The organism is Metapseudomonas otitidis (genome assembly GCF_900111835.1).
Classification (GTDB): Bacteria; Pseudomonadota; Gammaproteobacteria; order Pseudomonadales; family Pseudomonadaceae; genus Metapseudomonas; species Metapseudomonas otitidis.
On sequence record NZ_FOJP01000001.1, the window covers coordinates 330,302 to 387,972 of the forward strand.

45 protein-coding genes (1 of these 45 cut by a window edge) are annotated in these 57,671 nt (G+C 67.1%); 19 read left to right on the top strand and 26 right to left on the bottom strand.

Translation table 11 applies throughout. The annotated features are described in order from the left end of the window. Positions 1–896, bottom strand: partial view of a YccS family putative transporter gene (gene yccS, locus BM198_RS01600; protein ID WP_074967273.1) — the start only. The gene continues 1,279 nt to the left of window position 1, outside the view; 896 of the gene's 2,175 nt are visible here — the first part of the coding sequence; its start codon is at positions 894–896; the stop codon falls past the left edge of the window. A 227-nt stretch (positions 897–1,123) separates the two neighbouring features. Here yccS and BM198_RS01605 point away from each other — a divergent pair, with 227 nt between their 5' ends. After that, complete coding sequence (locus BM198_RS01605) at positions 1,124–1,858, top strand: substrate-binding periplasmic protein (protein ID WP_074967275.1); 735 nt, start codon at positions 1,124–1,126, stop codon at positions 1,856–1,858. Positions 1,859–1,888: 30 nt separating this feature from the next. On the opposite strand, the gene BM198_RS01610 is transcribed toward BM198_RS01605, so the two are convergent. The 5 genes from BM198_RS01610 to betB form a co-directional block, all read right to left on the bottom strand. After that, positions 1,889–3,121 (bottom strand): GGDEF domain-containing response regulator, encoded by a 1,233-nt coding sequence (locus BM198_RS01610; protein WP_074967277.1) that lies wholly within the window; start codon positions 3,119–3,121, stop codon positions 1,889–1,891. A 75-nt stretch (positions 3,122–3,196) separates the two neighbouring features. After that, positions 3,197–4,597: an ATP-dependent RNA helicase DbpA gene (gene dbpA, locus BM198_RS01615; protein WP_394328315.1), complete on the bottom strand. Its 1,401-nt coding sequence runs from the start codon at positions 4,595–4,597 to the stop codon at positions 3,197–3,199. Positions 4,598–4,663: 66 nt separating this feature from the next. Further along, positions 4,664–6,076, bottom strand: coding sequence for a multidrug transporter subunit MdtD (gene mdtD / locus BM198_RS01620; RefSeq protein WP_074967279.1), 1,413 nt, complete (start codon positions 6,074–6,076; stop codon positions 4,664–4,666). Between the two features lie 95 nt (positions 6,077–6,171). Next, positions 6,172–7,857 carry a choline dehydrogenase gene (gene betA / locus BM198_RS01625; RefSeq protein ID WP_044409248.1) on the bottom strand — a complete coding sequence of 562 codons (1,686 nt, stop codon included), beginning with the start codon at positions 7,855–7,857 and terminating at the stop codon, positions 6,172–6,174. A gap of 101 nt (positions 7,858–7,958) precedes the next feature. Then, positions 7,959–9,431 (bottom strand): betaine-aldehyde dehydrogenase, encoded by a 1,473-nt coding sequence (betB, locus tag BM198_RS01630; protein WP_074967281.1) that lies wholly within the window; start codon positions 9,429–9,431, stop codon positions 7,959–7,961. Positions 9,432–9,794: 363 nt separating this feature from the next. Between betB and BM198_RS01635 the strand changes: the two genes are divergently transcribed. Further along, complete coding sequence (locus BM198_RS01635) at positions 9,795–11,330, top strand: BCCT family transporter (RefSeq protein ID WP_044409272.1); 1,536 nt, start codon at positions 9,795–9,797, stop codon at positions 11,328–11,330. 91 nt (positions 11,331–11,421) lie between these two features. Here BM198_RS01635 and betI read toward each other — a convergent pair whose 3' ends face one another. The 6 genes from betI to BM198_RS01665 form a co-directional block, all read right to left on the bottom strand. Then, a complete protein-coding gene (betI, locus tag BM198_RS01640) occupies positions 11,422–12,012 on the bottom strand; it encodes a transcriptional regulator BetI (protein ID WP_044409242.1) in 591 nt (196 codons plus the stop codon). Between the two features lie 217 nt (positions 12,013–12,229). After that, positions 12,230–13,087, bottom strand: a complete 858-nt coding sequence (locus BM198_RS01645; protein WP_044409239.1) for a glycine betaine ABC transporter substrate-binding protein — start codon at positions 13,085–13,087, stop codon at positions 12,230–12,232. A gap of 121 nt (positions 13,088–13,208) precedes the next feature. Further along, positions 13,209–14,153 carry a choline ABC transporter substrate-binding protein gene (locus tag BM198_RS01650; protein WP_074967283.1) on the bottom strand — a complete coding sequence of 315 codons (945 nt, stop codon included), beginning with the start codon at positions 14,151–14,153 and terminating at the stop codon, positions 13,209–13,211. A 35-nt stretch (positions 14,154–14,188) separates the two neighbouring features. After that, entirely contained in the window at positions 14,189–15,085 is an 897-nt protein-coding gene (locus tag BM198_RS01655) for an ABC transporter permease (RefSeq protein ID WP_074967285.1), read from the bottom strand. Between the two features lies 1 nt (position 15,086). After that, a complete protein-coding gene (locus tag BM198_RS01660) occupies positions 15,087–16,283 on the bottom strand; it encodes a quaternary amine ABC transporter ATP-binding protein (RefSeq protein ID WP_044409231.1) in 1,197 nt (398 codons plus the stop codon). Between the two features lie 669 nt (positions 16,284–16,952). Further along, positions 16,953–17,891, bottom strand: coding sequence for a choline ABC transporter substrate-binding protein (locus BM198_RS01665; RefSeq protein WP_044409228.1), 939 nt, complete (start codon positions 17,889–17,891; stop codon positions 16,953–16,955). A 267-nt stretch (positions 17,892–18,158) separates the two neighbouring features. On the opposite strand from BM198_RS01665, the gene BM198_RS01670 reads away from it, so the two are divergent. Then, on the top strand, positions 18,159–19,535 hold the full coding sequence (locus tag BM198_RS01670; RefSeq protein WP_074967287.1) for an L-serine ammonia-lyase: 1,377 nt from the start codon (positions 18,159–18,161) through the stop codon (positions 19,533–19,535). A gap of 418 nt (positions 19,536–19,953) precedes the next feature. Continuing rightward, positions 19,954–21,048 carry a choline metabolism transcriptional regulator GbdR gene (gene gbdR / locus BM198_RS01675; protein ID WP_074967289.1) on the top strand — a complete coding sequence of 365 codons (1,095 nt, stop codon included), beginning with the start codon at positions 19,954–19,956 and terminating at the stop codon, positions 21,046–21,048. A 389-nt stretch (positions 21,049–21,437) separates the two neighbouring features. Here gbdR and BM198_RS01680 read toward each other — a convergent pair whose 3' ends face one another. The 7 genes from BM198_RS01680 to BM198_RS01710 all read right to left on the bottom strand — a co-directional run bounded on the left by BM198_RS01680 (position 21,438) and on the right by BM198_RS01710 (position 29,523). Beyond that, a complete protein-coding gene (locus BM198_RS01680; protein WP_044409219.1) occupies positions 21,438–21,683 on the bottom strand; it encodes a hypothetical protein in 246 nt (81 codons plus the stop codon). 25 nt (positions 21,684–21,708) lie between these two features. Beyond that, positions 21,709–22,488 (bottom strand): electron transfer flavoprotein subunit beta, encoded by a 780-nt coding sequence (etfB, locus tag BM198_RS01685; RefSeq protein ID WP_044409216.1) that lies wholly within the window; start codon positions 22,486–22,488, stop codon positions 21,709–21,711. Then, positions 22,478–23,710 carry an electron transfer flavoprotein subunit alpha gene (gene etfA, locus BM198_RS01690; protein ID WP_074967291.1) on the bottom strand — a complete coding sequence of 411 codons (1,233 nt, stop codon included), beginning with the start codon at positions 23,708–23,710 and terminating at the stop codon, positions 22,478–22,480. Before etfA ends, etfB begins: the two co-directional genes overlap by 11 nt. 37 nt (positions 23,711–23,747) lie before the next feature. After that, the gene (gene dgcB, locus BM198_RS01695; RefSeq protein ID WP_074967294.1) at positions 23,748–25,706 is read right to left on the bottom strand and encodes a dimethylglycine demethylation protein DgcB; all 1,959 of its coding nucleotides are present in this window, start codon (positions 25,704–25,706) and stop codon (positions 23,748–23,750) included. 92 nt (positions 25,707–25,798) lie between these two features. Continuing rightward, positions 25,799–27,859, bottom strand: a complete 2,061-nt coding sequence (gene dgcA / locus BM198_RS01700) for a dimethylglycine demethylation protein DgcA (RefSeq protein WP_044409207.1) — start codon at positions 27,857–27,859, stop codon at positions 25,799–25,801. A gap of 15 nt (positions 27,860–27,874) precedes the next feature. Beyond that, positions 27,875–28,405 carry a DUF5943 domain-containing protein gene (locus BM198_RS01705; protein ID WP_074967296.1) on the bottom strand — a complete coding sequence of 177 codons (531 nt, stop codon included), beginning with the start codon at positions 28,403–28,405 and terminating at the stop codon, positions 27,875–27,877. Positions 28,406–28,545: 140 nt separating this feature from the next. After that, positions 28,546–29,523 (bottom strand): dipeptidase, encoded by a 978-nt coding sequence (locus BM198_RS01710; protein ID WP_044409203.1) that lies wholly within the window; start codon positions 29,521–29,523, stop codon positions 28,546–28,548. A 454-nt stretch (positions 29,524–29,977) separates the two neighbouring features. Here BM198_RS01710 and BM198_RS01715 point away from each other — a divergent pair, with 454 nt between their 5' ends. From BM198_RS01715 to BM198_RS01730, 4 genes are read left to right on the top strand one after another with little or no spacing between them, the layout of a single operon-like run. Next, entirely contained in the window at positions 29,978–30,460 is a 483-nt protein-coding gene (locus tag BM198_RS01715; protein ID WP_044409202.1) for a formate dehydrogenase subunit gamma, read from the top strand. After that, positions 30,454–32,010, top strand: a complete 1,557-nt coding sequence (locus tag BM198_RS01720) for a formate dehydrogenase beta subunit (protein ID WP_074967299.1) — start codon at positions 30,454–30,456, stop codon at positions 32,008–32,010. Before BM198_RS01715 ends, BM198_RS01720 begins: the two co-directional genes overlap by 7 nt. Continuing rightward, a complete protein-coding gene (gene fdhF, locus BM198_RS01725) occupies positions 32,007–34,883 on the top strand; it encodes a formate dehydrogenase subunit alpha (RefSeq protein WP_074967301.1) in 2,877 nt (958 codons plus the stop codon). The genes BM198_RS01720 and fdhF overlap by 4 nt, the downstream gene beginning before the upstream one ends. Beyond that, positions 34,880–35,101: a formate dehydrogenase subunit delta gene (locus BM198_RS01730; RefSeq protein WP_044409197.1), complete on the top strand. Its 222-nt coding sequence runs from the start codon at positions 34,880–34,882 to the stop codon at positions 35,099–35,101. The genes fdhF and BM198_RS01730 overlap by 4 nt, the downstream gene beginning before the upstream one ends. 194 nt (positions 35,102–35,295) lie before the next feature. Here BM198_RS01730 and BM198_RS01735 read toward each other — a convergent pair whose 3' ends face one another. Then, positions 35,296–36,252 (bottom strand): GlxA family transcriptional regulator, encoded by a 957-nt coding sequence (locus BM198_RS01735; protein ID WP_074967303.1) that lies wholly within the window; start codon positions 36,250–36,252, stop codon positions 35,296–35,298. Positions 36,253–36,507: 255 nt separating this feature from the next. On the opposite strand from BM198_RS01735, the gene choX reads away from it, so the two are divergent. The 4 genes from choX to BM198_RS01755 all read left to right on the top strand — a co-directional run bounded on the left by choX (position 36,508) and on the right by BM198_RS01755 (position 39,962). Then, positions 36,508–37,443 carry a choline ABC transporter substrate-binding protein gene (gene choX / locus BM198_RS01740; protein ID WP_044409191.1) on the top strand — a complete coding sequence of 312 codons (936 nt, stop codon included), beginning with the start codon at positions 36,508–36,510 and terminating at the stop codon, positions 37,441–37,443. A gap of 72 nt (positions 37,444–37,515) precedes the next feature. After that, complete coding sequence (locus BM198_RS01745; RefSeq protein ID WP_074967305.1) at positions 37,516–38,403, top strand: 3-dehydrocarnitine:acetyl-CoA trimethylamine transferase CdhC; 888 nt, start codon at positions 37,516–37,518, stop codon at positions 38,401–38,403. Between the two features lie 79 nt (positions 38,404–38,482). Next, entirely contained in the window at positions 38,483–39,448 is a 966-nt protein-coding gene (locus BM198_RS01750; RefSeq protein WP_074967307.1) for an L-carnitine dehydrogenase, read from the top strand. 34 nt (positions 39,449–39,482) lie between these two features. Next, positions 39,483–39,962 (top strand): thioesterase family protein, encoded by a 480-nt coding sequence (locus tag BM198_RS01755; RefSeq protein ID WP_074967309.1) that lies wholly within the window; start codon positions 39,483–39,485, stop codon positions 39,960–39,962. 40 nt (positions 39,963–40,002) lie between these two features. Here the strand turns inward: BM198_RS01755 and BM198_RS01760 are convergent, their stop codons facing one another. Next, positions 40,003–40,635: a response regulator transcription factor gene (locus BM198_RS01760; RefSeq protein WP_044409178.1), complete on the bottom strand. Its 633-nt coding sequence runs from the start codon at positions 40,633–40,635 to the stop codon at positions 40,003–40,005. Between the two features lie 450 nt (positions 40,636–41,085). On the opposite strand from BM198_RS01760, the gene BM198_RS01765 reads away from it, so the two are divergent. Then, complete coding sequence (locus BM198_RS01765) at positions 41,086–44,718, top strand: transporter substrate-binding domain-containing protein (RefSeq protein ID WP_083422291.1); 3,633 nt, start codon at positions 41,086–41,088, stop codon at positions 44,716–44,718. On the opposite strand, the gene BM198_RS01770 is transcribed toward BM198_RS01765, so the two are convergent. Beyond that, positions 44,712–45,902, bottom strand: coding sequence for an EAL domain-containing response regulator (locus tag BM198_RS01770; protein ID WP_074967311.1), 1,191 nt, complete (start codon positions 45,900–45,902; stop codon positions 44,712–44,714). The genes BM198_RS01765 and BM198_RS01770 overlap by 7 nt on opposite strands. 164 nt (positions 45,903–46,066) lie before the next feature. Here BM198_RS01770 and BM198_RS01775 point away from each other — a divergent pair, with 164 nt between their 5' ends. The 4 genes from BM198_RS01775 (at position 46,067) to BM198_RS01790 (ending at position 51,028) form a co-directional block, all read left to right on the top strand. After that, positions 46,067–46,699 (top strand): response regulator transcription factor, encoded by a 633-nt coding sequence (locus BM198_RS01775; protein ID WP_074967313.1) that lies wholly within the window; start codon positions 46,067–46,069, stop codon positions 46,697–46,699. Positions 46,700–46,986: 287 nt separating this feature from the next. Next, complete coding sequence (locus BM198_RS01780; protein WP_074967315.1) at positions 46,987–47,514, top strand: fimbrial protein; 528 nt, start codon at positions 46,987–46,989, stop codon at positions 47,512–47,514. 102 nt (positions 47,515–47,616) lie between these two features. Then, positions 47,617–48,300, top strand: coding sequence for a fimbria/pilus periplasmic chaperone (locus tag BM198_RS01785; RefSeq protein WP_244165657.1), 684 nt, complete (start codon positions 47,617–47,619; stop codon positions 48,298–48,300). A gap of 205 nt (positions 48,301–48,505) precedes the next feature. After that, entirely contained in the window at positions 48,506–51,028 is a 2,523-nt protein-coding gene (locus BM198_RS01790; RefSeq protein WP_244165658.1) for a fimbria/pilus outer membrane usher protein, read from the top strand. 79 nt (positions 51,029–51,107) lie between these two features. Here BM198_RS01790 and BM198_RS01795 read toward each other — a convergent pair whose 3' ends face one another. Together BM198_RS01795 and gbcA are read right to left on the bottom strand one after the other, a co-directional pair. Continuing rightward, positions 51,108–51,419 carry a hypothetical protein gene (locus tag BM198_RS01795; protein WP_074967319.1) on the bottom strand — a complete coding sequence of 104 codons (312 nt, stop codon included), beginning with the start codon at positions 51,417–51,419 and terminating at the stop codon, positions 51,108–51,110. A gap of 552 nt (positions 51,420–51,971) precedes the next feature. Continuing rightward, entirely contained in the window at positions 51,972–53,264 is a 1,293-nt protein-coding gene (gbcA, locus tag BM198_RS01800) for a glycine-betaine demethylase subunit GbcA (RefSeq protein WP_044409161.1), read from the bottom strand. Between the two features lie 360 nt (positions 53,265–53,624). Here gbcA and gbcB point away from each other — a divergent pair, with 360 nt between their 5' ends. Beyond that, complete coding sequence (gene gbcB, locus BM198_RS01805) at positions 53,625–54,725, top strand: glycine-betaine demethylase subunit GbcB (RefSeq protein ID WP_044409158.1); 1,101 nt, start codon at positions 53,625–53,627, stop codon at positions 54,723–54,725. Positions 54,726–55,443: 718 nt separating this feature from the next. On the opposite strand, the gene BM198_RS01810 is transcribed toward gbcB, so the two are convergent. Beyond that, complete coding sequence (locus BM198_RS01810; protein WP_044409155.1) at positions 55,444–56,487, bottom strand: threonine aldolase family protein; 1,044 nt, start codon at positions 56,485–56,487, stop codon at positions 55,444–55,446. A 215-nt stretch (positions 56,488–56,702) separates the two neighbouring features. On the opposite strand from BM198_RS01810, the gene BM198_RS01815 reads away from it, so the two are divergent. After that, positions 56,703–57,002: a hypothetical protein gene (locus tag BM198_RS01815; RefSeq protein WP_044409151.1), complete on the top strand. Its 300-nt coding sequence runs from the start codon at positions 56,703–56,705 to the stop codon at positions 57,000–57,002. Between the two features lie 184 nt (positions 57,003–57,186). Here the strand turns inward: BM198_RS01815 and BM198_RS01820 are convergent, their stop codons facing one another. After that, complete coding sequence (locus BM198_RS01820) at positions 57,187–57,492, bottom strand: NIPSNAP family protein (protein WP_074967321.1); 306 nt, start codon at positions 57,490–57,492, stop codon at positions 57,187–57,189. Positions 57,493–57,671 lie beyond the last annotated feature (179 nt).

The following is a 57,671-nucleotide window of genomic DNA, read 5'->3' on the forward strand; positions in this document are numbered from 1 at the left end:
GCCTGGCCCAGGGCCTGGCAGGCGCCGCCCTGCTGGCGCAGCAGGCGCTGGCAGCGGAACAGCACGTCGCTGTGGAAGAAGGCCTCGGCCAGCTGGTTGTAGGGGTAGTGGGAGGAACTGGCGCGCTCGTGGATGTCCTGGGCCAGGAAGTACAGCTTCAGGTAGCGGCTGACCTTGGGCCGCGGCCGGGCGTTGCCGACCCGGTGCAGGATGATTTCCTTGGCGGCGTTGAGCGCGCTCACCACCTTGCCGTTCTGCTGGGCCAGCTCCAGGCGCTTGGCCTCCACGTCCAGCTCGCGCAGGGGCTCGAACAGGCTGGACTTGAGCTTGAGGTACTGCCCCAGCTCGCGGTACAGCCGCGCCAGGCTCTGCTGCACCGGCTGGTGGGTGAACAGCGCTTGCCAGAGCACCGAGAGCAGGCCGTACCAGGCGGCGCCGCTCACCAGCAGTGCCGGCTCGCGCCAGAGGTCGTCGGCCACGCCGTTGCGCTGGTCGACGCCGATCATGCTGTAGATCGACAGGATCAGCGTCGCCGAGGCGATGGTGGCGTAGCGCTCGCCGAGGGCGCCGAGCATGGTCAGGCCGAAGCTGGCCAGGGCCAGGGCAGCGACGAACAGCCAGGGGTAGGGGAACAGCAGCTCCACCGACAGGGAGGCGATGCTGAAGCAGCCCAGGGTCACCAGCAGCGCCTGGATACGTCCTTGCCAGCTGTCGTCAGTTTCCGCCAGGGCGCTGGCGATGATGCCGAGGAACAGCGGGATGAGGGCGTCCATCCGGTCCAGGGACCAGCACAGCGCCATGCTGCCGGTCAGTGCGATGGACACGCGCAGGCTGTAGCTGAACTTGTCCTGGGCCCAGAGGCGGCGCAGGGAGTGGCTGAACGAGGTAGCGGGCATGGCGGCCTTGTGAGCTGGCGATTCGGGACGGCTGCCGTACGGAGCGGCACGCCTGAGGTTACCGCTTGGATGTTTCCCGGGCGAGGCGGGTTACAGCGACATGCCGCGTTTGTGCAGCGGCTGGCGCCGGTGGGCATGCCGGGGGCGGCGCACCTGCCCGCGTCGGTCTACCCTGAGAGGGCGGCTCAATGGCGTGCTGCCGTCCCTGCCAGGAAGTGGGACTTTCGATGACCAAGACCCTTCGCTTGCTGTTCCTGCTCTCGTTGCTGGGTGCGGCCGGCCTGCGCGCGGACCCGCTGCGGCTGGTCGGCGACGTCTGGCCGCCCTTCACCGATGCGCGCATGCCGGGTAATGGCGTGGCCGTGCAACTGGTGGAGACCGCGCTGCAACGTGCCGGCTACGCCACTAAGTATGTGGAGGTGCCCTGGGCCCGGGTGCTGCGGGGCTTGCAGACCGGTGACTACGACGTGGTGGTGAGCGCCTGGTACGAGGATGCCCGGGCCGTCTACGGCCTCTATTCCGAGCCCTACCTGGTCAACCGCATCCGCTTCGTGCAGCGACGCGGCAGCGGCCTTCGCTACACGAACCTGGACGACCTGCTGCCCTACAGCCTGGCGGTGGTGCGCGGCTACGCCTATTCGCCGGCCTTCGACCAGGACACCCGCCTGAAACGGGTGCCGGTGGTGGGCTTCGAGATGGGCGCGCGGATGGTGGCGGCGGGGCGGGTGAACCTGACCCTGGAGGACGAGCTGGTAGCCCGCTATCACTTCGGCCGCGAGCTCAAGGGCATCCGCGATGAGCTGGAGTTCCTGCCGCAGCCGCTGTCGGAGAACAATCTGGCGATCCTCGTGCGGCGCAGCCTGCCCCAGCACCGCGAGGTGGTGGAGCGCTTCAACCGGGCCCTGCAAGGGATGCGCGAGGACGGCACCTACCAGCGCATTCTTGAAGGGCAGGGGCTCTGAGCGCCTGGTGCAGCAAGGACGTGAAGAGGGTCAGAGCAGGGTGCGCCCGCGCCCCTGGCTCTTGGCTTCGTAGAGGCGCTGGTCGGCCTTTTGCAGCAGCGCTTCCAGCTCCTCCGGCTCGCCGTGGTAGACCCCGGCGCTGAACGACAGCGGCGGTGCCTCGTTGGCATAGCGCAGCCGTGCGCAGTTGCGTCGCAGCTGGTCCAGCGTGGCCTGCACGGTGGCCCCGTCGGCGTCGCTGAGCAGGGCGAACTCCTCGCCACCCAGGCGGCCCAGCACGGCATCGGGGAAGCTGTGGCGGAACACCTTGGCGAACATCACCAGGGCGGTGTCGCCGCTGGCGTGGCCGTAGTCGTCGTTGATGCGCTTGAAGAAGTCCAGGTCGATCATCGCCACGCTGATGGGCTGGCTGTTGCGCCGGGCCTGCTGCAGGCGCTCGGCGCACTGTTCGTAGAACGCGCGGCGGTTGAACAGCTCGGTGAGCGAGTCGTACAGCGCGGCCTGGCGCAGGGCCTTGAGCATGTCCCGGCGCTCCAGGCTGAACATCACCCGGCAGTTCAGCTCCTCGGTGCAGAAGGGCTTGCGCAGGAAGTCGTCGGCGCCGTGCTTGATGAACATGGCGCTGAGCGAGCCCTTGGTGTCGGCTGACAGGCCGAGGATGATCAGCTCGTTGCGGCGCATCTTCTGGCGCAGGGTCTTCACCAGTTCGAAGCCGCTGATGCCGGGCATGCCGTGGTCCACCAGCAGCAGGTCGATGTCGGTCTGCTCCTGGAGGATGCGCAGGGCTTCGTCGCCGTCGCAGGCCTCGATCACCTGGTACTGGTGCGGTGTCAGCACCCGGCGGACGAACTTGCGGGTGGCGTCGGAATCCTCGGCCACGAGGATCTTCACGCCACGGTTGCGCTCCAGGCGGTGCAGCAGGCGGAAGGCGTACTCGTAGGAGTGCTGGCTCTCCTTGAGCACGTAGTCCACCACGCCCTTGAGCAGCAGGCTGTCGCGGCGCTGCTCATCGTAGGAGCCGGTGAGGACGATGCAGGGCACGGCGTGGCGCAGCACCAGGTCGACCACTTCGCCGTCCGGCGCGTCGGGCAGGTTGAGGTCGACGATGGCGCCGAAGAACAGCGCGGCCGAGGTTTCCAGCAGCACCTCGGCCTCGGCCATGCTGGCGCAGAACAGCGGCTGCAGGTCCGGCTCCTGGCGGAACAGGTGCTCCAGGATCTTCAGGACCAGCGGACTGTCTTCGATGACCAGAATGTTGCGCACTACTTGCTCCATTGCCTCGACGACGGGCACGTTGTCGCCAGCGCTGTGTTTCGATCGATCCGTTCCGGGGTGTCGCTAGAGGAGGCGCACCTTGAAGGCACGCCCCTTGATACGGCCTTCCGCAAGACGCTGAAGCGCCTGGCGGGCGATGCTCCTGTCCACGGCCACGAAGGCCTGGAAGTCGAAGATGGCTATCTTGCCCACCTGCGTACCGGGAATTCCAGCCTCGCCGGTGAGTGCCCCGAGGATGTCCCCGGGGCGAACCTTGTCCTTGCGCCCTCCACTGATACACAGCGTAGCCATAGGCGGCAGAAGCGGCTCGCGATTCTTCACCACCCGTTCATCCAGGCGCTGCCAGTTCAGCGGCGCCTGTTGCAGGGCCTCGATGGCCGAGGCGCGGCTGGCCTCGGCCGGGGCCACCAGGCTCAGGGCCAGGCCCTTTTCCCCGGCCCGGCCGCTGCGGCCGACGCGGTGGATGTGCACCTCGGCATCGCGGGACAGCTCGACGTTGATCACCGCTTCCAGCCCGGCGATGTCCAGGCCACGGGCGGCGACGTCGGTGGCCACCAGCACGCAGAGGCTGCGGTTGGCGAACAGGGTGAGCACCTGGTCGCGGTCGCGCTGCTCCATTTCGCCGTGCAGGCTCTGTGCCGAAATGCGCAGGGACTGCAGGTGTTCCACCAGCTCCTGGCACTGCTGGCGGGTCTGGCAGAAGGCGATGCAGGACTGCGGGCGCACGTGCATGAGCAGGTGGGCCACGGCCTCGAAGCGCTGGCGCGGGTCGATCTCGAAGAAGCGTTGCTCGATCTGCTGGTCGTCGTGCCGCGACTCCACCTCGACCCGCTGCGGATCACGCAGGAAGCGCGAGGCCAGGCGGCCGATGCCGTCGGGGTAGGTGGCGGAGAACAGCAGGGTCTGGCGCTTGGCCGGGGCCATGCTGACGACTTCCTCGATGGCCTCGATGAAGCCCATGTCGAGCATGCGGTCGGCCTCGTCCAGCACCAGGGTGCGCAGGCCGTCGAGCACCAGGCTGCCCCGGCGCAGGTGCTCCAGCACACGGCCCGGGGTGCCGACGACGATGTGCGCGCCGTGCTCCAGGGAGCCGATCTGCGGGCCCAGCGGCATGCCGCCGCACAGGGTGAGGATCTTGATGTTGTCGGCCGCGCGGGCCAGCCGGCGCAGTTCCTTGGCCACCTGGTCGGCCAGCTCGCGGGTGGGGCACAGCACCAGGGCCTGGCAGCCGAAGAAGCGCGGGTTGAGCCCTTCCAGCAGGCCGATGCCGAAGGCGGCGGTCTTGCCGCTGCCGGTCTTGGCCTGGGCGATGAGGTCGCGGCCCTGGAGGATCACGGGCAGGCCGAGGGCCTGGATGGGCGTGGTCTCCCGGTAGCCGAGGGCCTCGAGGTTGGCCTGCATGGCGGCGGACAGGGGAAGGCTGCTGAAGGGTAGGGTGCTCACGGAGGGGGCCTGGTGGGTCATCTGGGCGCGCAGTTTAGCAGGATGAAGAGTCATCACCGCCGGCCGTTGGCGACCGGCGGCGGGGTTTCAGTGGCCGCCGTCGTCCACCGGGCGGACTGCGCGGCCACTGTCGGCGGGCAACTGCAGGAAGATCGCCGCCGCCATCAGGGTCAGCACGCCGACGCACAGGTAGGTGGCCTGGAAGGCCTCCAGCACGCTCTGGGCGTCGGGCTTGCCGAAGCCGCCGAGCAACGCGGCGGCCACGGCGACGCCGAGGCTCATGGACAGCTGCATCACCACCGAGAGCAGGCTGTTGCCGCTGCTGGCCTGCTGGTCGTCGAGGTCCAGCAGGGTCACGGTGTTCATGGCGGTGAACTGCATCGAGTTGACCGCGCCGAGGGCGGCGAGCTGGGCCAGCAGCACCGGGTAGGGCGTGCTGGCGTCCACCAGGGCCAGGCTGGCGATCAGGCCACCGAGCAGGGCGGTGTTGCCCAGCAGCAGGCGGCGGTAGCCGAGGCGGTCCAGCAGTGGCTTGGCCAGGGGTTTGGCGAGCATGGCCGAGAGCGCCAGGGGGATCAGCGTCATGCCCGCCTGGGCCGGGCTGAAGCCCAGCGCCACCTGCAGCAGCAACGGGGTGAGGAAGGGCAGGGCGCCGCTGCCCAGGCGCGAGAACAGGTTGCCGAGGATGCCGGCAGCGAAGGTGCGGGTGCGGAACAGCGAGGGCGGGAACAGCGGCCGCTCGATCTGCATGGCGTGCAGCCAGTAGGCCGCCAGGCAGGCGATGCCGGCGAACAGCAGGAGCATCACCCGTACGTGGGGCAGGTGCAGTTCGCCCAGGCCTTCCAGGGCGATGGTGATCAGCACCATCGCCGTGCCGAACAGCAGGAAGCCGCGCAGGTCCAGGCGCACCGGGCCGCTGCTGCGCAGGTCCGGCAGGAAGCGCCCGGCGGCGTAGGCGCCGAGCAGGCCCACCGGCAGGTTGATGAGGAAGATCCAGTGCCAGGTGGCGTATTCCACCAGCCAGCCGCCAAGGGTCGGGCCGATCAGCGGGCCGAGCAGGCCGGGCAGGGTGACGAAGCTCATGATCCGCACCAGCTCGGTGCGCGGGTAGCTGCGCAGCACCATCAGCCGGCCCACGGGCATCATCAATGCGCCGCCCAGGCCTTGCACCACCCGCGCCACCACCAGTTGGCCGAGGGTGGTGGAGAGGGAGCAGAACAGCGAGCCGAGTGTGAACAGCAGCACCGCCCCGAGGAACACCCGGCGGGTGCCGAAGCGGTCTGCCAGCCAGCCGGAGGCGGGGATCAGCAGGGCCACGGTGAGCATGTAGGCGATCACCACCGACTGCATGCGCAGCGGGTCCTCGGCGAGGTCGCGGGCCATGGTGGGCAGGGCGGTGTTGAGGATGGTGCCGTCCAGGGCCTGCATGAAGAAGGCGATGGCCACGAGCCAGGGCAGCAGGCGGGCGGTGCGGGGATCGAGGGGGTGGGAGCCGGGCATGGGAATCCTCAAGAGGATGACCCGGGGACTTTAGGCCTGTAGGAGAAGACTGTCATCCGTTGCCCGCCACGGCCGTGCCGTGGCGGGCGTCGGGGTCAGCTGGCCTTGCGCTGCGGCTCGGTGCGCACGGGGGCGTCGCCGGCCACGTAGTACGCGGCGGTGCTGCGTGGCAGCGGTTGGCGACCGCGGATTTTGTCGGCGATCTTCTCGGCCATCATGATGGTGGTGGCGTTGAGGTTGCCGGTGATGATCTCCGGCATGATCGACGCGTCCACCACCCGCAGGCCTTCCATGCCGTGCACGCGGCCCTGGCCATCCACCACCGCCATGTCGTCGGTGCCCATCTTGCAGGAGCAGGAGGGGTGGAACGCGGTTTCGGCGTGGTTGCGGATGAATTCGTCCAGCTCGGCATCGGTCTGCTTGTCCGCGCCCGGGCTCAGCTCGCGCCCGCGATAGGGGTCGAGGGCCGGCTGGGCCATGATCTCGCGGGTGATGCGGATGCCGTCGCGGAACTCCTGCCAGTCCTGCTCGTGGGACATGTAGTTGAACAGGATGCTCGGGTGCTGGCGCGGGTCGCGGGACTTCACGTGGATGCGGCCGCGGCTCGGCGAGCGCATGGAGCCCATGTGCGCCTGGAAGCCGTGCTCCTGCACGCCCTTGCTGCCGTTGTAGTTAATCGCCACCGGCAGGAAGTGGTACTGGATGTTGGGCCAGGCGAACTCGGGGCGGGTGCGGATGAAGCCACCGGCCTCGAACTGGTTGCTGGCGCCCAGGCCCTTGCCGAGGAACAGCCATTGGGCACCGATGGCCGGCTGGTTCCACCACTTGGTGGCCGGGTAGATGGAGACCGGCTCCTTGCAGGCGTACTGCAGGTACAGCTCGAGGTGGTCCTGCAGGTTGGCACCGACGCCGGGCAGGTCATGCACCACCGGGATGTCGAGGCCGCGCAGCAGGTCGCTGGGACCGACGCCGGAGCGTTGCAGCAGTTGCGGCGAGGCGATGGCGCCGCTGCAGACGATCACTTCACGGCGGGCGTGGGCGGTGATGCGCTGGTCGCTGTCGCCCTTGAGGTAGTCGACGCCGATGGCGCGCTTGCCGCTGAACAGCACGCGGTCGGTCAGGGCGTGGGTGACGATGGTCAGGTTCGGGCGGTTGCGCGCCTGGTCCAGGTAGCCACGGCCGGTGGCGGCACGGCGGCCTTCCGGGGTGACGGTGCGGTCCATGGGGCCGAAGCCTTCCTGCTGGTAGCCGTTGAGGTCATCGGTACGCGGGTAGCCGGCCTGCACGCCGGCCTCGACCATGGCGTGGAACAGCGGGTTGTTGCCGTTCTTCGGCGTGGTGACGCTCACCGGGCCGTCGCCGCCGTGGTAGTCGTTGGGGCCGATGTCGCGGGTCTCGGCCTTGCGGAAGTAGGGCAGGCAGTCGAGGTAGGTCCAGTCTTCCAGGCCCGGGGCCTTGGCCCAGCTGTCGAAGTCCAGGGCGTTGCCGCGGATGTAGCACATGCCGTTGATCAGCGAGGAACCGCCCAGGCCCTTGCCGCGCCCGCATTCCATACGGCGGTTGTTCATGTAGGGCTCGGGGTCGGTCTCGTAGGCCCAGTTGTAGCGGCGGCCCTGCAGCGGGTAGGCGAGGGCGGCGGGCATCTGGGTGCGGAAGTCGAAGCGGTAATCGGGGCCGCCGGCTTCCAGCAGCAGGACGCTGACGTCGGCGTCTTCGGTCAGGCGGGTGGCCAGTACGTTACCGGCCGAGCCGGCACCGACGATGATGTAGTCGAATTCCATGGGTCATCCTCCGGATGGGCTGCGGGCTACAAGCGCCGGGCCGCACCGTGTGCGGCGCGCGGGCTTGCAGCCGAGTCGCTTGAGGCTTGCGGGGGCTGGGCTCAGAACACCGAGGCGTAGTCGCCGAGCTCCACCTGCACGGACTTGATGCGGGTGTAGTGGGCCAGGGTGGTGATGCCGTTCTCGCGGCCGACGCCGGATTGCTTGTAGCCACCCACCGGCATTTCGGCGGGGGACTCGCCCCAGGTGTTGATCCAGCAGATGCCGGCTTCCAGCTTGTGGATCACGCGGTGGGCGCGGGCCAGGTCGCGGGTGACGACGCCGGCGGCCAGGCCGTAGTCGGTGTCGTTGGCGCGGCGGATCACTTCGTCTTCGGTCTCGTAGGTGAGGATGCTCATCACCGGGCCGAAGATTTCCTCGCGGACGATGGTCATGTCGTCGGTGCAGTCGGCGAACACGGTGGCGGCCACATAGGCGCCCTTGGCGAACTCGCCTTCGGTCACGCGCTCACCGCCGATCACCAGGCGCGCGCCTTCCTTGCGGCCGGCCTCGATGTAGCCGAGCACGCTTTCCATGTGGGCGAAGCTGGTCAGCGGGCCGAAGTTGGTGCTGGCCTGCTCCGGGTTGCCCAGGCGGATGCGCTTGACGCGCTCGACCACCTTGGCTTCGAAGGCTGCAGCCAGGGACTTGGGCACGAACACGCGGGTGCCGTTGGTGCAGACCTGGCCGGAGCTGAAGAAGTTGGCCATGACGGCGATGTCGGCGGCGCGGTCGAGGTCAGCGTCGTCGAAGATGATCAGCGGCGACTTGCCGCCCAGTTCCATGGTCACTTCCTTCAGCGAGGAGCTGGAGGCGCTGGCCATGACCTTCTTGCCGGTGGCGGTGCCGCCGGTGAAGGAGATCTTCTCGATCAGCGGGTGCTCGGTCAGCCACTGGCCGACTTCACGGCCACTGCCGGTGAGCACGTTGAACACGCCGTCCGGCACGCCGGCTTCGGTGTAGATCTCGGCCAGCTTGAGGGCGGTCAGCGGGGTGACTTCGCTGGGCTTGAAGATCATGGCGTTGCCGGCGGCCAGGGCCGGGGCGGATTTCCACATGGCGATCTGGATCGGGTAGTTCCAGGCACCGATGCCGGCGACCACGCCGAGCGGCTCGCGGCGGGTATATACGAAGCTGGTCTCGCGCAGGGGGATCTGCTCGCCCTCCAGGGCGGGGATCAGGCCGGCGTAGTACTCGATCACGTCGGCGCCGGTGACGATGTCCACCGCCTGGGTCTCGGCCAGGGGCTTGCCGGTGTCGAGGGTTTCCAGCGCGGCCAGCTCATCGTTGCGCTCGCGGAGGATGTCCACGGCACGGCGCAGGATGCGCGAGCGCTGCATGGCGGTCATGGCGGCCCAGACCTTCTGGCCCTCGACGGCGCTGGCGACGGCGCGCTCGACGTCGTCCTTGCTGGCGCGCTGGACGTTGGCCAGGACTTCGCCATTGGCGGGGTTGATGGTCTCGAAGGTGGCGCCGCTGGTGGCTTCGACGTAGCGACCGCCGATGTAGAGCTTCTGTTCTTCGAATCGGGCCATGGGGATCGTCCTCTCAGGTCTCGTTACGCAAGGCGGGGTGCCTTTGTGCACCCCTTTCTCGTGATTCCAGGACGGCAAAGGGCCGCCCGATCAGGGTGAAAACGAGCCTACTTTATTTTTATTGAACGTTCAAACAACAAAGAATAAGCTGCGCGTCATGGACCGATGTGCGGCAGTTCGCCGCACCCTGTCCAGGCCGCAATGCAGAGGCTTCGCCGGGGTTCATGAGCGGGTCGGGCAGGGCGGCGCGGGTCTGTGGTTGCGCCGACAGGCGCGTGCCTTAACTGCCTTGGAGCTCTGCTGTCCATGAGTACCGCCTCTTCCCACCACGGCCACGGCGTGCAGCCGCGGCTGAATCCCGTGGTGTTCTTCGGATCGACGGCGTCGATCCTGCTGCTCACCCTCGTGCTGATCCTCTTCCCCGAACAGGCCGGCCTCTGGCTCGGCAAGGCCCAGGCCTGGCTGTCCCGCAGCTTCGGCTGGTACTACATGCTGGCGATCGGTGCCTACCTGTTTTTCGTCCTCTACGTGGCCTTCTCCCGCTACGGCAACCTGCGCCTGGGGGCGGACGGCGAGCGTCCGGACTTCAGCTACGGCGCCTGGGCGGGGATGCTGTTCTCCTCGGGCATCGGTATCTCGCTGCTGTACTTCGCGGCGTCCGAGCCGCTGGATCACCTCTACAACCCGCCGGAAGGCGAGCCCGGTACCCAGCACGCCGCACGCCAGGCGCTGCAGCTGACCTTCCTCCACTGGGGTGTGCACGGCTGGGCGATCTATGCGCTGGTGGGCCTGGCCGTCGGCTACTTCGCCTACCGCCACAACCAGCCGCTGGCATTGCGCTCGGCGCTCTACCCGCTGTTCGGCGAACGCCTGATGAAGGGGTCGGTGGGCAATGCGGTGGACTGCTTCGGCATCTTCGTCACCCTGCTGGGCCTGGTGACCAACCTGGGCATCGGCTCGCTGCAGGTCTCCTCCGGCCTGGAGTACCTGTTCGGCTACCCCCACAGCCAGACCGCGCTGCTGGCGGTGATCCTGGTGATGAGCCTGGTGGCGACCCTGGCTGCCGTGTCGGGCATCGAGAAGGGCATTCGCCGGCTGTCCAACCTGAACATCATCCTGTTCAGCGGCTTGCTGCTGTTCGTGCTGCTGGCGGGCAATACCCTGCACCTGCTCAACAGCCTGGTGCAGAACCTGGGCGACTACCTCAACGGCCTGGTGCTGAAGACCTTCGACCTCTACGTCTACACCGGCCAGAGCGGCAAGAGCGAAGCCTGGATGGGCCTGTGGACCCTGTTCTACTGGGCCTGGTGGATCTCCTGGGCGCCCTTCGTCGGCATGTTCATCGCCCGTATCTCCCGTGGCCGTACCGCCCGTGAGCTGGTGTGCGGGGTGATGCTGATCCCGCTGGGCTTCACCCTGGCCTGGCTGTCGGTGTTCGGCAACAGCGCCCTGGACCTGGTGATGCAGCAGAACGCCGTGGAGCTGGGCAAGGCCGCGCTGGAGCAGCCGTCCATGTCCATCTACCTGCTGCTGGAGCACTACCCGATGGCCAAGGTGGTGATCGGCCTGTCCATCTGCGTGGGCTTCGTGCTGTTCCTCACCCCGGCCGACTCCGGCTCGGTGATGCTGGCCAACCTGTCCCGCAAGGGCGGCGAGCTGGACGAGGACGCGCCGAACTGGCTGCGCATCTTCTGGTCCGTGGTGATCACCCTGGTGACCATCGGCCTGCTGTTCGCCGGCAACTTCACCGCCATGCAGACGGTGGTGGTGCTGGCGGGGCTGCCGTTCTCGGTGGTGCTGCTGCTGTACATGTTCGCCCTGCTCAAGGCGATGCGCGCCGACCTCGACGGCGAAGCCCTGGAACGACGCTCACCGGTGTCGGTGCCCGGCCCGGTCTGATCGGCCCGCAATACGAAACGCCCTGGGGGAAGCCCCGGGGCGTTTTTGTTTCAGGCGGGTAGCGCGTCGTTGGGTAGCGCGGGAAACGGGGTCAGCGGGCGGCCTTGGCCAGTTGCTGGTCCAGGTAGTCGTAGGCGATGTGCAGGGACTGCCGCGTGTCGACGTCGCCGGAGAGGGCGCTGCGCAGCCACAACCCGTCGATCAGCGCGGCCAGGCCACGGGCGGCCGCACGCGCGGTCTGGACGTCCAGCACCCTGCGCAGCTCGCAGCACAGGTTGGAATAGAGGCGGTGGTCGTTGACCCGCTGCAGGCGACGCAGGGAGGGGTGGTGCATGCTGGCGGCCCAGAAGGCCAGCCAGGTCTTCATGGCCGGGCCGTTGACCTGGCTGTCGTCGAAGTTGCCCTCGATGATCGCCCGCAGGTGGGCGCGCGGGCTGCCGTCCACCAGGGCGGCACGGCGCTCGCGCACGGCGGTGCTGAGGGCCTGCATCAGGTGGCGCATGGTGGCCTCGAGCAGGCCGTTCTTGTCCTTGAAGTAGTGGCTGATGATGCCGTTGGAAACACCGGCGAGGCGCGCGATGTAGGCGATGCTGGCGTCGGCCATGCCGACCTTGTCGACGGCCTCGAGGGTGGCATGGATCAGTTGCGAGCGGCGGATCGGCTGCATTCCGACCTTGGGCATCGGGGATTTCCACCATTTTGTGTGGGTATCGGGAAGGCGGAGTCTAGGGCGTAATTAATTGATTGATCAATCAGCGTCGTCGTCGCAGGCGGGAAGGGGCCGAGGTGCCCGGTGATGGGGCGGTTTTGCCCTGCAGGGCATCCAGGCGCTGGGGCACGGCCCATGAAAAAGCCCCCGACGGCAGGGCCGGCGGGGGCTTGGGCGAGCGTGGCGCGGCTTACTTCAGCCACTCCTCCACGCGCTGCGGGTTCTTGGCGATCCAGGCCTTGGCGGCCTCTTCCGGCTTGGCGCCTTCGCGGATGGCCAGCATCACGGCACCGACTTCCTCGCCGCTCCAGGAGAACTTCTTCAGGAAGGCGGTGGCATCGGCGGCCTTGGCTTCCAGGCCCGGGTTGACCACGGTGTCGACGTGTTCGTCATCGCCGAAGACCTTCTTCGGGTCTTCCAGGAAGCGCAGCTTCCACTTGGCGAACATCCAGTGGGGGATCCAGCCGGTCACCACGATGGGCTTCTGGGCTTTCTCGGCGCGGGTCAGGGCGGTGGCCATGGCCGGGCCGGAGCTGGGCATCAGCTTGATGTCCAGGTTGTATTGCTTGATCGCGTCCTCGGTGCGGCGCATCACGCCGGCACCGGCGTCGATCCCGGTGATCTTGCCGTCGAAATCGGCCTTGTAGGTGTTCAGGTCTTCGATGGATTTGGCCTGGACGTAGTCCGGCACGATGAGGCCGATCTTGGCCCCTTTGTAGTTGGAGCCGAGGACGACCACCTTGTCCTTGAGCTTCTCGTAGTACTCGCCGTGGGTGGCCGGCAGCCAGGCCGAAAGGGTGGCATCCAGGTCGCCCCGGGCCACGCCCTGCCACATGATGGCGGGCTCCACCGGCTTGAGGTCGACGCCGTAGCCGAGCCGTTCCTTGAGGATTTCGCCGGCGACATGGGTGGCGGCGACGCTGTCGTCCCAGCCGTTGACGTAGCCGATCTTCAGGGTGGGTTTGTCAGCGGCATGGGCCGTACCGAGGCCAAGGGCCAGGGCGGCGATGCCGATGGATTGCAGACACAGGGACTTCAGCTTTCGCATACGTATTGCTCCATCAGGTGGGATTGGCAGCATTGCTACGTTGGAGGCCTGAACCCGTTCTTGGGCGGGCTTGGCGAGTCCGCGCACCGTGGCCGGGCGGCCACGGTGGCGGAAAGGGAAGTCAGAGACCGAGGTGCTTCTTGACGGCGGCGGCGCCGTCCTGGCCGTCGAAGGTGGTGACGCCGGCGAGCCACTTGTCGAGCACGGCGGGGTTGGCTTTGAGCCAGGTGGTGGCGACCTTCATCGGGTCTTCCTTCTTCAGGATGTTCTCCATCAGCTGGCTTTCCATTTCGACGTTGAACTGCAGGTTGTTCAGCAGCTTGCCGACGTTGCCGCAGCGGGCCTCGTAGTCCGGCGGTACCACGGTGTAGACCTTGGCGGCACCGTAGTCGGGGCCGAACACGTCATCGCCGCCGGAGAGGTAGGTGATGTCGAACTGGGTGTTCATCGGGTGTGGGGCCCAGCCGAGGAAGACCACCGGCTCCTTCTTCTTGATGGCGCGCTGCACCTGGACCAGCATGCCGGCCTCGGAGGACTCGACCATGCGGAAGCTGCCCAGGTCGAACTGGTTGCCCTTGATCATCTTGTCGATCAGCAGGTTGCCGTCGTTACCCGGCTCGATGCCGTAGATCTTGCCGCCCAGCTGGTCCTTGAACTTGGCGATGTCCTGGAAGCTCTTCAGGCCGGCTTCGGCCGCGTAGGTGGGCACGGCCAGGGTGTACTTGGCGCCTTCGAGGTTGGCGGTCGGCAGCACCTTCACGCCGTTGTCCTTGGTGAAGGGCTCGATCACCGCATCCATCGACGGCGCCCAGTAGCCCAGGAAGACGTCAATCTGCTTGTTCTTCACGCCGGTGAAGGCGATCGGCACCGAGGCCATGATCTTGCGCGGGTTGTAGCCCAGGCCTTCGGTCAGCACCATGGCCACGCCGGTGGTGGCGGAGATGTCCGCCCAGCCGATTTCCGCGAAACGTACCTGCTTGCAGCTTTCCGGCTCACCGGCCCAGGCGCCTTGCATCAGCGCACAGGCCAGCAGGCCGACTCCCGCCATTTTCTTCATGTTCTTCATCAGCAACTCCCCTGGTACTCGTTTATTGGCGTTTCTTAGGAAGGCTTCACCTGGCGCTGCAGCCGTGCCCGGGCGCTGAACCAGCCGAACAGGCTGGCACGACCCTGGACGCGCGGGGTGCCGAAACTCTCGGTGATGCGGTCGAGGATGATCGCCAGCAGCACCACGGCCATGCCGCTCTCGAAGCCCAGGCCGATGTCCAGGCGCTGGATGCTGGCGAGTACGTCGTTGCCCAGGCCGCCGGCGCCGACCATCGAGGCGATGATCACCATCGACAGCGCCATCATGATGGTCTGGTTGACCCCGGCCATGATCGACGGCATCGCGTTGGGAAGCTGCACCTTGTATAGCAGCTGCCAGCTTGTGCAGCCGAAGGATTGGCCGGCCTCGACGATTTCCTTGTTCACCTGGCGGATGCCGAGGCTGGTCAGGCGCACCGCCGGGGGCATGGCGAAGATCACCGTGGCGATGATCCCCGGCACGCGGCCGAGGCCGAAGAGCATGGCGGCGGGAATCAGGTAGACGAACGCCGGCATGGTCTGCATGAAGTCGAGGATCGGCCGGATGATGATGGCCACCCGCTCGCTCTTGGCAGCCCAGATGCCCAGCGGGATGCCCAGCAGCAGGCTGATGAGGGTGGAGGAGAAGGTCAGGCCGAGGGTGACCACGGTCTGCTCCCAGAAGCCGGTGAGCACGATCAGCACCAGCGAGGCGGCGGTGAACAGTGCGAACTTCACGCCGATGCGCCACAGGCCGAGGCCGACGAACACCGCGATCAGCAGCCAGGCCGGCGGCCACATCAGGAAGCGCTCGATCAGCTCGGAGAAGCCGCTGACCACGGCGCCCACGTTCTCGAAGGCACCGCCGTAGTTTTCCAGCAGGTGCTGGACGACGTCGTTGACCCAGCTGCCCAGATCCAGTTTCTCGCTCATCTCACACCCCCTGCAGTCGGCTCAGCAGGCGGCCCTTGCTGATCGCCCCGGCATAGTGGCCCGCCTGGTCGATGACCGGGATGGGACCTTCGTTGTCCACCAGGCGCTCGATCACCTGGTCCAGTGGCAGGTCCTCGGGCACCGGCACGATCTGCTTGAGCAGGTCCGGTTCGAGGCTGCGGGAGCGGCCGTCCTCCACCAGCAGGGCGATCTTCTCCAGGCTGATGGAGCCGCGGAAGCGGTTGTCCTCGTCGACGATGAAGGCGTAGTGCTTGTCCATCGCCTGCAGCTCACGGCACACCTGCAGCGCATCGGGCGCCTTGCCGTTGTGCACGTAGAGCGGGACGCTGTCGGCCTTGAGCTGGCCAGCGGTGAGGTAGCGGCTGGTGTCGACGGTATCGAAGAAGTTGCGCACGTAGTCGTTGGCGGGCTTCTCGATCAGCTCCTGCGGGGTGCCGACCTGGACCAGCTTGCCGCCTTCCATGATGCCGATGCGCGAACCGATGCGCATGGCTTCCTCGATGTCGTGGGAGACGAAGATGATGGTGCGGCGGTGGGTTTTCTGCAGCTCCAGCAGCACGTCCTGCATCTCGCGGCGCTTGAGCGGGTCGAGGGCCGAGAAGGCCTCGTCCATGATGATCATCGACGGGTCCACCGCCAGGGCGCGGGCCAGGCCCACGCGCTGCTGCATGCCGCCAGAGAGTTCGTGGGGGTACTTGTGGGCGAAGGGCGCCAGGCCCACCTGCTCCAGCACTTCCATGGCGCGACGCTCGCGCTCCTTCTTGCTCTTGCCGGCCACTTCCAGGCCGAAGGCGGCGTTGTCCAGCACGGTGCGCGAGGGCATCAGGGCGAAGGACTGGAACACCATGCTCATGTCGCGACGACGCAGGTCGATCAGCTGTGCCTTGGGCAGCTTGGCCACGTTCTGGCCGTCGATGAAGACGTCGCCCGCGGTCGGTTCGATCAGACGGTTGATGAGGCGGATCAGGGTGGACTTGCCGGAGCCCGACAGGCCCATGAGGACGAAGATCTCGCCCTCCTCGACGCTGAACGAGACGTCGCTGACGCCGATCACCGCGCCACGTTCAGCGAGAATCCGTTCCTTGCTCCAGCCTTGCTTGAGCAGGTCGATGGCTTCTTGTGGCTGTTGGCCGAAAACCTTGTAGAGGTTCTGGACCACGATTTTTCCAGACTGCATGGGATCATTCCCCTTCGGTAGGCATCCTTGTCGGACACGCGTGCTCGCGGGCTCCCATCCAGGGCGCGGCGCCAGGTGCTGTCGACTGTTCTTGCCTGTGTGGGTTTACTGGTTCCAGGGCCTGGCAGGGAGGCTGTGCGACGTCGAACCGACGACCGGGTGCCCACGGATTCAGACAGCCACCCTCACCCCGCAGGGCATGGACGCCTGATCGAATCCTTGAGTTCCTGTCCTTCGTTGCGCTGAGTTGCAAACCGCTTTCCACACCCTCTGGCAGTGCTACGTGACCCGATCCCTGGGTCATTCCACACCTCGACCGGAGGTGCGCGTACATCCGAAATTTCTTGTAGGGCCACGTCCCGTCAGGAGGGCATGGCCGCTTTGTGTTCTTCGGTCCGGGGCGGAGGGCCCCGGTCTGCCGCACCTCCCTGGGAGTGCGACAGCGACGAAATCGGCTGTCTCAACGATATAGCCTCGGCATACCGGCAATTGTCGGTTTACGACCCTGACGTGTTGGGCGACGACATCAGCCAATGGCGGAAAACCTTAACAGAAAGTTTTTGCCCGGCGCGACCGCTGGAACCCGCATGGCGACTGGCCTGCAGCGCTTGAGCAGGCTGCAGGCCAGGGCCGCCGGGGGCTGCGGTGGAGTGGAGGGAACGACAGAAATCAGGGTTCGGCGGCCAAGTTCAGGGCAGGATCCGCCGGCTTTCCGTCGCGGGTGGTGACGCCTTCGAGCCAGCGCGCCAGGTCGGCGGGGTTCTCCTTCAGCCAGGCCTTGGCCTCGCGGCGACGGTTGGTGCTCTGGTTGAGCACGGCGCCCATCAGGTGGTTCTCCATGGCCAGGGAGAAGCGCAGGTTCTTCAGCAGGCGCCCGAGGTTCGGGCACTCCTTGGCCAGCCCTGCACGGGTGTTGGTGTAGACGGTGGCACCGCCGAAGTTCGGGCCGAAGTAGTCGTCGCCGCCGGCCAGGTACTGCATCTCGAAGGTGTTGTTCATCGGGTGCGGCTCCCAGCCGAGGAACACCACCCACTGCTTGAGGTGCTCGGCGCGCTTCACCTGCGCCAACATGCTGCTCTCGCTGGACTCCACCAGCTGGAAGTCACCGACGCCGAAGGCGTTCTCGCTGATCATCCGGCCGATCAGCTTGTTGCCGTCGTTGCCCGGCTCGATGCCATAGATCTTCCCGCCCAGTTCCTTGCGAAAGCGCGCCAGGTCGGAAAAGTTCTTCAACCCGCCGTCCCACGCCGCCTTGTTCACCGCCAGGGTGTACTTGGCGCCCTCCAGGTTGGCACCCAGGGTGTCGACGCTGCCTTTCTCGCGGTAGGGGGCGATGTCGTTCTCCATGCTCGGCATCCAGTTGCCGAGGAACACATCGATCTTCTTGTCCGCCATGGCCTTGTAGGTGTCGGGCACGGACAGGCGCTTGACCTGGGTGCTGTAGCCCAGCTCGGTGAGCACGTAGCGGGTCACGGCGGTGGTGACGGTGATGTCGGTCCAGCCGACATCGGCGAAGCGAACGGTGGAGCAGGACTCCGGATCGGCAGCCTGGGCCAGCAGCGGAAAGCACAGCGCTGCGGCCAGGCCCCAGGTTTTTCTAGGGTTCATGGTCTTATCCACAGGGTGTTTCGGATCGGGGAAACCCGCGTGGCGAACGATGCGCTGCTGGCCGGAGCGGGGCGCCTGGATCATGGCGCCGTAGACGTGTCGCTTTCTACGAAGCAGGTCGCAAGCAGGACGTCGCTGTCGTTTTTCCACGCTCGCTGTGGGGATAACGGGCGACGCATTCGGACACGAGCAAGTCGGTGTGGGACGTTCGCCGGTCACGGAAATGCCGATGATGTGCGCGATGCAACCCAGTCAGCGGAGAGTCCCGTGGCCATCAGCGTGTTCGACCTGTTCAAGATCGGTATCGGCCCATCCAGTTCCCACACCGTCGGGCCCATGCGCGCCGCCGCGCTGTTCGTCGGCGCCCTGCGCGAGCGCCACCTGCTGGAACGCGTACGTCGGCTGGAGGTGAACCTCTATGGCTCGCTGTCGGCCACCGGCGTCGGGCACGGCACCGACCGCGCGGTGATCATGGGGCTGATGGGCGAGTGGCCCGACCAGATCGACCCGCAGCTCATCGCCCCGCGCATCGCCACGCTGATGGAGCGCAACGAACTGCTGCTGGACGGTCGCCTGTCGGTGCCCTTCGTCTGGTCGCGGGACATGCGCCTGCTGGACGAGAACCTGCCCTACCACCCCAACGCCATGACCCTGGTGGCCCTCGGCGAGGACGGCGAACTGCACCGCGACACCTATTACTCCGTCGGGGGTGGCTTCGTGGTGGATGCCGAGCAGGCCGCCTCCGGCCGCCTCGACCAGGACACCACCGCGCTGCCCTATGACTTCTCCAGCGGCGACGAGCTGCTGCAGCTCTGCCAGCGCCACGGCCTGCGCGTGTCCGAGCTGATGATGGCCAACGAGCGCGCCTGGCGTAGCGACGAGGCGATCCGCAGCGGCCTGCTGCGCCTCTGGGCGGCCATGCGCGAATGCGTGGAGAACGGCCTGCGCCACGAGGGCGTGCTGCCCGGTGGCCTCAACGTGCGCCGCCGCGCCGCGCGCCTGCACCGCAGCCTGCTGGACCTGGGCAAGCCCAACGTCATCGGCTCCACCATGAGCGCCATGGAGTGGGTCAACCTGTATGCCCTGGCGGTGAACGAAGAGAACGCCGCCGGCGGGCGCATGGTCACCGCGCCTACCAACGGTGCCGCCGGCATCGTCCCCGCCGTGCTGCACTACTACATGCGCTTCAACCCCGAAGCCTCCGATGACGACGTGGTGGCGTACTTCCTGGGCGCCGCCGCCGTCGGCATCCTCTGCAAGAAGAACGCCTCCATCTCCGGCGCCGAAGTGGGTTGTCAGGGCGAGGTCGGCTCCGCCTGCGCCATGGCCGCCGCCGGCCTGGCCGAAGTGCTCGGGGCCAGCCCCGAACAGCTGGAGAACGCCGCCGAGATCGCCCTGGAGCACAACCTCGGCCTCACCTGCGACCCGGTCGGCGGCCTGGTGCAGGTGCCCTGCATCGAACGCAACGCCATCGCCGCGGTAAAGGCCATCAACGCCGCGCAGATGGCCCTGCGTGGCGACGGCGAGCACTTCATCTCCCTCGACCGGGTGATCCGCACCATGCGCGACACCGGGGCCGACATGCACGACAAGTACAAGGAAACCTCCCGCGGCGGCCTGGCCGTCAGCGCCATCGAGTGCTGACCCGCCCGTGCCCCGGGCCCGGGCGCGCCGCCGCCTTTTGGTGCGTCGCGCCCGGAACGGATTAAAAGACCTCCTGACCAATCGGTCACATCACGCGCCGTTCGTCTGTTACGGCCCATATTCCCGGATGTAGCGGGGTGACAGCGGCCCTCCCGTCCGGTGCTACCGAACACCCCAGGCGCCAGGAACCACGCGGCCTGGCGGTCGCTATCAGAATGTTTCTGTCGCTCTCGCCTAGCCCCGCTGGCATGGGGTTTGGATGAATCGACGCATTTTTATTGAACAGCTGATCAATCCAGGCATGGCCTTTGCCTTGTAGAAAGGGCAACCGTCTGGGTCAGCGCGTACCAGAACCACCAATAAGAAAGAGGGCCTCGCAATAGAGGCTCAATGCGTGTTTAGCGTGAGGGTTTCGCAGATGTCACAGTCCACCACCGGCTCCCAGCCTCAGAATCGCGTCCCCCAAACCATCGGCTTCCTGCTGCTGGACAACTTCACCCTGATCTCCCTGGCCTCGGCGGTGGAACCGCTGCGCATGGCCAACCAGCTTTCCGGCAAGGAGCTGTACCGCTGGTACACCCTCAGCCAGGACGGCAAGCCGGTCAGCGCCAGCGACGGCCTGCAGATCACCCCCGACGCCGGCCTGGAGAACGCGCCGGCGCTGGATGCGGTGATCGTCTGCGGCGGGGTGGACATCCAGCACAGCGTGACCCGCGAGCACCTGCACTGGCTGCAGGTGCAGTCCCGCCAGGGCCGCCAGCTGGACGCCGTGTGCACCGGCAGCTGGGCGCTGGCCAAGGCCGGTCTGCTGGACGGGTTCGACTGCAGCGTGCACTGGGAATGCCTGGCGGCCATGCAGGAAGCCTTCCCCCGCGCCGCCGTGACCACCCGCCTGTTCTCCATCGACCGCAACCGCAACACCTCCTCCGGCGGCACCGCGCCGATGGACATGATGCTGCACCTCATCGGCCGCGAGCATGGCCGCGAGCTGGCAGCGGCGATCTCCGAGATGTTCATCTACGAGCGCATCCGCAACGAGCAGGACCACCAGCGCGTGCCCCTCAAGCACATGCTCGGCACCAACCAGCCGAAGCTGCAGGAAATCGTCGCGCTCATGGAGGCCAACCTCGAAGAGCCCATCGACCTGGACGAGCTGGCCTGCTACGTCGACGTTTCCCGTCGCCAGCTGGAGCGCCTGTTCCAGAAGTACCTGCACTGCTCGCCGTCGCGCTACTACCTCAAGCTGCGCCTGATCCGCGCGCGCCAGCTGCTGAAGCAGACCGCCATGTCGATCATCGAAGTGGCCTCGGTGTGCGGCTTCGTCTCCACCCCGCACTTCTCCAAGTGCTACCGCGAGTATTTCGGCATCCCGCCGCGCGACGAGCGCGCGGGCCAGAACGCCAACGTCGTCGCCCTGGTGCCGCTGCCCGAAGACCTGCGCCGCCCCTCCACCGCTGGTGTCGCCCTCAGCCGTGCGCAGAGCGAATCCACCTTCGCCAGCGTCCGCCTGTAACCCACCCGGGGCCGCCTAGCGGCCCCGTTCCCCAAAACGTCCCTGTAGCCCGGGCTTCAGCCCGGGAAACTCCCCGGCTGAAACCCGCCCGTAGGAGCAAGCTCTGCTCGCGGAGGTTCTTCCCCTGCGCAACCGTCCATCCCCGGACTGAAGTCCGGGCTACGCGGTTTTGCCTGGGGCTTGGGTGTGGGGGCTTTCGCGGTTGAAACCGCTCCCACGGGTGCCGACCTTTAGGAGCGGTCGCGTGCGATGGAGGGCGGAGGCGGACGTAGGATGGGCTGAGCTGTGCGAAGCCCATCGGTGCCAGGGGATGCTTCGTGTCGGCGGGCGACGGTTTTGCGTGGGCATGAAAAAGGGCGCCAGCGGCGCCCTTCGTCGTTACGGGGGAATCAGCGCGGCACCAGGGCCGGGAGCAGGGTGCGGGATATGGCTTCGCGCACCTGGGGCAGCAGGGTGGCGTTGCCGCCCAGCAGCTCCTCCACCAGGCGCCGCAGGGCAGTGGCGCGCTCCGGGCTGAGGCCGCTGACGGCGTGTTCGCACGCCTGTTCGGCGCTCACCCCCGGCGGAATGCTGAGGCCCAGTGCAACCAGCCGGTCGCGGAAGTCATCCTGGTCGATCAGATCGGCATGCATCATGTCGGTGTCTCCTCCTGGTGCTGCGTCAGCGCAGCACGCCCTCTTCCTGCAGCAGTTTGAAGATAGCCTCGGCACCCGCTTCCGGCGAAAGGTCCTTGAGGACCTGGCCGCCACCGCCGGAGGCCTTGGCCGTCGCCGCCTTCATCCGCTCGGCACCGGTCTTGGCCTTGATCACCTTGAGGCGCTTGGGGCGCGGGCGGGCGGGTTGCAGCTGACTATCGGCGAACAGCTCGTCTTCTACCACGTCCACGTCTTCGGCACTTAGCTGTCCGCGACGCGCCGGGCCGTAGGCGCTCTGCCGTGCGGCCGGGGCGGCGTTGTCGACGCTGGCGAGGAACGGCAGGCGCACCTTCAGCCGGCGCCGCTGGCCACGGGGCAGGGCTTGCAGCACCTGGGCGACGCCGTTGTCCACCTTCTCCACCTCGGCCAGGCCCACCACCAGCGGCCAGCCGAGGCGCTCGGCCAGCAGGTAGGGCAGCATGCCCGAGCCTTCGCCGGTTTCCGCCTGGCTGCCGGTGAGCACCAGCTGCGCGCCGCTGTGCTGGATGAAATCGCCGAGGGCCGGCAGGGCGTCGTCACGCGGGCCCTGCTCCAGCACCACCAGCTCGGTCAGGCCCATGCCCAGGTAGCTGCGCAGGGCGTCTTCCCGGGGATCGCCGGCGTGCACCACCCGCAGCTGCGGGCCGGCCAGGCGCAGGCCCAGCTCCACCGCGCGGGCGTCCTGGTCGGCGCGGCGCGGACGGCCGGACGTGGGGTGGGCGCCGACGGAGACGAGGCTGACGATCTTCAGTGCGTCATGCGGCATCGCGTGCCCCTCCCTGACGGTATTGCCGTACCCGCTCGATGAGCGCGGCGAGGATGGCGCCGGAGTCGCCGATCACCGAGAGATCGGCGCGTTTGATCATGTCGCAGCCCGGGTCCATGTTCACCGCCACCACCTTGTCGCAGGCGCCGATGCCTTGCAGGTGCTGGATGGCCCCGGAGATGCCCACCGCGAGGTAGACCCGCGCGGTGACCCAGGTGCCGGTGGCGCCGACCTGGCGGTTGCGCGGCATGTGGCCGTCGTCCACCGCCACGCGGGAGGCGCCTTCGGTGGCGCCCAGCTCGCGGGCGGCCTGGTGGAACAGGTCCCAGTCCTTCACGCCGTTGCCGCCGGAGAGGATGAACTCCGCTTCGGCCATGGGGATCTGCGCCGGGTCCACGGCCACCGGGCCGAGGTCTTCGATGCGCGGCAGGCTGTGGGCGATGGCGTGGGTGAGTTCCAGGGCGCGGGCCTCGTGGCGGGTCTCGCTGACCGGCTCGGCGCATTCGGCGGCGGCCAGCACCAGGCGTGGCAGGCGCCGTACCAGGTCTTCACGGCCGGCACCGGCACGGCCCGTGGCCTGCTGGTCGGCCACCTGCCAGACGCGGGTGGCGGGGCGCTCGCCGAGCTTGGCGGCCAGGCGCCGGCCCAGCTCGCCGCCACCGGTGCGGCTGTCGGGCAGTAGCCAGTGGCGCGGCGCCAGCTGGCTTTCCACGGCGCTCAGGGCCAGCACCCGCGCTTCCGGCGAGTAGCCGTCGAAGGCTTCACCGGGGATGCGCAGCAGGCGGTCGACGCCAGCGGTGTCGAAGGCGCTTTCCTTGTCCTCGCCGAACACCACGGCCACCACGGCGCCGTCACTGCCGGCCAGCTTGCGGGCCAGGCCGAGCAGGTCCTTGTCGTGGCTGGAGAGGCGGCCGCCGACCATGTCGGGCACCACGCAGATGTGGAAGGCCGGTTGTTCGATGACCAACAGCGGCAGCTGCACCACCTCGGGCGCGCTGCTGCGCTTGCCGGCGGTGCCCTGCTGGGCGCCGCTGCGGTCGATGCGCTTGACGCCGTTGGGGCCGATGAAGCCGGCGGCGGCCACATGGGGGTTCTTGCGCAGCACGCCGTTGGGGCCCATCCAGCTGGCCTGGCCTTGGGTCTGCAGCAGGCCGTGCAGCGGGTGCAGGCGATTGCGGGCGATCCACTCGGCGCGTGGGTCGCGGCGGATGATGTCGCTCATGCTCGGGTCTCCAGGCGGGGGAGGCGGTGGATGGGCATCACGCCACCTCCATGGACGCTTTGGCGGCGGCCGGTTTCTTCACCTCGGCCGGGGCCTCGATGAGCACGTCGGCCACCAGTTCGGCGATGTCCTTGATCTCCGGGCGCGGGGCGACCACGCCTTCGAGCATCGCGGTGCACTGCGGGCAACCGACGGCCACCAGTTCGGCGCCGGTTTCCTTTATGTCCACCATGCGCATGTCGGGAATCCGCTGCTTGCCGGGGATGTCGGTGATCGGTGCGCCGCCACCACCGCCACAGCAGCGGGAGCGGAAGCCGGAGCGTTCCATTTCCTTCACTTCGATGCCGATGGCCTTGAGCACGGCGCGGGGCGCTTCGTACTCGCCGTTGTAGCGGCCGAGGTAGCAGGGGTCGTGGTAGGTCACGCTGCCGGCCTTGCTCTGGCCGAGGTTCAGCGCGCCGCCACGCACCAGCTCGTCGATGAAGGTGGTGTGGTGCAGGACGTCGTAGTGACCGCCAAGGGCGCCGTACTCGTTCTTCAGCACGTGGAAGCTGTGGGGGTCGCAGCTGACGATGCGCTTGAAGCGGTACTTGGCCAGGGTGGCGATGTTGCGCTTGGCGAGGGTCTGGAAGGTGGCTTCGTCACCCAGGCGCCGAGCCACATCACCGCTGTCGCGCTCTTCCAGGCCGAGCACGGCGAAGTCGACGTTGGCGGCCTTGAGCACTTTCACGAAGGCGCGCAGGGTGCGCTGGTTGCGCATGTCGAAGGCTCCGTCGCCGACCCAGAACAGCACGTCCGCCTGCTGCTTGTCGCTCATCAGCGGCAGGTTCAGGTCGGCCGCCCAGTTCAGCCGGCCGCCGGGGGCGAAGCCGCCGGGGTTGTCGGTGGCGATGAGGTTTTCCAGCACCTCGGCACCCTTGTTCGGGGTCGCGCCCTTCTCCAGGGTCAGGTGGCGGCGCATGTCGACGATGGCGTCGACGTGCTCGATCATCATCGGGCACTCCTCGACACAGGCGCGGCAGGTGGTGCAGGACCACAGGGTCTCGGCATCCACCAGGGCCTTGCCCTCCAGGGACACGATGGGCTGGTGCGGGCCGCCGCTGTGCTCACCCAGGGCCTTGCCGGGGTAAGGGCTGCCGGCGAAGGAGGCGTCGTTGCCGCCGGCCAGGCCGATGACCATGTCCTGGATCAGCTTCTTCGGGTTCAGCGGCTGGCCGGCGGCGAAGGCCGGGCACATGGCCTCGCACTTGCCGCACTGCACGCAGGCGTCGAAACCGAGCAACTGGTTCCAGGTGAAGTCGGTGGGTTTCTCCACGCCCAGCGGGGCGCTCGGGTCGGTCAGGTCCAGGGCCTTGAGGCCGGTGGAGCGGCCGCCACCGAAGCGTTCGGCGCGGCGGTGCCAGGCCAGGTGCAGGGCCCCGGCGAAGGCGTGCTTCATCGGCCCGCCCCAGGTCATGCCGAAGAACAGCTCGGACACGCCCCAGGCCACGCCCACGGCGAGGAGGGCCGCGAGGAACCAGCCGCCGAAGCCGGCCGGGAGGATGCCGGCCACCGGCAGGGTGGCGATGAAGAAGCTCGCGGAGAACATCAGCAGGCTCTTCGGCAGGCGCATCCACGGGCCCTTGGACAGCCGCGCCGGCGGGTTGCGCCGGCGCTTGGCGACGAACAGGGCGCCGACGAACATCAGCGCCGTGGCCGCCAGCAGGGCGAAGCCGAGGATGCGGCTGTGCAGGCCGAAGCCATGCACCAGGATCGCCAGCAGCGCCGCCAGGACGAAGCCGCCGGCGGTGGCGACGTGGGTCTTGGACATGTACTTGTCGCGCTCGACCACGTGGTGCAGGTCCACCAGGTAGCGGCGCGGCATCTTCATCAGCCCGCCGAGCCAGTCGACCTGCGACGGGCGGCCCCGGCGCCACATGAGGAATCGCTTCGCGGCGCCGAGCACGGCCAGGCCGAGGGCGGTGAAGAGCAGGAGGGGAAGAATCGTGTTCAGCATTGCTGGTCTCCCTACGGGACCGGGTGAACGCGGGGAGGATGCGCGGGAGGGGATTCGCTTCGCTCACCCCATCCCGCGTCTACCTGGCGGCGTCAGAAGTCCTTGCACAGGCGCAGGGCGTCGTAGATCGCCGCGTGCACGTTGCGGGGGGCGCCACAGTCGCCGATGCGGAATAGCAGGTAACCGTCACCGGGCTCGCTGAGGCAGGGCTGCGGCTGGATGGCGAACAGGGCGTCGACGTCGATCTGGCCCTTGTTGCGCGAGCCTTGCTTGAGTGCGTAGTACAGCGTCTCGTCCGGGCGTACGCCGTTCTCGATGACGATCTGGTCCACCACGCGCTCCTCGCGGGCGCCGGTGTACTCGTTCTCCAGCACGGCCACCACCTTGTCGCCCTCGCGGTAGACCTTCTCCAGCACCAGGTCGCCGGTCATGATCACTTCCTTCGGGTACAGGCTGCGGTAGTAGGTCGGGAAGGTGGTGCCACCCATGGCGACGCCGGGCTTGGTGTCGTCGGTGACGATCTCCACCTGGGCGCCCTTCTCGGACAGGTAGTCCGCTGCGGACATGCCGCCGAACTCGCAGATGGTGTCGTAGACCAGCACGTTCTTGCCGGGCTCCACCTTGCCTTCGAGGATGTCCCAGGCGCTCACCACCAGGCCGTCGGCCGCACCCCAGTGCTCGTTCTGCTCGATGAAGGGGTGGCCGCCGTTGGCCAGCACCACGATGTCGGGCTTGAGGTCGAGGATGGTGGCCGGATCAGCGGCGGTGCCCAGGCGCAGGTCGACGCCGAGGCGGGCGATCTCCAGCTGGTACCAGCGGGTGATGCCGGCGATCTGGTCGCGCTGCGGGGCCTTGGCGGCGAGGGTGATCTGGCCACCGAGCTGGTCCTTCTTCTCGAACAGGGTCACGTCGTGGCCGCGCTCGGCCGCCACGCGGGCCGCTTCCATGCCGGCGGGGCCGCCGCCGACGATGACCACCTTGCGCTTCTTGCCGGTGGTCTTCTCGATGATGTGCGGAACGCCCATGTACTCGCGGGTGGTGGCGGCGTTCTGGATGCACAGCACGTCCAGGCCCTGGTACTGGCGGTCGATGCAGTAGTTGGCGCCGACGCACTGCTTGATCTGGTCCACCTGGCCCATCTTGATCTTGGCGATCAGGTGCGGGTCGGCGATGTGGGCGCGGGTCATGCCGACCATGTCCACGTAGCCGCCTTCGAGGATGCGGGTGGCCTGGTTCGGGTCCTTGATGTTCTGCGCATGCAGCACCGGGACGTTGACCACTTCCTTGATGCCGGCCGCCAGGTGCAGGAAGGGCTCCGGCGGGAAGCTCATGTTGGGGATGACGTTGGCCAGGGTGTTGTGGGTGTCGGCGCCGGAGCCGACCACGCCGATGAAGTCCAGCATGCCGGTGTCGCTGTAGTACTTGGCGATCTGCTTCATGTCCTCGTGGGACAGGCCGTCGGGGTGGAACTCGTCACCGGAGATGCGCAGGCCGACGCAGAAGTCGGGGCCGACTTCCTCGCGCACGGCCTTGAGCACTTCCAGGCCGAACTTCATGCGGCCTTCGAAGGTGCCGCCCCATTCGTCGGTGCGCTTGTTGACGCGGGGGCTCCAGAACTGGTCGATCATGTGCTGGTGCACGGCGGACAGCTCGACGCCATCCAGCCCGCCGGCCTTGGCGCGGCGCGCGGCCTGGGCGAAGTCACCGATGACGCGCCAGATCTCTTCCACCTCGATGGTCTTGCAGGTGGCGCGGTGCACGGGCTCGCGGATGCCCGACGGGGACATCAGGGTCGGCCAGTTGTAGCCGTCCCAGCGCGAGCGCCGGCCCATGTGGGTTATCTGGATCATGATCTTGGCGCCGTGCTTGTGCATGGCGTCGGCGAGGTTCTGGAAGTGCGGGATGATGCGGTCGGTGGACAGGTTCACCGAGCTCCACCACTGCTGCGGGCTGTCGGTGGAGACCACCGACGAGCCGCCGCAGATGGCCAGGCCGATGCCGCCCTTGGCCTTCTCCTCGTAGTAGCGGATGTAGCGCTCGGTGGTCATGCCGCCGTCGGTGGCGATCACCTCGGCGTGAGCGGTGGAAAGCACGCGGTTGCGGATGGTCAGCTTGCCGATCTGGATCGGCTGGAACATTGCTTCGAAGGCCATGGTGCGTGCTCCGGCTTACAGGGGTTTGACGGTGAACAGGCCGTCGTCGTGGCCTTCTTCCGAGCCGCTGTAGACCTGCTCGGCGACGGTACGAAGGCTGCTGCCACGGGCGGCGAGGATCTGGTCCATGGCGCCGGCGAACCAGCCGGTGAACATGTAGTCCACTTTGCGGCCGACCTTGCCGTAGACGTAGACGAAGGCGGAGTGCTTGAGCTTGACGCTGGCGGTGCCCTTGTCGAGGTCGATGTCCTGGATCTGGAACAGGCCCCAGCCGCGCTGGGACAGGCGCTTCATGTAGTGCTCGAACACCGCCACGCCTTCCAGGCCGTGGCATTCGGCCTCCTTCTCGCACCAGTGCCAGGCGGACTTGTAGCCGGCCTTGTAGAGGATTTCGGCGTAGCGCTCCGGGCCCAGCTCGGCTTCGATGCCCATGTGGTTGTTGACGAAGAAGTGGCGCGGCACATAGAGCATCGGCAGGGCGTCGGTGGTCCAGACGCCGGTCTCGCTGTCGACTTCGATGGGCAGTTCAGGGGCGTGTTTGGCCATGTGGATAACTCCGAATTCAGGTCAGGTATCGGGCGGATGGCGCTTCAGTCATCCGCCGCAGAGATGAGCCACCGCGCGGTGGGGTGGTGGATGAAAAAAGCGTCATCCACCCTACGATTCGTGTTCGGTTCCGGCTGGCGTCATTCGCCCCAGACGTCCTTCAGGACATTCACCCAGTTCTCGCCCATGATCTTGCGCACCACGCGTTCGCTGTGGCCGCGCTTGAGCAGGGTCTCGGTGAGGTTGGGGAACTCGCCCACGGTGCGGATGCCCAGGGGGTTCACGATCTTCCCGAAGTTGGTCAGGCGGCGGGCGTAGCCCTTGTCGTGGGTCAGGTACTCGAAGAAGTCCTGGCCGTGGCCCTGGGTGAAGTCGGTGCCGATGCCGATGGCGTCCTCGCCGACGATGTTCATCACGTACTCGATGGCTTCGGCGTAGTCGTCGATGGTGGAGTCGATGCCCTTGGCGAGGAACGGCGCGAACATGGTCACGCCGACGAAGCCGCCGTGGTCGGCGATGAACTTCAGTTCTTCATCGGACTTGTTGCGCGGGTGTTCCTTCAGGCCGGAAGGCAGGCAGTGGGAGTAGCAGACGGGCTTCTTCGATTCGAGGATGACTTCCTCGGAGGTCTTGGAGCCGACGTGGGAGAGGTCGCACATGATGCCGACGCGGTTCATCTCCGCGACGATCTCGCGACCGAAGCCGGAGAGGCCGCCGTCGCGCTCGTAGCAGCCGGTGCCCACGAGGTTCTGGGTGTTGTAGCACATCTGCACGATGCCCACGCCGAGCTGCTTGAACACCTCCACGTAGCCGATCTGGTCCTCGAACGCGTGGGCGTTCTGGAAGCCGTAGAGGATGCCGGTCTTGCCCTGTTCCTTGGCCTTGCGGATGTCGGCGGTGGTGCGCACCGGGATGACCAGGTCGCTGTTCTCGCGGATCAGGTTGTTGCTGGCGACGATGTTGTTCACCGTGGCCTGGAAGCCTTCCCACACGGAGACGGTGCAGTTGGCAGCGGTCAGGCCGCCCTTGCGCATGTCTTCGAAGAGTTCGCGGTTCCACTTGGCGATGATCAGGCCATCGATGACGATGCTGTCGGCGTGCAGTTCGGCTGGGCTCATCAGGCTGTCCCCTTGGTGTCGGGCGCGCCGAATCGGTTGCCGGCGCTTTGAAGGGAGCATATCCCCGGGGCTTTGGGCGCTATCGCGCAAAAGCGACCGGGGTATTGCCGAAAGCGTCAAGCCGGTCGCGGATAGGCATGCGGGGTTCGGCGAGGCGGCGCCTCGTGGCGGGCCGTGCGTCCGGCATCCGCCGATGGGGCTGCGGGGCATCTATATAAGAAGGTGGCGGCAAGTCGCCCGGCGTCGGTTTCAGCATGCACAGGGTCGCTGAGGTGCAATTTCCCAGGCGCAGGGATGGCAAGCTCGCGTAATGCCCCGGACCCGTGCGCGAAGACGTGCGGTCCCGGCAACAGGGTGGCAACCGGCCCGCGTACCGTGGCGGTCGGCGCTGCCGCAGCCGAAACCTCCAGGCCCAGGCGCTCAGCGCCCGGCCTGTGGAGCCGAGGAACGCTGTATGCCTGATGAGACGCTTCACCTGCCTCTGATTCAGCGCGTGCTGGCGCGGGAGAAGGACACCCCCGGTGCCCTGCTGCCGATCCTACATGCCATCCAGGAGGGCGCCGGCTACATTCCCGCCCTCGCCATCCCCGAGATCGCCCACGCCCTCAACCTCAGCCAGGCCGAGGTCCACGGGGTGATCAGCTTCTACCACGACTTCCGCACCGCCCCGCCGGCACGCCACACCGTGCGCCTGTGCCGCGCCGAGTCCTGCCAGAGCCGGGGCGCCGAAGCCCTGGCGGCGCAACTGCGCGAGCAACTGCAGCTGGACGACCACGGCACCCTTGCCGATGGCCGCGTCAGCCTGCGCCCGGTCTATTGCCTGGGCGCCTGCGCCTGCTCCCCGGCGGTCGAGGTGGACGGCAAGGTCCACGCCCGGCTGACCCCTGAACGCCTGCACGCGCTGGTGCAGGGTTGCCTGGAGGACGGCTCATGCTGAGGCTGTGCATCCCCTGTGATTCCGTCGCCCGCGCGGTGGGCGCCGATGCCGTGGCCGACGCCCTGGTGGCCGAGGCTGCGCGCCGGCAGCTGCCGCTGGAGGTGCGCCGCACCAGTTCCCGTGGCCTCTACTGGCTGGAGCCGCTGGTGGAGCTGGACGGGGCCGAGGGCCGCCAGGGCTTCGGCCCGGTCAGCGAAGCCGACGTGCCCGGCCTGCTCGACGCCCTGGCCGGTGACGGCCAGCATCCCCTGGCCCTGGGGGCGGTGGAGGAGCTGCCCTACCTGAAGAGCCAGCAGCGGCTGCTCTTCGCCCGTGCCGGCATCACCCGGCCGCTGTCCCTGGACGACTACCGTGCCCACGGCGGCTTCGAAGGCCTGGCCCGCGCCGTGGCGCTGAGCGGTGACGAGATCGTCACCGCGGTGCTGGATTCCGGCCTGCGGGGGCGCGGTGGTGCCGCCTTCCCCGCCGGCATCAAGTGGCGCACGGTGCGTGGCGCCATCGCCGAGCAGAAGTACGTGGTGTGCAACGCCGACGAGGGGGACTCCGGCACCTTCGCCGACCGCATGCTGATGGAGGGCGACCCCTTCCTGCTGATCGAGGGCATGGCCATCGCCGGCCTCGCCGTCGGCGCCAGCCAGGGCTACATCTACGTGCGCTCCGAGTACCCCCAGGCAGTGGAGGCCCTGCGCGGCGCCATCGCGCTGGCCCGTGATGCCGGCTACCTCGGTGCGGACGTGGCCGGCAGCGGCCGGCCCTTCGAGCTGGAGGTGCGAGTCGGCGCCGGGGCCTACATCTGCGGCGAGGAAACCGCGCTGCTGGACTCCCTGGAAGGCAAGCGCGGCGTGGTCCGCGCCAAGCCGCCGCTGCCGGCGCTGCAAGGCCTGTTCGGCCAGCCGACACTGGTGCACAACGTGCTGACGCTGACCTCGGTGCCGCTCATCCTGGCCCGGGGCGCGGCGTTCTACCGTGACTTCGGCATGGGCCGTTCCCTGGGCACCATGCCCTTCCAGCTGGCCGGCAACGTCCGTCACGGCGGCCTGGTGGAGCGGGCCTTCGGCCTGACCCTGCGGGAGCTGATCGAGACCTACGGCGGCGGCTGCGCCAGTGGCCGGCCGGTGAAGGCCGCCCAGGTGGGCGGCCCCCTGGGGGCCTGGGTGCCGCCCGCGCAGTTCGACACCCCGCTGGACTACGAGGCCTTCGCCGCCATGGGCGCCATGCTCGGCCATGGTGGCGTGGTGGTGGCCGACGACAGCCTGGACATGGCGCAGATGGCGCGCTTCGCCCTGCAGTTCTGCGCCGAGGAGTCCTGCGGCAAGTGCACGCCCTGCCGCATCGGCTCGACCCGGGGCGTGGAAGTGGTGGACCGGCTGATCGCCGCCACTGAGATCACCGCCCGCGAGGAGCAGGCCCTGCTGCTGCAGGACCTCTGCGACACCATGACCTACGGCTCGCTCTGTGCCCTCGGCGGGATGACCGCCTTCCCGGTCACCAGCGCCCTCAGGCACTTCCCCGCCGACTTCGGGCTGCCGCCCACGGAGGCTGAGCAATGATCCAGATCTTCGACCCCGCCAAGGACACCGACCTGGGCACCCCCGCCCGCCAGAGCGAGGTGCAGGTCAGCCTGAGCATCGACGGCCGCGAAATCAGCGTGCCTGCCGGTACCTCGGTGATGCGTGCCGCCGCGCTGCTCGGCACCACCATTCCCAAGCTCTGCGCCACCGACAGCCTGGAAGCCTTCGGCTCCTGCCGCATGTGCCTGGTGGAAATCGACGGCATGCGCGGCTACCCCGCCTCCTGCACCACGCCGGTCACCGAAGGCATGGTGGTGCGCACCCAGACGCCCAAGCTCGCCAGCCTGCGGCGCAACGTCATGGAGCTGTACATCTCCGACCACCCGCTGGACTGCCTCACCTGCTCCGCCAACGGCAACTGCGAGCTGCAGACCGTGGCCGGCCAGGTGGGCCTGCGCGAGGTGCGCTACGGCTATGACGGGGCCAATCACCTGAGCGATGCGAAGGACACCTCCAACCCCTATTTCGACTACGACCCGAGCAAGTGCATCGTCTGCAACCGCTGCGTGCGGGCCTGCGAGGAGGTGCAGGGCACCTTCGCCCTGACGATCGACGGGCGCGGCTTCGACTCCCGCGTGGCGGCGGCCGGCGGGGAGAACTTCCTCGACTCCGAATGCGTCTCCTGCGGGGCCTGCGTGCAGGCCTGCCCCACCGCCACGCTGATGGAGAAGAGCGTGGTGGAGATGGGCCAGCCGGAGCGCAGCGTCATCACCACCTGTGCCTATTGCGGCGTGGGCTGCTCCTTCCGTGCGGAGATGAAGGGCAATGAGCTGGTGCGCATGGTCCCGGACAAGAACGGCCAGGCCAACCACGGCCACTCCTGCGTCAAGGGCCGCTTCGCCTGGGGCTACGCCACCCACCCGGACCGCATCACCAAACCGATGATCCGCAAGCGCATCACCGACCCGTGGCAGGAAGTCAGCTGGGAGGAGGCGGTGAACTACGCCGCCGGCGAGTTCCGCCGCCTGCAGCTGCAGTACGGGCGCGACGCCATCGGCGGCATCACCTCCAGCCGCTGCACCAATGAAGAGACCTATCTGGTGCAGAAGCTGGTGCGCGCCGGCTTCGGCAACAACAACGTGGACACCTGCGCCCGCGTCTGCCACTCGCCCACCGGCTACGGGCTGAAGCAGACCCTGGGCGAGTCCGCCGGCACCCAGAGCTTCGACTCGGTGATGCAGGCCGACGTCATCCTGGTGATCGGTGCCAACCCCACCGACGCCCACCCGGTGTTCGGCTCCCAGCTCAAGCGCCGCCTGCGCGAGGGCGCGCGGCTGATCGTCATCGACCCGCGCCGCATCGACCTGGTGGACTCGCCCCATGCCCGCGCCGAGCTGCACCTGGCGCTGCGTCCGGGCACCAACGTGGCCATGCTCAATGCCCTGGCCCACGTGATCGTCACCGAGGGGCTGGTGAAGCAGGACTTCGTCGACGCCCGCTGCGAGCCGGCCGACTTCGCCCACTGGAGCGCGTTCGTCAGCCGTCCCGAACATGCCCCCGAGGCCCTGGGCCCGGTCTGCGGCGTGGCTCCGGACGCCATCCGCGCGGCGGCCCGGCTCTACGCCACCGGCGGCAACGCGGCCATCTACTACGGGCTGGGCGTGACCGAACACAGCCAGGGCAGCACGGCGGTGATGGGCATCGCCAACCTCGCCATGGCCACCGGCAACGTCGGCCGCGAGGGCGTCGGGGTGAACCCGCTGCGCGGGCAGAACAACGTGCAGGGCTCCTGCGACATGGGCTCCTTCCCCCATGAGCTGCCGGGCTACCGCCACGTCTCCAACGAGGCGGTGCGGGCGCAGTTCGAGCAGGCCTGGGGCGTGACCCTGCAGCCCGATCCGGGGCTGCGCATCCCGAATATGTTCGAGGCGGCCCTGGGTGGCAGCTTCAAGGGGCTGTACTGCCAGGGTGAGGACATCGCCCAGAGCGACCCCAACACCCAGCACGTGACCGCCGCGCTGTCGGCCATGGAGTGCGTGGTGGTGCAGGACATCTTCCTCAACGAAACCGCCAAGTTCGCCCACGTGTTCCTGCCCGGCAGCTCCTTCCTGGAGAAGGACGGCACCTTCACCAACGCCGAGCGACGCATCTCCCGCGTGCGCAAGGTGATGGAGCCGCTGGGCGGCAAGGCCGACTGGGAAGCCACCGTGGCCCTGGCCAATGCTCTGGGCTATCGCATGGACTACCGGCACCCGTCGCAGATCATGGACGAGATCGCCCGCCTCACGCCGACCTTCAGCCGTGTCAGCTACGCCGAGCTGGAGCGTCACGGCAGCCTGCAATGGCCGTGCAACGATGCCGCGCCGGACGGCACGCCGACCATGCACATCGATGCCTTCGTGCGCGGCAAGGGGCGCTTCATGCTGACCGGCTACGTGCCCACCGAGGAGAAGGTGAACAACCGATACCCGCTGCTGCTCACCACCGGACGCATCCTCAGCCAGTACAACGTCGGCGCGCAGACCCGGCGCACCGACAACGTGGCCTGGCACGAGGAGGACCGCCTGGAGATCCACCCCAGCGACGCCGAGAGCCGTGGCATCGCCGAGGGCGACTGGGTGGGCGTGGGCAGCCGCGCGGGGCAGACCGTGCTGCGTGCCCGGGTGACCGAGCGGGTGGCGCCGGGGGTGGTGTACACCACCTTCCACTTCCCCGAGTCGGGCGCCAACGTGATCACCACCGACAACTCCGACTGGGCCACCAACTGCCCGGAATACAAGGTGACGGCGGTGGAAGTGACGAAGGTGTTCCAGCCTTCCGAATGGCAGAAACGCTATCAGGCGTTCAGTGACGAACAGCGGCGTCTGCTCAAGGAGCGCCGCAGGACGGAGAGAGTCGAGGCACGCCGATGAGCACAGACAACCTGATCAAGATGGCCAACCAGATCGCCCAGTTCTTCAGCAGCGAGCCGGACCCGGAGGCGGCGGTGAAAGGCGTCCAGCAGCACCTGCAGAACTTCTGGACCCCCGCCATGCGCATCGAGCTCATGGCCTGGCAGGTGGAGCGCCAGGGCGAGAACCTCCATCCCCTGGTGCAGGCCGCCCTGGCCGAGCAGGGGCGGGCGGTCTAGCCGCATCGTGCTGCACGTCGTCGGGCGTTCCCTTTGCGCCCGACGGTGGATCGGTGGGGCGCGATCCACCCGCGGTACTGCGCGCGTGGGCCCGTAGGATGCGGTGAGCTCGGCGAACCGCATCGCATCCGAGCCGTGCCTGGCCCTGATGGGCTCCGCACAGCTCAACGCCATCCCACGCCCGCTGTGCCGCTTTATCGCTGCGGCGGGTCCGGGTGTTCGTGCCGGTCGCGGCTCGGGGTGGTGTCGAAGCGCTGGCGGTAGCAGCGGGAGAAGTAGCTGGAGGACTCGAAGCCGCAGGCCAGGGCCACCTCCAGCACGCCCATGTCGGTCTGGCGCAGCAGCTGCCGGGCCTTTTCCAGGCGCAGGCCCAGGTAGAAGCGGGTCGGCGTGTCCTTCAGGTGCAGGCGGAACAGCCGTTCCAGCTGGCGCGGGGTGACGCCCACGCGCTCGGCCAGGGTGCAGGTCGACAGCGGTGTCTCGCTGTGGCGCTCCATCTCGCCGATCACCTGCACCAGCTTGCGGTTGTGCACGTTGAAGCGGCTGGCGATCTGCATGCGCTGATGGTCCTGCTGGGAGCGGATGCGGCCGAGCACGAACTGTTCCGACACCTTCAACGCCAGGGCCTCGCCGTGCTGGCGGGCGATCAGCGTGAGCATCAGGTCGAGGCTGGCGGTGCCGCCGGCGCTGGTGATGCGGCGCCCGTCGATCTCGAACAGCTCCTGGGTGACGGTCAGCGACGGGTAGCGTTCGCGAAAGGCGTCGATGGCCTCCCAGTGCAGGGTCAGGCGCTGGCGCTCGAACAGTTCGGCCTCGGCCAGCACGAAGCTGCCGGTGTCGATGCCGCCCAGGCGCACGCCGTCGGCCTCGGCGCGGTTGAGCCAGTGGGACAGGCGCGGGTTGAAGGTGGCCAGCGGCTCGAAGCCGGCCACCACCAGCAGGCAATCCCCGGCGGCCGGGGCCTCCAGGCCACCATCCACGTTGAGCGACATGCCATTGCTGCCGGCCACCGGGCCGCCGTCGGCACTGAGCAGGCGCCAGCGGTACAGCTCGCCGCGGAAGCGGTTGGCCACCCGCAGCGGCTCCACCGCCGACATGAGGCCCATCATCGAGAAGCCGGGCAGCAGCAGGAAGCCGAAGGTCTGGGTCATGGGCGGGTTCCACGAGGCGATGAGCACTTAAAAACCAGCTGCGCGGCGGGTGCAAGCGGGGAGGTCGTATCTGTCCTAGAGGTGGTCGTTCTGGTTCGAATCGGCGGGGCGGGCGCTGCGTAAGTTGTGTCCATCGGGTTGACGTGGCGCCCGAGCACGGATGGAGTCGCCGGGCGGGTCGAGCGTGCCTGGAGCCGTCGACCCCGGCCTCCTGAACAACAAGTAGAAAGCCGCATGGCCGCAAGGGGAGCATCGATGAAACGTCTTACCGCATTCGCTGGTTGCTGTTTGTTCGCCCTGTCCCACACCGCTGCATTCGCCGCCGACGACGCCAGTTGCCAGAAGATCCGCATGGGCGTGGTGGGCTGGACCGACGTGGTCGCCACCTCCGCCGTCGCCAACGAGTTGCTGGGCAGCCTGGGTTACCAGACCAGCCAGACCCAGGCGTCGCAGCAGATCATCTTCGCGGGTATCCAGAAGAAGCAGGTGGACGTGTTCCTCGGCTACTGGAAGCCGATCATGGACGACAACATCAAGCCCTTCCTCGACAGCGGTGCCGTGAAGGTGGCGGCCCAGCCGTCCCTGGGCGATGCCGTGGCGGTGCTGGCGGTACCTACCTACACCGCCGAGCAGGGGCTGCGCACCTTCGCCGACATCGCCCGCTTCAAGGACCAGCTCGGCGGCAAGATCTACGGCATCGAGTCCGGCTCCGGCGCCAACCTGGCGATCCAGAAGATGATCGATGGCAACCAGTTCGGCCTGGGCGGCTTCAAGCTGGTGGAGTCCAGCGAGGCAGCGATGCTGACGGCGGTGAAGCGTGCGGTGAAGAACCACAAGCCGGTGGTGTTCTTCGGCTGGAAGCCGCACCCGATGAACATCCAGATGCCGGTGACCTACCTGACCGGCAGCGAGGATGTGTTCGGTCCCAACGACGGCGCCGCCACCGTCTCCACCGTGACCGCGCCGGACTTTGCCCAGCGTTGCCCCAATGCCAACCGGCTGGTCACCAGCCTGCGCTTCACCAGCGACCAGGAGGCGCAGCTGATGCAGCCGATCATGGAGCGCCAGGAGCCGGGCAAGGTCGCCCGCGAGTGGCTCAAGGCCAACCCGGCGGTGGTCAAGGGCTGGCTGGAAGGCGTGACCACCTTCGATGGCCGCAGCAGCGACCAGGCCGTCGCCTCCCTGAAGTAATGCCGTTCAACCCCGGTGCGCGGGTTCGCCCGCGCACGGTTTCCGATCGCCTCGCAGAAGGATGAATCCACCGTGAACCATGAAGTCATCGTCACCTGCGCCGTCACCGGCGCCGGCGATACCGTCGGCAAGCACCCGGCCATTCCCGTCACCCCGAAGGAGATCGCCGCCGCCGCCATCGAGGCGGCCAAGGCGGGCGCCACCGTCGCCCACTGCCATGTGCGCGACCCGCGTACCGGCAAGCCGAGCCGCGATGTGGCGCTGTACCGCGAGGTGGTGGAGCGCATCCGCGAGAGCGACACCGACGTGATCATCAACCTCACCGCCGGCATGGGCGGGGACCTGGAGATCGGCAAGGGCGAACAGCCGCTGGAGTTCGGCGCCGGTACCGACCTGGTGGGGCCGCTGGAGCGCCTGGCCCATGTGGAGGAACTGCTGCCGGAGATCTGCACCCTGGACTGCGGGACGCTGAACTTCGGCGATGGCGACTTCATCTACGTGTCCACCCCGGCCCAGCTGCGGGCGGGCGCCAGGCGCATCACCGAACTGGGGGTGAAGGCCGAGCTGGAGATCTTCGACACCGGCCACCTGTGGTTCGCCAAGCAGATGCTCAAGGAAGGGCTGCTGGAGGACCCGCTGATCCAGCTCTGCCTGGGGATTCCGTGGGGGGCGCCGGCGGACACCACGACCATGAAGGCCATGGCTGACAACCTGCCGCCCAGCCTGACCTGGGCCGGCTTCGGCATCGGCCGCATGCAGATGCCGATGGTGGCCCAGGCGATGCTGCTGGGCGGCAACGTGCGGGTCGGCCTGGAGGACAACATCTGGCTGGACCGGGGCGTGCACGCCAGCAACGGCCAACTGGTGGAGCGGGCCATCGAGATCATCGAGCGCCTGGGCGGCCGTGCCCTGAGCCCGGCCGAGGGCCGCGAGAAGATGAACCTCAAGCGCCGCGGCTGAGCAAACCCCTCATTCATATGCCGTCGCCCGGGCTTCAGCCCGGGGCGCAGCGTCAACCGACACAGGATCAGGAGCCACCATGGCCTTCACCACTCACATCAGAACCTTCGCCGCCCTTGGCAGCGGCGTGATCGGCAGCGGCTGGGTCGCCCGCGCCCTGGCCCACGGGCTGGACGTCGTCGCCTGGGACCCGGCGCCAGGTGCGGAGGCCGCGTTGCGGGCACGCATCGCCAATGCCTGGCCGGCCCTGGAGAAGCAGGGCCTGGCGCCGGGTGCGTCCCAGGCGCGCCTGCGCTTCGTCGACACCGTCGAAGAGTGCGTGCGGGACGCCGACTTCATCCAGGAGAGCGCTCCCGAACGCCTGGAGCTGAAGCTGGCGCTGCATGCGCAGATCAGCGCGGCGGCGCGCCCGGAGGTGATCATCGGTTCCAGCACCTCGGGGCTGCTGCCCAGCGAGTTCTACGCCGACGCGCAGCACCCGGAGCGCTGCGTGGTGGGGCACCCGTTCAACCCGGTCTACCTGCTGCCGCTGGTGGAGGTGGTGGGCGGGGAGAAGACGGCGCCGGAGGCGGTGCAGGCGGCGATCCAGGTCTACAGCGCACTGGGCATGCGCCCGCTGCACGTGCGCAAGGAGGTGCCGGGCTTCATCGCCGATCGCCTGCTGGAGGCGCTGTGGCGCGAGGCGCTGCACCTGGTCAACGACGGTGTGGCCAGCACCGGGGAGATCGACGATGCGATCCGCTTCGGTGCGGGGTTGCGCTGGTCCTTCATGGGCACCTTCCTCACCTACACCCTGGCCGGTGGCAACGCGGGGATGCGTCACTTCATGGCGCAGTTCGGGCCGGCCCTGCAGCTGCCCTGGACCTACCTGCCGGCGCCGGAACTGACCGAGACGTTGATCGACCGGGTGGTGGAGGGCACGGCGGTGCAGCAGGGCGAGCGCAGCATCGCCGAGCTGGAGCGTTACCGGGACGACTGCCTGCTGGCGGTGCTGGCGGCGATCAAGGACACCAAGGCCCGTCATGGCTTCGCCTTCGCGGAGTAGCCGGCATGGTCTTTCGATGGAGTGGAGCCCGGACATGAGCTACCCCCTGGTGACCTGCCGCACGCGCATTCCCGCGGAGTGGGTGGACTACAACGGCCACCTGCGCGATGCGTTCTACCTGCTGGTCTTCAGCTACGCCACCGATGCGCTGATGGAGGTGATCGGCCTCGACGAGAGCGGGCGCGCGGAGACCGGCCACACGCTGTACACGCTGGAGTGCCACCTGAACTTCCTGGCGGAAGTGAAGCTGGATGAAGCGGTGGAGGTGCACACCCAGGTGTTGGGCGTGGACGCCAAGCGCCTGCACATCCACCACAGCCTCTACCGGCCGGACGAACCGGTGATGCTCGCAGCCAGTGAGCAGATGCTGATGAACGTGGACGCCGCTACGGCGCGCTCCTGCGCGTTCGCACCCGGAGTGGCGGAACGGGTCGGGGCGTTGTTCGAGGAGCACCGGGCGTGTCCGCTGCCGGCGTATGTGGGGCGGGTGATCGGGCTACCGTCTTCGCGATGAAGGCGGCGCCCCGGCGCAAGGGCCGGGGCTCGGCGCGGGGTCAGGTCGGCAAGGCGTAGCGGCGGGCGAAGTCGATGAGGTCCACCAGGTTGCGGGTCTTCAGCTTGTCCATCAGTCGGGACTTGTAGGTGCTGACCGTCTTGTGGCTGATGAACAGCTGCTCGGCGATTTCCTTGTTGTTCTTGCCGTTGGCCAGGTTCTGCAGCACGGCCAGCTCACGGTCGGAGAGGCTGTCCAGCAACTGGCTGTCGTTCGGGCTGCCGCCTTCCTGGGCGCCGGAGGGCAGGTGCACGGTGCTGGGGAACAGGCTGTAGCCGGAGAGCACCGAGCGGGTGGCGGAGATCAGGCTCACGGCCTGCTCCTGCTTGGAGAGGTAGCCGGTGGCACCGGCCTGCAGGCAGCGATTGGCATACAGCGCGGCCGGCAGCGAGGTGAGCACCAGCAGCTTGAGGTTCACGTCCATCGCGCTGAGGCGCCCCAGCACTTCCAGGCCGTCGAGCTTGGGAATGGCGATGTCGAGAATGACCAGGTCGGGGCGCAGGGAGCGGGCCATGCTGAGGCCTTCCACGCCGTTTTCGGTTTCACCGACGATTTCATAACCTTCGCGTTCCAGCAGTACGCGAGTCGCGAAACGAATCATGGGCTGGTTGTCGATCAGCAGAATCTTGCTCATCTGGTTGGTTCTCCTGCTCAAGTTTCTCAATTCAATAGGAAGGCGCACGGAAGCCTTCGGGAACTTGCCGTATAGGTGTGTTAAAGGATCGGTCTTTTGCCGTCCTGACCGCGAACGACGGGGGTATGGGCCCGAGCGCGATGTCGATCAAGTTGGCATTGAGCGATTCTTCTCAGAATCTTGCTCGCTGTCTTTCGGACTATTCCGAATACTTCGTTTTTCTGCCCGGCTAACTTGTACGACCTGATTTATCTGTCTGATGAGGCGGCTTAAAAAGTTTGGCTAAGCATGTAGAGCGCGGATTATATTTGCGGTGCGCGGCGGGATTGGTCTTTTGGGAAGTTTCCTACAAGACATGTAGGTATTACTTTTATGTACGTCCCCTTAGGGTCGCCTGTCTGCTCTTGAACTAAGGTTTCCCCGACACCTCTTTTCCCTGCAGGTGGGTCTGTGTCCCGTATTTCCGTCCTCCGCACACTCTCCCTGTGCCTGTCTTTGCTGTGCCTGTCGTTCGGCGGTGTCGTCCTGGCCGAGGAAGGGCGCGCGCTCTCGCTGTCCAGCCAGGTGGTGGTGGACCAGCAGGAGCTGGAAATTTCCGAATCCGACTGGCACTGGTTGCGCCAGCGCCGTGAGTTGGTCTTGGGCGTGCTGGCCCAGGGGTATCCGCCCCTGGAGATTCTCCAGGGGCAGGGGGCCTACCAGGGCATGACGCCGGATGCGGCCGCGCTGCTGGGGCAGATGCTCGGTCTGCAGATCCGCCTGCGTGCCTACCCCGACCGTGCGGCGCTGGAGAAGGCGCTGCTGGCCGGGGACATCGACCTGTTCGGTGCCGACAGCCATGGCGAGCAGGAGCCGGGGCTTGCCCGCAGCCTGGCCTACGGCTCCAGCCGGCTGGCGTTGTTCCGCCGTGGCGATGACCGTCGTGAGTTTCCCGATGACCTCAAGGACCTGAAGGTGGCCTACACGCCGGGGCACGGCGATGCCGTGGCGCTGTTCCCGTCCGCCCAGGCGCTGCCGGTCGACACGGTGGAAGAAGGCGTCGCCGATGCGGCGTTCGGCCGTGCGGACCTGCTGCTGGCCGATGTGGTGCCGGTCTACTACCTGCTGAACCGCGCCTTCTACGGCACGGTGCGTTTCGAGCGCTATGTGGATTGGCCCGGCGGCGAGCTGGCCTTCGTGGTGCGTCAGTCCGACCCGCAACTGCTGCGGGGGATCGATGGGGCACTGCGTGCAGTCGGTCGCTCGCGCCTGGACGAGATCGCTCGCCGTTGGGTGGGCAACGGTGTGATGCCGGCGGCCGAGCGCATGGTGCTCACCCCGGAGGAGGCGCGCTGGGTGCAGCGTCATCCGGTGGTGCGCGTGGCAGTGGACGACGACCTGGCGCCCCTGGCCTTCTTCGACGGCAACGGGCAGTTCCAGGGCATCATCGCCGAGCTGCTGGACCTGGTGCGGCTGCGTACCGGGCTGCGCTTCGAGGCCGTCAGCCGCACCGGCGGCTACGCCGGCCAGATCGACGCCCTGACCTCCGGCCTGGCGGATGTGGGGCTGCTGACGCAGGACCATGAGCGGGAAACCCTGCTGCGTTTCACCCGGCCGATCACCAGCAGCCCCTTCGTGCTGGTCACCCGTTCCGGCGCCGATGGCCTCGGCGAGTCGGTGGGGGACCTGTCCGGTCGCGTGCTCGCCCTGGGGCGCGGCCATGTGGCGCGGGAGGCGATCCGCCGTGCCTTCCCCAAGGCGGAACTGGTGGAACCCGGTTCGACCCTGGATGCCTTGCACAGTGTCGACACCGGCCGCGCTGATGCCGCCCTGGTGGGACTTCCGGTGGCCCGCTATTACCTGGTGCGGATGTTCCAGGGCCGCCTGGCCATCGCCCAGGTGGCGCCGGTGGGGCCGGCCACGGCCAACTTCGCGGTGCGTCGGGGCGATACCGAGCTGCAGGCGATCCTCGACCGGGCGCTGGCCGAGCTGTCGCCCGACGAGCTGGCCGCCACGGCCAACCGCTGGCGCGGCATGCCGGGCATGAGCCCGCAGACCTGGCGCGACTACGGTGTGCTCATCCAGCGAATCATCATCGGTGCGGCGGTGCTCCTGCTGCTGGTGCTGGCCTGGGTGCTGCACCTGCGGCGCCAGGTGCGCCGGCGCCAGCTCGCCGAGCGCCAGTTGCAGGATGAACTGCGCTTCATCGAAACCTTGATCGACAGCATGCCGCCGCCGGTCTATGTGCGGGACACCGAAGGGCGCCTGCTGTCGTGCAACCGCAGCTACCTGCAGACCCTTGGCCTGCCCCGCGAGGCGGTGATCGGCCTGACGGTGACCGAGCTGCCGGTGGATTTCCCGGACGCCGCCGAATTCCACCAGCGGCAACTGCAGGCGATTGCCGAAGGGCAGCTGCAGCGCTCGGTGCATGAGCTGTCCCTGGGCGGTCGCACCCTGTGGATCGAGCACTGGATCCAGCCCTTCCAGGATTCCACCGGGGTCACCCGTGGGGTGATCTGCGGCTGGCTGGACCTCACCGAGCACCACAACCTGGTGCTGGAGTTGGAAGCGGCGAAGAACATGGCTGACGCGGCCAGCCGCGCCAAGACCACCTTCCTCGCCACCATGAGCCACGAGATCCGCACGCCGATGAATGCGGTGATCGGCATCCTCGAACTGGCGCTCAAGCGTGCGGCCGACCGCCCCATCGACCCGGCCAGCATCGAGGTGGCCTACACCTCGGCGAAGGGCTTGCTGGAGCTGATCGGCGACATCCTCGACATCGCCCGCATCGAGTCCGGTCGGCTCAGCCTGTCACCGCGCCGGGCCAACCTCCGGGAGCTGGTGGAGTCGGTGGCGCGGGTGTTCGACGGTCTGGCGCGGCAGAAGGGGCTGGTGCTGAACCTGGACATCGATGGCGGCATCCAGGGCGATGTGCTGGTGGATGGCATGCGCTTCAAGCAGGTGCTGTCCAACCTGGTCAGCAACGCCATCAAGTTCACCCGTGAAGGCAGCGTCAGCGTGCGCATCCATGGCGAGGACGGCGAGTCCGACCAGTTGCACGTCTACCTCAGCGTGGCGGACACCGGCATCGGTATCGACCCGGCGGACCAGGCGCGCCTGTTCCAGCCCTTCGAGCAGGTGCAGCGCAGCACCGGGGCGATGGAAGGGGCAGGGCTGGGGCTGGTGATCTGCCGCTCGCTCTGCGAAATGATGGGCGGCCGCCTGACCCTGGACAGCGCCCTCGGGCGCGGCACCCGGGTGGATGTGGAGCTGCGCCTGCTGCGGCTCGACCCGATCCCGCTGATGGAAATCGCCCGCCAGGAGGAGGCCCAGGCCCGGCGGAGGCTGAAAGTGCTGGTGGTGGACGACCACCCGGTGAACCGGCAGATCCTCGCCCAGCAGCTCGCCTACCTGGGGCACACCGTGGTGGAGGCAGCGGACGGGGTGGATGCTCTGGCGCGCTGGCGCGAGCAGGCCTTCGACGTCGTTGCCACCGACTGCCACATGCCACGCATGAACGGTGCAGACCTGGCCCGCGCCATCCGCGAGGACGAGCGCCAGCAGGGGCGCGTGCCGGCCCTGATCCTCGGGCTGACCGCCGACGCCCAGCAGGAAGAAGTGGAGCGCGGCCTCAAGGCCGGGATGGACGATTGCCTGGTCAAGCCCATCGGGCTGGACCTGCTGGAGGAAAAGCTCGGCGGTGCCCCGGGCGCCTCACCCGCGCCAGTCGAGCCGACAGCGGGCGAGGCTGCGGCGTTGTTCGACCTGAGCCCTCTGGCGCCGTTGACCGGTGGCGATCCGGGCCTGGCGGTGAACCTGCTGCGGGAGTTGCTCAACACCAACCGACGCGACCTCGCTGCGCTGGAAGAGCAGGTGCGCCAGCACGACGCCTCGGCGCTGTTCGAGCTGGCCCATCGGCTCAAGGGCGCAGCGCGGGTGATCAAGGCCACCCAGGTGATCGAAGCCTGCGAGTACCTGTCGCGGGCCAGTGTGGTGGAACGGCCGCGCACCGAGGCCCTTGAGGCTGGCGTGGAGGCTGTGCGACGGGCCCTGGATGCCCTGGAGCGTGGCCTGCTCCAGCAGATGCCGGAGCTTCAGTGAAGCGTCGGGCGCTCCACCAGCAGGCGGTCGAAGTCCGGACGGGCCAGCGGTCGGGAGAAGAGGAAGCCCTGGCCTTCGGTGCAGCCCAGGGACAGCAGGCGCTCGCGCTGCTGGCGGGTCTCGATGCCTTCGATGATCAGGCTGATGTCCATGGCTTTGGCCAGCGCCACCGCGCTGCTGATCACCGCGCCGCTGCGGGGCTGGCTGGTGAGCTTGCGGGCGAAACCGGCGTCCAGCTTCACCTGGCTGAAGGGCAGGTCGCAGAGGCGGTCGAGGGAGGAGTAGCCGGTGCCGAAGTCGTCCATCGACAGGCCGCAACCCATCATGCGCAGGCGAACGAGGTTCTCCAGGCTGGTGGTCGGGGCGCTGAACAGGCCGGTCTCGGTGACTTCGAAGGTGATGCCATCGGCGGGCAGGCCGGCTTCTTCCAGGTATTCGCGGACCCGCTCGGGGAGGGCGTTGTCGCTCAGTTGGCCGGGCTGGAGGTTGAAGGCGATGTTCAGCGAGCGGCCCTCGCGAGCGAGGCAGCGCTGCAGCTCCAGGCCCTGGCGGAAGATCTGCCAGAACATGCGGTTGATCAGGCCGTGGGCCTCCATCATCTGCAGGAACTGCGCGGGCATCAGCACGCCGTGCTGCGGGTGGCGCCAGCGGGCCAGGGCCTCGGCGCCGATCAGTTCGCCACTGCGCAGGTCCACCTTGGGCTGGAACCAGGCTTCGAACTGGCCCAGTTCCAGGCCTTCCAGCAGTTCGTCGCGGGAGGGCAGTTCGAGGACTTCCGGCTCGCCCAGCCCACGGGCCTGGTTGGCTTCGTAGCGGGCCAGCAGTTGCGCGGCCCGCTCGATGTCGAAGGGCTTGCCCAGGTCACCCAGGCATTCCAGCCCGAGGGTGCGGATCATCGATTGGGTGGCCTGGCGCAGGGGCGCTTCCACGGCACTGCTGAGGATCACCGAGCGCACGGCGCCGGAATGGCTGGCGTGGCGGAGGAAGGCCAGGCCGTCCATGCCCGACATGCGCAGGTCGCACAGCACGACATCGACGCCTCCGCAGCTCTGCAGTTCGGCCAGGGCGCTGGCGCCGTCGCCGGCCTGGTGGATGCGCTGGACCCCCAGCTTCTGCAAGGCGGTGACGGCGATCAGGCGCTGGAAGGGTTCGTCTTCCAGAACCAGAATGCTGATGTTCTTCATGGCGAGGGCTCGGTTGGTAAAAAGTCCGGCCACGTTACGCAGGCAGTCCAAGTGCAGCTAGGCGAAGCGTCGGTAGCGTTTGTAGGAAATTTCATCTGTGGCACGACTGTGTCACAGTTTTGTCGGGGCTCACCTGAGCCGTGGTCCAGCGCGAGGTCGCAAGTATGAGAACAGCCCTGATCGTCGATGATCACCCGGTGATCCGCATGGCGGTGCGCATGCTCCTGGAGCGCAACGGGCTCGAGGTGGTGGGCGAGGCCGACAACGGCGTCGATGCCGTGCAGCTGGTGCGCCAGCACGAGCCGGATGTGGTCATCCTCGATATCGGCATTCCCCGCCTGGACGGCCTCAACGTCATCAGCCGCATCCGCTCGCTGGGGCTCGACAGCCATGTGCTGGTGCTCACCTCATTGCCCGCCGAGGGCTTCTGTCAGCGCTGCCTGCAGGCGGGGGCACGGGGCTTCGTGAGCAAGGAGGAGGACCTGCAGAACCTGGTGATCGCCATCAACTCCATCAGCGCCGGCTTCACCTTCTTCCCCGCCGACGTGTTTCCGGTGGGGCAGGGCGCGCCGGCCAGCGAGCAGGAGTTGGTGGGGCGCTTGTCCAACCAGGAGCTGATGGTGCTGCAGTACCTGGCGTCCGGTCTTGGCAACAAGGAAATCGCCGAGCGCATGCTGCTCAGCAACAAGACCGTGAGCACCTACAAGAGCCGCATCCAGCAAAAGCTCAACCTCGCCTCGCTCCTCGAACTCATCGAGTTCGCCCGACGCAACGACCTGAGCGCTCGGCAGCAGTAGCCGCTCTACCTCGCACTTCTCCCTCCTGGCGCCCGCTCGGGCGCCTTCTTCTGGGGCTCTGAAGCCAGCCTCAGAAAAGGTTTCAGATCCAGGTGAAATTTCCTACAGCCCGCATGGGCCGGGGACTCCATTCCCGGCTTGAGGCCGTCGATATCATTGTGCCCGCCACGCTGAAGTGCGATGCGGTTCTCAATACGAGGTCGGCAAGCGCTCAGTTCTGGTTCCGACTCTAGAGGTCAATCTTTCATTTCGGCGCGTGGAACCAGGCGCCTCTACAGGAGAGTTAAATGAAAAAGTTCCTCACCGCTGGCGCGGCCCTGGTCGGTTTCGGCCTGAGCAACCTGGCACTGGCTTCTGACGGCACGATCACCTTTAAGGGCGAAGTCTCCAGCAAGACCTGCACCATTGACAGCAATACCCTCAATCAAAATGTGGAAATGCCAGTCGTTTCCCAAACCTCGCTGGCTCCCGGCCAGAGGGCTGGTGCCAAGCAGTTCGAAATTCGCGTCAGCGCTTGCACTGCTGGCACCAAGGTCAAGGCTCATTTTGACGCGGGCTCTACGGTCGATGCTGTCGAAGGCGTTCTCAAGAACCAGAGCAAAGACGCTAATGCATCCAACGCCTTTGTTCAGATCCTCAACAAGAACGGTGATCCTATCAATCTGGTGAATGGAACCAACAACCTTGAGGAAGTGACCGGCACCAACAACGACGCCGTGTTGTTGTTCTCGGCCGCTTACCTTGCCCCGAAGGTCGATCCCATCAAGCCCGGTCCTGTGCTGACGAATGTCTCCTACACCATGACCTACGAGTAATACCCCCTACTCGCCCGGGACCTCCCGGGCGAGTTGCCTCTACGGTACTTCCCCATGTCCCTGCGCATCTCATTCACGCGATGGCTACTGGCTGTCACGACCTTGTTGACCCTGTCCGGCGCCCATGCTGGCATCGTGGTCAATGGCACCCGGTTCATCTACCCCGCGAAGCAGCAGGAGATCGGGGTGCGCGTCAGCAATGACGGCAATCAGCCTTCCCTGGTCCAGGTGTGGATCGACCGGGGTGACCCCGAGATTCGCCCCGAGAACGCTGAAGCTCCCTTCGTCATGACGCCGCCCCTGTTTCGTGTAGAGCCCGGAAAAGGCCAGAGCGTGAGGGTTTCCTTCATCGGCGAGCCCCTGCCCAAGGACCGCGAGAGCGTGTTCTGGCTGAACCTGCTGGACGTGCCGCCCATGCCCAGCGAGGACGGCAACTACATGCAGTTCGCCATCCGCACCCGGGTCAAGCTGTTCTATCGCCCCGAAGGGCTTCCGGGTCGCCCGGACCGCGCCATCGAGCAGGTGGCCTGGAGCCTGGCCAGCATCGACGGCAAGCCCGTGCTCAGGGCCACCAACCGCAGTGCCTACAACGTGTCTTTCGGCGATATCGCCCTGCGTGCCAACGGCCGCGACTACAAGGCTGGCAGCGGCATGGTCGGGCCCTTCGGCAGCCACGACTTCCCGGTTACCGGGTTGTCCGGCATGCCGGCATCCGGTCGCGTGGTGCTGCAGTGGATCAACGACTACGGCGCCAGCGTCGGTCAGGAGAGCAGCCTGGACAAGTAGGTCCGGGCATTAGTCGCCATTTTCTTTACACGAATCCCAAGGAGCATCGCGCTGGTCGATGCGAGGTGTACCCATGACTTCGCTTCCCGATACGGATGCCGTTGGCCTCACAAGGGCCTTACTCCCGGGCGGTCAGCGGCGGTGCCCTGTCGTACGCCCACACCTGTTGGCTTTTGCCGTGGCCATGGCCTCGCTCGGGGGGGCGATGGGCCTCGTCGATGCGGACGAATTGCCCAATAGCCCTCGCTTTGCGGCCTTCAACCCCGACTTCCTGTTCAATGGCTCGGGGCAGGGTGAAGCGGTGGACCTGTCCCGCTTCAGCCGCGGCACCGTGCTGCCGGCGGGCACCTATCGGCTGGACATCCTCCTCAACGAGCGCTGGATAGGCCGCCAGGAAGTCCGCCTGCAGGACGACAAGGACGCGCCCAACGGCGCCCGGGTCTGCTTCACCCCGACCCAGCTGGGCACCATCGGCCTCGACCTGGACAAGCTGCCGGACCCGGCGGCCGCCCGAGCGAAGCTGGAAAGCGAGGAGTGCCTGGACCTGACGCAACTGGTGCCGTCCTCCAGCGTCAACGTCGATCTGTCCGAACTCAGCGCCTACCTAAGCGTCCCCCAGGCCTATCTCGGCCGACAGGTGCGCGGTGAAGTGGACCCCCGGGACTGGGATCGTGGCGTCACTGCCGGTTTCATCGGCTACAGCGCCAACCTCTACCGGAACCACACCGACAGTGGCGATACCCAACAGCTCAGCATCGGGCTCAACAACGGCATCAATCTGGGCGACTGGCGGCTGCGTACCAATGGCAACTACAACCGCTCCAGCTCGTCGGGCGCCCCGTCGCGCAGCCACTACAGCAACAGCAGCACCTACGTGCAGCGGGACCTGACCGGCATCCGTTCGCAACTGACCGTGGGCGACTACTACACGCCGGGCGAGCTGTTCGACAGCGTGCCCTTCCGGGGCGTGCAGGTGAGTTCGGACGACCGCATGCTGCCCGACGCCCTGCGCGGTTATGCACCGGTCATCCGCGGCGTGGCGGAGACCAACGCCAAGGTCACCATCCGCCAGGGTGCGTCGATCCTCCACGAGGTCACGGTCTCCCCCGGGCCGTTCAGCATCGAGGACCTCTACGACTCGGGCTACTCCGGCGACCTGGAGGTCACCGTGACCGAGGCGGATGGCCGCCAGCGCACCTTCCTCGTACCTTACGCCTCCGTGGCCCAGTTGCTGCGCCCGGGCATGTCGCGCTTCAGCGTCACCGCCGGCGAGTACCGCAACGACTCGGCCGAGCGCGTCCCTCGCTTCGTCCAGGGCACCTACCAGCGTGGTATCTCCAACGACTGGAGTGCCTACACCGGCAGCATCATCGCCGAGAAGTACATGGCGGTTCAGGGCGGTGTGGCCCTGAGTACCGGGCTGGGTGCCTTGGCACTGGACGTGACCCAGTCGCAGGTCAAGGAGTCCCCCCTGCGCACCGAGGACTCGACGCCCAAGGGCGGCCGCAGCTACCGGATGACCTACTCGAAGCTGGTGGACGCGACCCAGACCAACTTCACCATGGCGGCCTATCGCTTCTCCAGTCGCGGCTACCTGAGCTTCAGCGACTACGCCCAGGCTTACGGTAATCCCCAGGGCGGACTCTATCGCCAGCGCAGCCGCTTCCAGGTGAGTGCCACGCAACCCCTGCCGGGGGAAATGGGCAGCCTCTACCTGAGCGGCTCGTCGCAGAAGTACTGGGACGCCTCGCGCAAGGGCGACATGACCTTCCAGGGCGGCTACTCCAACAGCTACCGCTGGGGCTCCATGAGCCTGTCGGTGGGGCGTACCCGCATGGGCGAGGGGTACGAGAACCAGTACATGATGAGTTTCAACATTCCCATCGGCGATGTAGGTCGTTCCGCCAGCCTCAGCACGTCGGTCAACTACGCCAAGGGCCGCAGCAGCACCCAGGCCAGCCTGAGCGGCTCCCTCGGGGAACAGTCCCAGGCCAGCTACAGCCTCTATGGCTCCACCAGTCGCGACCAGGGCGAGCGTTCCAACAACACCGGTGGCAGCTTCAACTACCGTGCCTCCGCTGTGTCCCTCAACGCCGGATTGAGCAAAGGCACCGGCTACCGCCAGGAGAACCTCGGCGCGATGGGCACCATCGTGCTCCACCCGGGGGGCGTCAACTTCACCCAGACCCAGGGCGAAACCCTCGCCATCATCGAGGCCAAAGGCGCCCAGGGTGCCTATGTGTCGAACGATGCCGGGACGCGGATTGCCGGCAATGGCTACGCCGTGGTCGGTGGGCTGTCCCCGTATCGGCAGAACCAGGTGGTGATCGACCCGGCCGGGCTGTTCCGCAACGTGGAGCTGCAGGTCACCGAGCAATCGGTGGCGCCCCGCCATGGCGCGGTGGTCATGCTCAACTACCCGACCATCAGCGGCATCCCGGTGCTGTTGAAGATCGTGCGGGACAACGGCGAGAACCCGCCGCTGGGCTCCGAAGTGCTCGATGCCGATGGCAAGAGCCTGGCAATGGTGGGGCAGGCGGGCCGTGCGTTCCTGAGGGGGCTGGATCCGACCGGATCGCTGGTGGTGCGTTGGGGCAGCGACCCCGACAAGCGTTGCACCTTCGAGTACCGGCTGCCGGAAGCAGACCCGGATGATCTCAATTACCAGCAGTTGGAAGTTCGCTGTATCACCCGTACCGGGCGTTCCGAGGTCGCGTTCGCCGACTGACGCCTGGGCTATCTGAACGCTTTTCCTCATCAGGGCCGGTCTTTACCAGCCCTGTCTTTTTCTGCACGTCCGAACTGACTCAGTTGAAGGTGACGGTGATGATCCCGCCCTTGCGGCCCGAGCGGGTCGTGATGGGCTTCATTGCCACGCTCTGGGTCTGGGCAACGCCTGCACAGGTCGAGTCATGGAAGGGATCGGTCGGGGTGCGCGGGCTGATGCCATTGGCGCGTCCCACATTGTTCTGCCAGACACTTGTAGGAACGCTGCACATATCCTTTACGATTCGGCCCTGAAAGGTGATCTGACCATGAGCAGGTTCGTTGGCATTGGCTTGGGCAGCGCCCAGGGCCAGGAAAAGGGCGACGGCGGAGAGACTCAGTATTTTTTTCATGTTTAGGACTCCTCACAGACATGCCCTGAGTAAAAATCAGCGCGCTCCTACAATCCAGTTTTTTGCTGTCCTCTTTTTCTGTAGGCGACCTCGGGTGGGACGCCCTTGCGTCACAGTTCCATTTGCGACTGCCGATATTTTGTGACCACGTTCATTTCGTGGTCCTCGTCAGAAATTTCCTATATGGATCTTTCGTCCCTTAAAGGCCACAATCGGGCAGTCATCCCGCCGCAGGCACACTCCAAAAGCACCTCTGCTCCACCCGCCTCGCACACACGGCCAAGCCCCCTCGTTCAGCACCGACTGCCTTCATTTGCCTTTTCCGCCCCTGCGCAGGTGGTGGAGTGGTTTTCTGCGGGCATGAAAAAGGCCCATCGCGCTGGCGCGATGGGCCATATAAAAAAGCCCCCGTCAGGGCCGACGACCTGACGGGGGCGAGGGGTGTCCCTGACGGGACCTCAGTGTGTTGCTGTCAGCGCCGGGAGCGTTTGCAGGCCAGCGCCGCGTAGAGCACGAGCAGGATGAGGAATCCCAGGCTCAGGGACATGTCGCTTACTCGGCGCCGACCTGGCGCAGCTTGGTCGCCGGGGTGTCGCCCAGGTTGTTGAGCATCCGCTCGCTGTACCAGTCGAGGAAGTTGATCACGCCGAACTCGTAGGTCTTCGAGTAGGGGCCGGGCTGGTAGGCGGAGGAGTTGATGCCGCGCTGGTTCTCCTCGGCCAGGCGACGGTCCTGGTCGTTGGTGGCGTCCCACACCTCGCGCAGGCGCGCCACGTCGTAGTCCACGCCTTCTACCGCGTCCTTGTGCACCAGCCACTTGGTGGTGACCACGGTCTCCTGCGGGCCGATGGGCCACACGGTGAAGACGATCATGTGGTCGCCCATGCAGTGGTTCCAGGAGTGCGGCAGGTGGAGGATGCGCATGGAGCCCAGGTCCGGGTTCTGGATGCGGCCCATCAGCTTCTTGCTGCCCTGCTTGCCGTCCATGGTCATGGACACGGTGCCTTCGAGCAGCGGCATGCGCACGATGCGGTTGCGCAGGCCGAAGCTGGCGTGGGCATAGGGGATCTTCTCCGCGTCCCAGGCCCGGGTGCAGGCGGCCACCTGGTCCTTGAAGGCCTGGCTGGCGCGCGGGTCGGTCACGTCGTCCCACTCCAGCAGGGTGTTGAGCAATTCCGGGTGCGAACCGCTGCAGTGGTAGCACTCGCGGTTGTTCTCCATCACCAGCTTCCAGTTGGCGGCCTCACGCAGGGTGGTCTGCACGGCCACCTTGGTGTTCTCCATGTCATAGGGCTCCATGTAATGGGCCAGCGTGGAGAGGAAGTCGTCGATGGCCGGCGGGTTCTCCGCCAGGCTGATGAAGATGTAGCCACCGGCGGTCTTCACGTGCACCGGCTTCAGGCCGTACTGCTTCATGTCGAAGTCGGCACCCATCTCGGTGCCGGCGAACAGCAGGCGGCCGTCCAGTTCGTAGGTCCACTGGTGGTAGGGGCAGACCAGCTTGGCCACCTTGCCCTTGTCGCTGACGCACAGGCGCGAGCCGCGATGGCGGCAGACGTTGTGGAAGGCATGGACCTGGCCTTCGGCGCCGCGCAGGACGATCACCGGGTTGTCGCCCACCTGCAGGGTCAGGTAGTTGCCCTTGGCCGGGATCTCGCAGGTCATGCCGGCGATCAACCACTCCTTGTGGAAGATCTCCTGCATGTCGAGCTGGAACAGGCGCTCGTCGTTGTAGAACGGCTGGGGCAGCGAGAAGGTGTGGTCGCGCTCCTTGAGCATGGCGGCCGTGGCCTTGCGTGCGGGTTCGAGCGGGTCGACCAGGCTCAGGGGGGAAGTGACGTCCATCGGTAACTCCTCAAAAGGCTGGTCGCACCGGCGACCGCCGCAATGGGTGGCTGATTCGGTTGTCACGCAAGGCGGCGTGACGTGCCCCTCTGTTCTCCCTGGCCGACTGCAGGCCCTGCTGCGGATACGAGGGTGGTTTTTCGAAAAGCCTCGTGTTCTGGCTGGGGCCGAGTGTGCTGTCGCCATGGGGTACGACCTTATCCACGGGCGACACGGCCGCATCCGTTTCCGACGCTCGAGCCCTTGTGGTTGCTGGCAGGTCGCGATGAGCATGCGAATGTCGCTGGCAGGTAAGTGGTGGGGATTTGCGTTCAGCAGAATCCGATCAAAGGCGCCGATCCACGGCGCGCGGAGATGCGTATGAGCAACAGCTTCCTGAACCCGGTGAACACCCAGACCTGGACCAACGGCCGCCACCTGGTGCGCTGCGTGAAGACCGTCCAGGAAACCTGGGACGTCCGCACCTTCTGCTTCATGGCCGACCAGCCGATCCTGTTCTTCTTCAAGCCCGGCCAGTTCGTCACCCTGGAGCTGGAGATCGACGGGCAGCCGATCATGCGTTCGTACACCATCTCCAGCACGCCCTCGGTGCCCTACAGCTTCTCCATCACCATCAAGCGCGTGCCGGGCGGCAAGGTCTCCAACTGGCTGCACGACAACCTCAAGGAAGGCGATGTCCTCCCCGTGCACGGCCCGGTGGGGCTGTTCAACGCCATCGACCACCCCGCCGACAAGGTGCTCTACCTCTCCGGCGGCGTCGGCATCACCCCGGTGATGTCCATGGCCCGCTGGTTCTTCGACACCAATGCCAACGTCGACATGGTCTTCGTCCACAGCGCCCGCACGCCGAAGGACATCATCTACCACCGCGAACTGCGCCACATGGCCTCGCGGATCGCCAACTTCAAGCTGCACCTGGTGGTCGAGCGCTACGACGCCGGAGAGACCTGGTCCGGCTACCGGGGCTACCTCAACGAAGCGATGCTGCACCTGATCGCCCCCGACTTCATGGAACGGGAGATCTTCTGCTGCGGCCCCACCCCCTACATGAGCGCGGTGAAGCGCCTGCTGCAGGCCAAGGGCTTCGACATGGCGCGCTACCACGAAGAGGCCTTCGGCCCGACGCCCCCCGAGGTGCGCGAAGAGGTCAAGGAACTGGCCGCCGAGGCTGCCGAGGCCGCGCCCGTGCCGGCCGCCGACCAGCACCTGGTGGAATTCAGCAGCACCGGCAAGAGCATCCGCGTCGCTCCGGGCGAGACCGTGCATTCCGCCGCCGCCAAGCTCGGCCTGCATATCCCCAAGGCCTGCGGCATGGGCATCTGTGGCACCTGCAAGGTGATGAAGACCGCCGGTGAGGTGGAGATGGAGCACAACGGCGGCATCACGGACGAAGACGTCGCTGAGGGCTACATCCTCTCCTGCTGCAGCGTGCCCAAGGGCGACGTCTGCATCGACTACTGAGTCCCCAGGCATCGGCCTGTACGGAAAACGACCAGGGCCTGCAAAGCCACGCCGGGCGCGGCACAGCGGGTTTCGCGAACAGCTTGTCCACAGGCTGGTCCACGGTATCTGTGGATCGGCCTCGTACCCTCGGGCCTCGCACGGCAAGGCTTCCAGCCGCTTGAAGTTCCACGGGAGCGGGCTGTTCAGGATTTGATCAGCGCGCTGAAGGCCTTGCCAGCCATGGGCTGCAGCCATCTATCCACAGGTCGGCCACAGCCTCCTGCACAGTGGATGTGCATAGTCACCCCATCGGCACCACCTTCCCGCTCGCCGGCTGACCTCCAGCCCAGGCAGCGCGGGCGCCGTGGCGTTCGAGCAGGGATGAAAAGGTTGTCCACAGGCTTGCCCACCGTTACCGGGGAAAACCTGGGGCCGACGCCCCGTGGAACATCCAGAACCCGGCTGGAGCATCCAGTCATTTCGCGGCCTTCAGGCCTGGATGAAAAATGAGCGATCGGCTGTGCGCCACGTCTGGCAAAGGGTGTGGCGATCTATCCACAGGCAGTCGACAGGCCGGTGCACAGCAGCTGTGCATGAATGTACGGCAAGTGGCTGAAATAGAACGAAAAACAGGCGGGAGGCCAGGGCCGTTGCGGCGCCTGGCCTGGCGGGAGAGCTCCACGGCTTGTCCACAGGTTGATGCACCGTAATCGGGGACAAGTCGCGGAGCGGGGCTTCAGCCCTGGGCCATGGCAGCGCGGATGTCGGCGGCCAGTTCGCGTACCCGGGCTTCCTCGGTGTCCCAGGAGCACATGAAGCGAGCGCCACCGGCACCGATGAAGGTGTAGAAACGCCAGTTGCGCGCCCGCAGGTACTCCAGCGCCGCCTCGGACATCTGCAGGAACACCCCGTTGGCTTCCACCGGGAACATCAGGCTCACCCCCGGCACGTCCGCCACCAGCTCTGCCAGCAGCTGCGCGCAGCCGTTGGCGTGCTGTGCGTAGCGCATCCAGGCGTCGTCCTGCAGCAGGCCCACCCAGGGCGCCGAGAGGAAGCGCATCTTCGAGGCCAGTTGCCCGGCCTGCTTGCAGCGGTAGTCGAAGTCCTCGGCCAGGTCATGGTTGAAGAACAGGATCGCCTCGCCCACTGCCATGCCGTTCTTGGTACCGCCGAAGCACAGCACGTCGACGCCGGCCTTCCAGGTCAGCTCCGCCGGGGTGCAGCCGAGGAAGGCACAGGCGTTGGAGAAGCGCGCGCCGTCCATGTGCAGGCGCAGGCCCAGCTCCTTGCACACCGCGCTGATGGCGCGGACTTCCTCCGGGCGATAGACGGTGCCCACTTCGGTGGACTGGGTCAGCGTCACCACGCGGGGTTTCGGGTAGTGGATGTCCTGGCGCTTGAGGGCGATCTCGCGCACCGCATCGGGCGTCAACTTGCCTTGCTCGGTGCGGGCCAGCAGCAGCTTGGAACCGTTGGAGAAGAACTCCGGCGCGCCGCATTCGTCGGTCTCGACGTGGGCCGTCTCCGAGCAGATCACGCTGTGGTAGCTCTGGCACATCGAGGCCAGAGCCAGGGAGTTGGCCGCCGTGCCGTTGAAGGCGAAGAACACCTCGCAGTCGGTCTCGAACAGGCGGCGGAAGTGATCGGCGGCGCGCGCCGTCCAGCTGTCCTCGCCGTAGGCGCGCTCATGGCCCTGGTTGGCCTGGGCCATGGCGGCCCACACTTCCGGGCAGATGCCGGAGTAGTTGTCGCTGGCGAATTGCTGGGTCTTGTCGGTCATCGAAGGGTCCTTTCGGTGTGCCGCCCCGTGCGTAGGCGGCCGATGGGATGTAAGTTAACGCCAGCTTGGATGCACGGAAACGTGCTCAGGCGACATCTGTTTCCACCCAGGCGCTGTCCGGGCGCCTTCAGGAACTCCGAGCGGGCTTTGCGGCTCACAACAGAACCGCACCTGCCACGGGGCCGGACCCTGCCATCACCTGAGGAGTGTCACCGATGCGCTACACCCACCTGCTTGCCGTTGCCGCCACCCTTTCCGTCAGTCTGTCGGCCGCCGCCGCCCAATGGGGGCCGGGCGAGCGCGAGCGTTTCGTCCAGGACTGCGCCGCCGGCGCCCAGGCCCAGGTGGCCGGGGACAAGCTGCAGAAATACTGCGGCTGTGCTGCCGACAAGGTCGGTGCCGAGTTCAGCCAGGCCGAGCTGGACGAGCTGAAGAACCAGACCACCCCGCTGCCCAAGCCCACCCACGAGCGCCTGATCAAGGTCACCAACCAGTGCCTGGCGCACCTCAACTGACCCCATCCTCCGGGCCTGGCCGCTGGCCGGGCCCTCTCCCCGTGTTCCGTATCCGCATTCCCGCGTAGAAAACCGACACGTCGCCCCTCGGGCGCTGTGTCTGCACGCGTCCGCTGTGCCTGTGGGTATCAGGGGCGGGCGGCGCTGGCGAACCGGAGGTGGCGCCAGGCCGCAGGGGGAGGGGTCATTCGAAGACGGGGCGGAAGAAGCTGCGCTCGTAGCTGAGGATGCAGCGGGTCTGCTCCGCGTAGGCGAAGGCCGCCTGGCAGTCGGCGTCCTGCATCGACTGGGCGCGGTAGGTCTCGTAGGCGGCCAGGCTGGGGAAGGTGAACATCGCCATGGCGACGTTGTTGGCGCCCTCGGACGGCAGGAAGTAGCCATGGTGCTGGCCGCCGAACTTCTCCACCAGCGGAATCCACAGGCGCCCGTAGTGCTCGAACTCGGCGAGCTTGTAGGGATCGATGATGTAGCGCAGGTAGCAGGTGACCATGGGGCGTCCTTTTCATTGGGCGATTGCCTGGGAGCCGGCACGCTAGCCAGTGCCCGGGCGGCTTGTCCAGCACGCCGGCATCCACAGCCTGTCCGGACCACTGTGCTGCGCTGTGGGCAAGTGGGGGATTGGACAACCTTTCCGCAAACCCTCAAAGGCCTCGCCAGGCGTGGGTCATG

Coding starts and splice junctions, on each gene's coding strand:
- BM198_RS01605 (WP_074967275.1), top strand. CDS start 1,124: ATGACCAAGACCCTTCGCTTGCTGTTCCTGCTCTCGTTGCTGGGTGCG.
- dbpA (WP_394328315.1), bottom strand. CDS start 4,597: ATGACCCACCAGGCCCCCTCCGTGAGCACCCTACCCTTCAGCAGCCTT.
- mdtD (WP_074967279.1), bottom strand. CDS start 6,076: ATGCCCGGCTCCCACCCCCTCGATCCCCGCACCGCCCGCCTGCTGCCC.
- betA (WP_044409248.1), bottom strand. CDS start 7,857: ATGGAATTCGACTACATCATCGTCGGTGCCGGCTCGGCCGGTAACGTA.
- betB (WP_074967281.1), bottom strand. CDS start 9,431: ATGGCCCGATTCGAAGAACAGAAGCTCTACATCGGCGGTCGCTACGTC.
- betI (WP_044409242.1), bottom strand. CDS start 12,012: ATGCCCAAGGTCGGAATGCAGCCGATCCGCCGCTCGCAACTGATCCAT.
- BM198_RS01645 (WP_044409239.1), bottom strand. CDS start 13,087: ATGCGAAAGCTGAAGTCCCTGTGTCTGCAATCCATCGGCATCGCCGCC.
- BM198_RS01650 (WP_074967283.1), bottom strand. CDS start 14,153: ATGAAGAACATGAAGAAAATGGCGGGAGTCGGCCTGCTGGCCTGTGCG.
- BM198_RS01655 (WP_074967285.1), bottom strand. CDS start 15,085: ATGAGCGAGAAACTGGATCTGGGCAGCTGGGTCAACGACGTCGTCCAG.
- BM198_RS01660 (WP_044409231.1), bottom strand. CDS start 16,283: ATGCAGTCTGGAAAAATCGTGGTCCAGAACCTCTACAAGGTTTTCGGC.
- BM198_RS01665 (WP_044409228.1), bottom strand. CDS start 17,891: ATGAACCCTAGAAAAACCTGGGGCCTGGCCGCAGCGCTGTGCTTTCCG.
- gbdR (WP_074967289.1), top strand. CDS start 19,954: ATGTCACAGTCCACCACCGGCTCCCAGCCTCAGAATCGCGTCCCCCAA.
- BM198_RS01680 (WP_044409219.1), bottom strand. CDS start 21,683: ATGATGCATGCCGATCTGATCGACCAGGATGACTTCCGCGACCGGCTG.
- etfB (WP_044409216.1), bottom strand. CDS start 22,488: ATGCCGCATGACGCACTGAAGATCGTCAGCCTCGTCTCCGTCGGCGCC.
- etfA (WP_074967291.1), bottom strand. CDS start 23,710: ATGAGCGACATCATCCGCCGCGACCCACGCGCCGAGTGGATCGCCCGC.
- dgcB (WP_074967294.1), bottom strand. CDS start 25,706: ATGCTGAACACGATTCTTCCCCTCCTGCTCTTCACCGCCCTCGGCCTG.
- dgcA (WP_044409207.1), bottom strand. CDS start 27,859: ATGGCCTTCGAAGCAATGTTCCAGCCGATCCAGATCGGCAAGCTGACC.
- BM198_RS01705 (WP_074967296.1), bottom strand. CDS start 28,405: ATGGCCAAACACGCCCCTGAACTGCCCATCGAAGTCGACAGCGAGACC.
- BM198_RS01710 (WP_044409203.1), bottom strand. CDS start 29,523: ATGAGCCCAGCCGAACTGCACGCCGACAGCATCGTCATCGATGGCCTG.
- BM198_RS01715 (WP_044409202.1), top strand. CDS start 29,978: ATGCCTGATGAGACGCTTCACCTGCCTCTGATTCAGCGCGTGCTGGCG.
- BM198_RS01720 (WP_074967299.1), top strand. CDS start 30,454: ATGCTGAGGCTGTGCATCCCCTGTGATTCCGTCGCCCGCGCGGTGGGC.
- fdhF (WP_074967301.1), top strand. CDS start 32,007: ATGATCCAGATCTTCGACCCCGCCAAGGACACCGACCTGGGCACCCCC.
- BM198_RS01730 (WP_044409197.1), top strand. CDS start 34,880: ATGAGCACAGACAACCTGATCAAGATGGCCAACCAGATCGCCCAGTTC.
- BM198_RS01735 (WP_074967303.1), bottom strand. CDS start 36,252: ATGACCCAGACCTTCGGCTTCCTGCTGCTGCCCGGCTTCTCGATGATG.
- choX (WP_044409191.1), top strand. CDS start 36,508: ATGAAACGTCTTACCGCATTCGCTGGTTGCTGTTTGTTCGCCCTGTCC.
- BM198_RS01750 (WP_074967307.1), top strand. CDS start 38,483: ATGGCCTTCACCACTCACATCAGAACCTTCGCCGCCCTTGGCAGCGGC.
- BM198_RS01755 (WP_074967309.1), top strand. CDS start 39,483: ATGAGCTACCCCCTGGTGACCTGCCGCACGCGCATTCCCGCGGAGTGG.
- BM198_RS01760 (WP_044409178.1), bottom strand. CDS start 40,635: ATGAGCAAGATTCTGCTGATCGACAACCAGCCCATGATTCGTTTCGCG.
- BM198_RS01770 (WP_074967311.1), bottom strand. CDS start 45,902: ATGAAGAACATCAGCATTCTGGTTCTGGAAGACGAACCCTTCCAGCGC.
- BM198_RS01775 (WP_074967313.1), top strand. CDS start 46,067: ATGAGAACAGCCCTGATCGTCGATGATCACCCGGTGATCCGCATGGCG.
- BM198_RS01780 (WP_074967315.1), top strand. CDS start 46,987: ATGAAAAAGTTCCTCACCGCTGGCGCGGCCCTGGTCGGTTTCGGCCTG.
- BM198_RS01790 (WP_244165658.1), top strand. CDS start 48,506: ATGGGCCTCGTCGATGCGGACGAATTGCCCAATAGCCCTCGCTTTGCG.
- BM198_RS01795 (WP_074967319.1), bottom strand. CDS start 51,419: ATGAAAAAAATACTGAGTCTCTCCGCCGTCGCCCTTTTCCTGGCCCTG.
- gbcA (WP_044409161.1), bottom strand. CDS start 53,264: ATGGACGTCACTTCCCCCCTGAGCCTGGTCGACCCGCTCGAACCCGCA.
- gbcB (WP_044409158.1), top strand. CDS start 53,625: ATGAGCAACAGCTTCCTGAACCCGGTGAACACCCAGACCTGGACCAAC.
- BM198_RS01810 (WP_044409155.1), bottom strand. CDS start 56,487: ATGACCGACAAGACCCAGCAATTCGCCAGCGACAACTACTCCGGCATC.
- BM198_RS01815 (WP_044409151.1), top strand. CDS start 56,703: ATGCGCTACACCCACCTGCTTGCCGTTGCCGCCACCCTTTCCGTCAGT.
- BM198_RS01820 (WP_074967321.1), bottom strand. CDS start 57,492: ATGGTCACCTGCTACCTGCGCTACATCATCGATCCCTACAAGCTCGCC.